Origin of the sequence: Nocardioides potassii, from assembly GCF_021648885.1 — a bacterium.
Lineage (GTDB): Bacteria > Actinomycetota > Actinomycetes > Propionibacteriales > Nocardioidaceae > Nocardioides > Nocardioides potassii.
The window spans coordinates 57,413-113,821 of the sequence record NZ_JAKJHZ010000003.1 but is presented as its reverse complement, the minus strand read 5'-3'; the positions used below and the strand labels follow the sequence as shown (position 1 = coordinate 113,821).

53 protein-coding genes, 2 tRNA genes and 1 pseudogene (2 of these 56 only partly in view) are annotated in these 56,409 nt (G+C 70.4%); 23 read left to right on the top strand and 33 right to left on the bottom strand.

Annotation, left to right across the window (positions count from 1 at the left end; translation table 11 throughout):
• The 6 genes from L2K70_RS02050 to L2K70_RS02020 all read right to left on the bottom strand — a co-directional run.
• Positions 1-631, bottom strand: partial view of a 4-(cytidine 5'-diphospho)-2-C-methyl-D-erythritol kinase gene (locus L2K70_RS02050; protein ID WP_236398269.1) — the 5' portion only. It extends 269 nt beyond the left edge of the window; 631 of the gene's 900 nt are visible here — the first part of the coding sequence; its start codon is at positions 629-631; the stop codon falls past the left edge of the window.
• Positions 628-1,623, bottom strand: a complete 996-nt coding sequence (gene rsmA, locus L2K70_RS02045) for a 16S rRNA (adenine(1518)-N(6)/adenine(1519)-N(6))-dimethyltransferase RsmA (protein WP_236398266.1) — start codon at positions 1,621-1,623, stop codon at positions 628-630. Before rsmA ends, L2K70_RS02050 begins: the two co-directional genes overlap by 4 nt.
• Positions 1,624-1,729: 106 nt before the next feature.
• Positions 1,730-2,860, bottom strand: coding sequence for a resuscitation-promoting factor (locus L2K70_RS02035; protein WP_308195710.1), 1,131 nt, complete (start codon positions 2,858-2,860; stop codon positions 1,730-1,732).
• 278 nt (positions 2,861-3,138) lie between these two features.
• Positions 3,139-4,038: a TatD family hydrolase gene (locus L2K70_RS02030; protein WP_236398263.1), complete on the bottom strand. Its 900-nt coding sequence runs from the start codon at positions 4,036-4,038 to the stop codon at positions 3,139-3,141.
• On the bottom strand, positions 4,025-4,855 hold the full coding sequence (rsmI, locus tag L2K70_RS02025; protein ID WP_236398260.1) for a 16S rRNA (cytidine(1402)-2'-O)-methyltransferase: 831 nt from the start codon (positions 4,853-4,855) through the stop codon (positions 4,025-4,027). Before rsmI ends, L2K70_RS02030 begins: the two co-directional genes overlap by 14 nt.
• A gap of 83 nt (positions 4,856-4,938) precedes the next feature.
• On the bottom strand, positions 4,939-6,735 hold the full coding sequence (locus L2K70_RS02020; RefSeq protein ID WP_236398257.1) for a PKD domain-containing protein: 1,797 nt from the start codon (positions 6,733-6,735) through the stop codon (positions 4,939-4,941).
• A 112-nt stretch (positions 6,736-6,847) separates the two neighbouring features.
• On the opposite strand from L2K70_RS02020, the gene L2K70_RS02015 reads away from it, so the two are divergent.
• Together L2K70_RS02015 and L2K70_RS02010 are read left to right on the top strand one after the other, a co-directional pair.
• Entirely contained in the window at positions 6,848-8,422 is a 1,575-nt protein-coding gene (locus tag L2K70_RS02015; protein ID WP_236398254.1) for a dolichyl-phosphate-mannose--protein mannosyltransferase, read from the top strand.
• Between the two features lie 184 nt (positions 8,423-8,606).
• A complete protein-coding gene (locus tag L2K70_RS02010) occupies positions 8,607-8,828 on the top strand; it encodes a hypothetical protein (RefSeq protein WP_236398251.1) in 222 nt (73 codons plus the stop codon).
• A gap of 78 nt (positions 8,829-8,906) precedes the next feature.
• Here L2K70_RS02010 and L2K70_RS02005 read toward each other — a convergent pair whose 3' ends face one another.
• Positions 8,907-9,776 (bottom strand): LysR family transcriptional regulator, encoded by an 870-nt coding sequence (locus L2K70_RS02005; RefSeq protein ID WP_236399395.1) that lies wholly within the window; start codon positions 9,774-9,776, stop codon positions 8,907-8,909.
• 85 nt (positions 9,777-9,861) lie between these two features.
• On the opposite strand from L2K70_RS02005, the gene L2K70_RS02000 reads away from it, so the two are divergent.
• Positions 9,862-11,133: an MFS transporter gene (locus L2K70_RS02000; protein ID WP_236398248.1), complete on the top strand. Its 1,272-nt coding sequence runs from the start codon at positions 9,862-9,864 to the stop codon at positions 11,131-11,133.
• A 110-nt stretch (positions 11,134-11,243) separates the two neighbouring features.
• The gene (locus L2K70_RS01995; RefSeq protein WP_236398245.1) at positions 11,244-11,990 is read left to right on the top strand and encodes a septum formation family protein; all 747 of its coding nucleotides are present in this window, start codon (positions 11,244-11,246) and stop codon (positions 11,988-11,990) included.
• 13 nt (positions 11,991-12,003) lie between these two features.
• Here the strand turns inward: L2K70_RS01995 and L2K70_RS01990 are convergent, their stop codons facing one another.
• Entirely contained in the window at positions 12,004-12,615 is a 612-nt protein-coding gene (locus tag L2K70_RS01990; protein WP_236398242.1) for a hypothetical protein, read from the bottom strand.
• A 34-nt stretch (positions 12,616-12,649) separates the two neighbouring features.
• Between L2K70_RS01990 and L2K70_RS01985 the strand changes: the two genes are divergently transcribed.
• Positions 12,650-13,462 carry an SDR family oxidoreductase gene (locus L2K70_RS01985; protein WP_236398240.1) on the top strand — a complete coding sequence of 271 codons (813 nt, stop codon included), beginning with the start codon at positions 12,650-12,652 and terminating at the stop codon, positions 13,460-13,462.
• 7 nt (positions 13,463-13,469) lie between these two features.
• On the opposite strand, the gene L2K70_RS01980 is transcribed toward L2K70_RS01985, so the two are convergent.
• Positions 13,470-13,655: a hypothetical protein gene (locus L2K70_RS01980; protein WP_236398237.1), complete on the bottom strand. Its 186-nt coding sequence runs from the start codon at positions 13,653-13,655 to the stop codon at positions 13,470-13,472.
• Between the two features lie 513 nt (positions 13,656-14,168).
• Between L2K70_RS01980 and L2K70_RS01975 the strand changes: the two genes are divergently transcribed.
• Positions 14,169-14,552 (top strand): response regulator, encoded by a 384-nt coding sequence (locus L2K70_RS01975; RefSeq protein ID WP_236398234.1) that lies wholly within the window; start codon positions 14,169-14,171, stop codon positions 14,550-14,552.
• Between the two features lie 586 nt (positions 14,553-15,138).
• On the opposite strand, the gene L2K70_RS01970 is transcribed toward L2K70_RS01975, so the two are convergent.
• The 8 genes from L2K70_RS01970 to L2K70_RS01935 form a co-directional block, all read right to left on the bottom strand.
• Positions 15,139-17,319, bottom strand: a complete 2,181-nt coding sequence (locus tag L2K70_RS01970) for an InlB B-repeat-containing protein (protein ID WP_236398231.1) — start codon at positions 17,317-17,319, stop codon at positions 15,139-15,141.
• 583 nt (positions 17,320-17,902) lie between these two features.
• Positions 17,903-17,978, bottom strand: a tRNA-Ala gene (locus L2K70_RS01965).
• Positions 17,979-18,158: 180 nt separating this feature from the next.
• On the bottom strand, positions 18,159-19,085 hold the full coding sequence (gene sepX / locus L2K70_RS01960) for a divisome protein SepX/GlpR (RefSeq protein WP_236398229.1): 927 nt from the start codon (positions 19,083-19,085) through the stop codon (positions 18,159-18,161).
• A 60-nt stretch (positions 19,086-19,145) separates the two neighbouring features.
• Positions 19,146-19,706 (bottom strand): GNAT family N-acetyltransferase, encoded by a 561-nt coding sequence (locus L2K70_RS01955; protein WP_236398226.1) that lies wholly within the window; start codon positions 19,704-19,706, stop codon positions 19,146-19,148.
• A gap of 56 nt (positions 19,707-19,762) precedes the next feature.
• Positions 19,763-20,239, bottom strand: a complete 477-nt coding sequence (locus tag L2K70_RS01950) for a MogA/MoaB family molybdenum cofactor biosynthesis protein (protein WP_236398223.1) — start codon at positions 20,237-20,239, stop codon at positions 19,763-19,765.
• The gene (gene moaC, locus L2K70_RS01945; protein ID WP_236398220.1) at positions 20,236-20,718 is read right to left on the bottom strand and encodes a cyclic pyranopterin monophosphate synthase MoaC; all 483 of its coding nucleotides are present in this window, start codon (positions 20,716-20,718) and stop codon (positions 20,236-20,238) included. The genes L2K70_RS01950 and moaC overlap by 4 nt, the downstream gene beginning before the upstream one ends.
• Positions 20,718-21,959 carry a molybdotransferase-like divisome protein Glp gene (glp, locus tag L2K70_RS01940; RefSeq protein WP_236398217.1) on the bottom strand — a complete coding sequence of 414 codons (1,242 nt, stop codon included), beginning with the start codon at positions 21,957-21,959 and terminating at the stop codon, positions 20,718-20,720. Before glp ends, moaC begins: the two co-directional genes overlap by 1 nt.
• Complete coding sequence (locus L2K70_RS01935; protein ID WP_236398214.1) at positions 21,952-23,355, bottom strand: UTP--glucose-1-phosphate uridylyltransferase; 1,404 nt, start codon at positions 23,353-23,355, stop codon at positions 21,952-21,954. The genes glp and L2K70_RS01935 overlap by 8 nt, the downstream gene beginning before the upstream one ends.
• A 22-nt stretch (positions 23,356-23,377) precedes the next feature.
• Between L2K70_RS01935 and L2K70_RS01930 the strand changes: the two genes are divergently transcribed.
• Positions 23,378-23,989 (top strand): 5-formyltetrahydrofolate cyclo-ligase, encoded by a 612-nt coding sequence (locus L2K70_RS01930; protein WP_236398211.1) that lies wholly within the window; start codon positions 23,378-23,380, stop codon positions 23,987-23,989.
• Between the two features lie 85 nt (positions 23,990-24,074).
• Here the strand turns inward: L2K70_RS01930 and L2K70_RS01925 are convergent, their stop codons facing one another.
• Entirely contained in the window at positions 24,075-26,720 is a 2,646-nt protein-coding gene (locus L2K70_RS01925; RefSeq protein ID WP_236398209.1) for a penicillin acylase family protein, read from the bottom strand.
• Between the two features lie 117 nt (positions 26,721-26,837).
• On the opposite strand from L2K70_RS01925, the gene L2K70_RS01920 reads away from it, so the two are divergent.
• The 3 genes from L2K70_RS01920 to L2K70_RS01910 all read left to right on the top strand — a co-directional run bounded on the left by L2K70_RS01920 (position 26,838) and on the right by L2K70_RS01910 (position 28,385).
• Complete coding sequence (locus L2K70_RS01920) at positions 26,838-27,176, top strand: FmdB family zinc ribbon protein (RefSeq protein WP_236398206.1); 339 nt, start codon at positions 26,838-26,840, stop codon at positions 27,174-27,176.
• A gap of 148 nt (positions 27,177-27,324) precedes the next feature.
• Positions 27,325-27,957 (top strand): SAF domain-containing protein, encoded by a 633-nt coding sequence (locus tag L2K70_RS01915; RefSeq protein ID WP_236398203.1) that lies wholly within the window; start codon positions 27,325-27,327, stop codon positions 27,955-27,957.
• 56 nt (positions 27,958-28,013) lie between these two features.
• On the top strand, positions 28,014-28,385 hold the full coding sequence (locus L2K70_RS01910) for an MscL family protein (RefSeq protein ID WP_236398200.1): 372 nt from the start codon (positions 28,014-28,016) through the stop codon (positions 28,383-28,385).
• Positions 28,386-28,515: 130 nt separating this feature from the next.
• Here the strand turns inward: L2K70_RS01910 and L2K70_RS01905 are convergent, their stop codons facing one another.
• Together L2K70_RS01905 and L2K70_RS01900 are read right to left on the bottom strand one after the other, a co-directional pair.
• Positions 28,516-28,710 (bottom strand): hypothetical protein, encoded by a 195-nt coding sequence (locus L2K70_RS01905; RefSeq protein WP_236398197.1) that lies wholly within the window; start codon positions 28,708-28,710, stop codon positions 28,516-28,518.
• A complete protein-coding gene (locus tag L2K70_RS01900; RefSeq protein ID WP_236398194.1) occupies positions 28,707-30,056 on the bottom strand; it encodes an LCP family protein in 1,350 nt (449 codons plus the stop codon). Before L2K70_RS01900 ends, L2K70_RS01905 begins: the two co-directional genes overlap by 4 nt.
• A gap of 167 nt (positions 30,057-30,223) precedes the next feature.
• On the opposite strand from L2K70_RS01900, the gene L2K70_RS01895 reads away from it, so the two are divergent.
• The 4 genes and pseudogenes from L2K70_RS01895 (at position 30,224) to L2K70_RS01880 (ending at position 32,082) form a co-directional block, all read left to right on the top strand.
• Positions 30,224-30,296: transfer RNA gene (locus L2K70_RS01895), tRNA-Arg, on the top strand.
• 320 nt (positions 30,297-30,616) lie between these two features.
• Positions 30,617-30,865: a Rossmann-fold NAD(P)-binding domain-containing protein gene (locus tag L2K70_RS21490; protein WP_236398191.1), complete on the top strand. Its 249-nt coding sequence runs from the start codon at positions 30,617-30,619 to the stop codon at positions 30,863-30,865.
• Positions 30,862-31,556 (top strand): annotated as a pseudogene (locus tag L2K70_RS21845) (enoyl-CoA hydratase-related protein); the annotation flags it as partial. The gene L2K70_RS21490 and the pseudogene L2K70_RS21845, both read left to right, overlap by 4 nt.
• A 94-nt stretch (positions 31,557-31,650) precedes the next feature.
• Entirely contained in the window at positions 31,651-32,082 is a 432-nt protein-coding gene (locus tag L2K70_RS01880) for a CoA transferase (RefSeq protein ID WP_303645846.1), read from the top strand.
• 134 nt (positions 32,083-32,216) lie between these two features.
• Here the strand turns inward: L2K70_RS01880 and L2K70_RS01875 are convergent, their stop codons facing one another.
• From L2K70_RS01875 to rhaS, 3 genes are all read right to left on the bottom strand, one after another.
• Positions 32,217-33,482 (bottom strand): MFS transporter, encoded by a 1,266-nt coding sequence (locus L2K70_RS01875; RefSeq protein WP_236398185.1) that lies wholly within the window; start codon positions 33,480-33,482, stop codon positions 32,217-32,219.
• A gap of 2 nt (positions 33,483-33,484) precedes the next feature.
• Entirely contained in the window at positions 33,485-33,685 is a 201-nt protein-coding gene (locus L2K70_RS01870; protein ID WP_236398182.1) for a hypothetical protein, read from the bottom strand.
• A 94-nt stretch (positions 33,686-33,779) separates the two neighbouring features.
• Positions 33,780-34,832: a rhamnose ABC transporter substrate-binding protein gene (gene rhaS / locus L2K70_RS01865; protein ID WP_236398179.1), complete on the bottom strand. Its 1,053-nt coding sequence runs from the start codon at positions 34,830-34,832 to the stop codon at positions 33,780-33,782.
• A 133-nt stretch (positions 34,833-34,965) separates the two neighbouring features.
• Between rhaS and L2K70_RS01860 the strand changes: the two genes are divergently transcribed.
• Both L2K70_RS01860 and L2K70_RS01855 read left to right on the top strand, forming a co-directional pair.
• On the top strand, positions 34,966-35,865 hold the full coding sequence (locus L2K70_RS01860) for a LysR family transcriptional regulator (RefSeq protein ID WP_236398176.1): 900 nt from the start codon (positions 34,966-34,968) through the stop codon (positions 35,863-35,865).
• Between the two features lie 338 nt (positions 35,866-36,203).
• A complete protein-coding gene (locus L2K70_RS01855) occupies positions 36,204-39,629 on the top strand; it encodes a glycosyl hydrolase (RefSeq protein ID WP_236398173.1) in 3,426 nt (1,141 codons plus the stop codon).
• A gap of 453 nt (positions 39,630-40,082) precedes the next feature.
• On the opposite strand, the gene L2K70_RS01850 is transcribed toward L2K70_RS01855, so the two are convergent.
• Positions 40,083-41,366 carry a DUF3500 domain-containing protein gene (locus L2K70_RS01850; RefSeq protein ID WP_236398170.1) on the bottom strand — a complete coding sequence of 428 codons (1,284 nt, stop codon included), beginning with the start codon at positions 41,364-41,366 and terminating at the stop codon, positions 40,083-40,085.
• A 288-nt stretch (positions 41,367-41,654) separates the two neighbouring features.
• Between L2K70_RS01850 and L2K70_RS01845 the strand changes: the two genes are divergently transcribed.
• The 3 genes from L2K70_RS01845 to L2K70_RS01835 all read left to right on the top strand — a co-directional run bounded on the left by L2K70_RS01845 (position 41,655) and on the right by L2K70_RS01835 (position 44,457).
• Positions 41,655-41,828 carry a hypothetical protein gene (locus tag L2K70_RS01845; RefSeq protein WP_236398168.1) on the top strand — a complete coding sequence of 58 codons (174 nt, stop codon included), beginning with the start codon at positions 41,655-41,657 and terminating at the stop codon, positions 41,826-41,828.
• Between the two features lie 103 nt (positions 41,829-41,931).
• Positions 41,932-42,711, top strand: coding sequence for a hypothetical protein (locus L2K70_RS01840; protein ID WP_236398165.1), 780 nt, complete (start codon positions 41,932-41,934; stop codon positions 42,709-42,711).
• Between the two features lie 168 nt (positions 42,712-42,879).
• Positions 42,880-44,457: a toll/interleukin-1 receptor domain-containing protein gene (locus L2K70_RS01835; protein ID WP_236398163.1), complete on the top strand. Its 1,578-nt coding sequence runs from the start codon at positions 42,880-42,882 to the stop codon at positions 44,455-44,457.
• Between the two features lie 563 nt (positions 44,458-45,020).
• Here L2K70_RS01835 and L2K70_RS01830 read toward each other — a convergent pair.
• From L2K70_RS01830 to L2K70_RS01810, 5 genes are all read right to left on the bottom strand, one after another.
• On the bottom strand, positions 45,021-45,485 hold the full coding sequence (locus L2K70_RS01830; protein WP_236398159.1) for a YdeI/OmpD-associated family protein: 465 nt from the start codon (positions 45,483-45,485) through the stop codon (positions 45,021-45,023).
• Positions 45,486-45,559: 74 nt separating this feature from the next.
• Positions 45,560-46,420: a hypothetical protein gene (locus L2K70_RS01825; RefSeq protein WP_236398155.1), complete on the bottom strand. Its 861-nt coding sequence runs from the start codon at positions 46,418-46,420 to the stop codon at positions 45,560-45,562.
• On the bottom strand, positions 46,413-47,363 hold the full coding sequence (locus L2K70_RS01820) for an ABC transporter ATP-binding protein (protein WP_236398152.1): 951 nt from the start codon (positions 47,361-47,363) through the stop codon (positions 46,413-46,415). The genes L2K70_RS01825 and L2K70_RS01820 overlap by 8 nt, the downstream gene beginning before the upstream one ends.
• Positions 47,364-47,464: 101 nt before the next feature.
• Positions 47,465-48,145, bottom strand: coding sequence for a response regulator transcription factor (locus L2K70_RS01815; protein WP_236398150.1), 681 nt, complete (start codon positions 48,143-48,145; stop codon positions 47,465-47,467).
• Positions 48,142-49,338: a sensor histidine kinase gene (locus tag L2K70_RS01810; RefSeq protein ID WP_236398146.1), complete on the bottom strand. Its 1,197-nt coding sequence runs from the start codon at positions 49,336-49,338 to the stop codon at positions 48,142-48,144. The genes L2K70_RS01815 and L2K70_RS01810 overlap by 4 nt, the downstream gene beginning before the upstream one ends.
• Before the next feature lie 140 nt (positions 49,339-49,478).
• Here L2K70_RS01810 and L2K70_RS01805 point away from each other — a divergent pair, with 140 nt between their 5' ends.
• From L2K70_RS01805 to L2K70_RS01795, 3 genes are read left to right on the top strand one after another with little or no spacing between them, the layout of a single operon-like run.
• A complete protein-coding gene (locus L2K70_RS01805) occupies positions 49,479-50,126 on the top strand; it encodes a PAS and ANTAR domain-containing protein (RefSeq protein WP_236398143.1) in 648 nt (215 codons plus the stop codon).
• A gap of 42 nt (positions 50,127-50,168) precedes the next feature.
• Positions 50,169-51,320, top strand: a complete 1,152-nt coding sequence (locus L2K70_RS01800) for an LCP family protein (protein ID WP_236398140.1) — start codon at positions 50,169-50,171, stop codon at positions 51,318-51,320.
• A gap of 45 nt (positions 51,321-51,365) precedes the next feature.
• Positions 51,366-51,992 carry an alpha-ketoglutarate-dependent dioxygenase AlkB gene (locus L2K70_RS01795; RefSeq protein ID WP_236398137.1) on the top strand — a complete coding sequence of 209 codons (627 nt, stop codon included), beginning with the start codon at positions 51,366-51,368 and terminating at the stop codon, positions 51,990-51,992.
• A gap of 44 nt (positions 51,993-52,036) precedes the next feature.
• Here L2K70_RS01795 and L2K70_RS01790 read toward each other — a convergent pair whose 3' ends face one another.
• Positions 52,037-52,396, bottom strand: a complete 360-nt coding sequence (locus tag L2K70_RS01790; protein WP_236398134.1) for a nuclear transport factor 2 family protein — start codon at positions 52,394-52,396, stop codon at positions 52,037-52,039.
• 78 nt (positions 52,397-52,474) lie between these two features.
• Here L2K70_RS01790 and L2K70_RS01785 point away from each other — a divergent pair, with 78 nt between their 5' ends.
• Entirely contained in the window at positions 52,475-53,287 is an 813-nt protein-coding gene (locus L2K70_RS01785; RefSeq protein ID WP_236398132.1) for a MerR family transcriptional regulator, read from the top strand.
• A gap of 7 nt (positions 53,288-53,294) precedes the next feature.
• Here the strand turns inward: L2K70_RS01785 and L2K70_RS01780 are convergent, their stop codons facing one another.
• The 3 genes from L2K70_RS01780 to L2K70_RS01770 all read right to left on the bottom strand — a co-directional run.
• Entirely contained in the window at positions 53,295-53,705 is a 411-nt protein-coding gene (locus L2K70_RS01780; protein ID WP_236398129.1) for a pilus assembly protein CpaE, read from the bottom strand.
• 24 nt (positions 53,706-53,729) lie between these two features.
• Positions 53,730-55,346, bottom strand: coding sequence for a CHAP domain-containing protein (locus L2K70_RS01775; RefSeq protein ID WP_236398126.1), 1,617 nt, complete (start codon positions 55,344-55,346; stop codon positions 53,730-53,732).
• A 183-nt stretch (positions 55,347-55,529) separates the two neighbouring features.
• Positions 55,530-56,409, bottom strand: the 3' portion of a protein-coding gene (locus tag L2K70_RS01770) for a saccharopine dehydrogenase family protein (protein WP_236398123.1). 293 nt of this gene lie beyond the right edge of the window; 880 of the gene's 1,173 nt are visible here — the last part of the coding sequence; the start codon falls outside the window, past its right edge — the gene reads right to left on this strand; it ends in the stop codon at positions 55,530-55,532.

Sequence of the window (56,409 nt, the reverse complement as noted above, 5' to 3'; positions counted from 1 at the left end):
ACGCCAGTGCCGCCAGCAGCGCGTCCGCCGGGGCGGGCACCTCCGGGGCGTCCGGTCGCATCGTGTCGAAGTGGCGGTAGACCACCGGCGTCGACAGGCCGACGGGCGCCGGTACGGCGACCCACCACCACGCGCCGCGGTCGTCGACGGGGGTCACGAGCTCGCCGCGGCCCACGCCGCGCGCCGTACCGCCCACGAGGGAGAACGGGATGTCGCTGCCCAGCTCCGCGGCCATCGCCAGCAGGTCGTCGTCCGGGGTGCCGAGACCCCAGAGGCGGTCGCAGGCGACGAGGGCCGCCGCCGCGTCGGCCGAGCCGCCCGCCATCCCGCCCGCGACCGGGATGTCCTTGCGGACCTCGAAGGCGCCGGTGGGCTTCCTGCCCGACCGCTCCGCGAGGAGCCGGGCCGCGCGGAGGACGATGTTGTCGGACCCGTCGGGTACGACGGCGGGGTCGATGTGGTCGGCGACGAGGGTCGTCAGGGTGAGGTCGCCGGCGTCAGCCAGCGACAGGTCGTCGTGGATCCCGATCGCCTGGTAGACGGTGTCGAGCGGGTGGAAGCCGTCGTCGCGGGCCCGGCCGACACCGAGGTGCAGGTTGATCTTGGCGGCCGCGCGGACGGTGATGCTCACACTGGCCCTTGGTCTCGTGACGGGCGCTGCGCGCCCTCCTCGACCAGCGGGAGCGACGGGCGCTGCGCGCCCTCCTCGACCAGCGGTAGTGACGGGCGCTGCGCGCCCTCCTCGACCAGCGCCGAGCCGTGCGCCGCCAGGCCCTCGGCGATGCGCGCGAAGTCCTCGACCGTGAGCACCTCACCGCGGGCGGTGGGGTCGACGCCGGCGGACTCGAGGGCGGCGGTGGCGACCTCTGCCGAGCCGGCGAGCCCGCGCAGCGCGGCGCGGACCTGCTTGCGGCGCTGGGCGAACGCGGCGTCGACGACGGCGAAGACCTGCTGCCGGGTCGCGGTGGTGACCGGCGGCTCGCGTCGGGTCCAGGCGACCAGCCCGGAGTCGACGTTGGGGGCCGGCCAGAACACGTTGCGCCCGATCGCCCCCGCGCGTCGTACGTCCGCGAACCATGCCGCCTTCACGCTCGGCACGCCGTAGGTCTTCGACCCCGGGCCGGCGGCGAGCCGGTCGGCCACCTCGGCCTGCACCATGACCAGCCCGCGCTCGAGCGAGGGCAGGAGCGTGAGCAGGTGGATGAGCACGGGCACCGAGACGTTGTAGGGGAGGTTGGCCACGAGGGCCGTGGGCGCGGGGCCGGGCAGCTCCTCGACGCGCATCGCGTCGGCGAGCACGACCTCGAACGCGTCCACCTGCGCGGGGGCGTACTCCGCGATCGTGGCCGGCAGCCGCTCCGCGAGGAGCGGGTCGACCTCGATCGCGATGACGCGCCGCGCCACCTCGAGCAGCGCGAGGGTCAGCGAGCCGAGTCCGGGACCGACCTCGACGACGACGTCGGCGCCGGTGACGCCGGACTCGCGCACAATCCGGCGCACGGTGTTGGCGTCGATCACGAAGTTCTGCCCGCGCTGCTTGGTCGGGCGGAGGTCCAGCCCGGCCGCCAGCGAACGCACCTCGGCCGGCCCGAGGAGCCTCGGGCCGGCCGGGGTGGTGGTCATGGGCGTCAGCCTAGTCATCGCTGTAACGCCGGGTCAGGTGCTGTACCCACCCCGGAGCAACGTAGGGGGTAGAGCCGCTAACCCGGCGTTACAGGGGGTACGGCGATCAGCGGGGCAGGCCGAGCTTGGCCGCGCAGCCGGGCCAGGCGCCGTAGCCGCCGGAGGCGTCGCGCAGCTTGGTGGCGATGGCGATCTGGGTCTCCCGCGAGGCCTGGCTCGGCAGGCCGGTGCCGCCGTAGGCCTGCCACGTGCCCAGGTTGAACTGGAGGCCGCCGTAGTAGCCGTTGCCGGTGTTGATCGCCCAGTTGCCGCCGGACTCGCAGCGGGCCAGGGCGTCCCAGACGGTGCTGCCACCGGCGAAGTTGGAGGTGACCTCCTCCTTCGTGCCGACGCGGACGATCGTCGGGACGGCCTTCTGCGTGACGGAGGCGGTGACGACCTTGCGCGCGACCAGCTTCCCGTTGACGAAGCGGAGGCGGTAGGTGACCGCACGGACCCCGTCGGAACCGGCGCGCACGACCTCCTCCTCGCCCTCGAGCATGGTCGGGTCCTCACGCTGGATGACCGGCGCGTCGACGATCTCGCGCTTCACCTTCCTGGTCGCGATGCGGATGTCCTTGACGACGACCTCGTCGCCGTCGGAGATCTCGGTGGTCAGCGACGGGGTGACCTTGTCGTGCCGGTCGACCTCGAAGCCCATCTGGTCGAGCACGTCGGCGACGGTGAGCGCGGCGATCTTCCGCTTCTCCAGGTCCTTCGCGCCGAGCTTGATGCGCACGACCTTGGGGGTGACGACGTCGAGGCTCATTCCCCTGCGACTGATCGAGGAGCTGCGGCTCGTCGACAGGTCGGCGCCGTCGAAGCGGCGGCCGATCTCGCTGAGCGCGCTGGCGACGCTGGTCGAGGTGACCCAGTACGTCCGGGTGGTGCCGTCGACAGACAGCTCGAGCGGTCGGCCGAACTGCACGGCGATGGCCGTGCCGTCGGTGACCGGCTCGTCGACCGCGGGGGCCACCAGGTCCTTGTCCGTGACGTCGATGCCCTGGGCGGCGAGCACGTCGCCGACGGTGTCCCCGATGGCGCTGACCTGCCGGGTCCGGCCGTCGAGGGTGAGGGTCACGTCCTTGCTGAGGGCGGCGTAGCCGACCGTCGTACCTCCGACGGCGGCGACGACGACGGCGACGAGGGTCGCCAGCACCATCTTGGACCTGCTGAGCTGCGCGAGACGAGAGCGCACGATTCTCCGAACGTCGTACTCCCCGGGCCTCGGGCGGCAGCACCCCCCGACCGGCGGTGCGCAGCACCCAGCGGGGGCGTACGACGTGCGAGCGGGGGTCTCGCAGGACCGGCCCGAACCGGTCCTTCTGTGCTGCCGGAAACACTCCGATCCCGGCTGACAATCACAAGACGATAACGACGGAGGGCGGTGTCGCAAACTCGAACGCCCGAAATCGGTGGAGACTCCGGTCACCCCGGTGAATGCCACCGACGTGGTTCGCGACGGTCGGCGGAGGGCTACCAGCCGCCCCCGAAGGCCGTCTCGGTGGTGGAGTCGATGGCCCGGCAGAGCTCCTCGAGGTCGGCGTCGAGCACCTCGGCCATCGCCCGCACGGTGAGCGGGACGAGGTAGGAGGCGTTGGGCCGGCCGCGGTACGGCGTCGGGGTGAGGTAGGGCGCGTCGGTCTCGACGAGCACCCGGTCGAGCGGCGTGATCGCGAGCGCGTCCCGCAGCGCCTGGGCGTTCTTGAAGGTGACCGTGCCGGCGAAGCTGAGGTGGGCGCCGCGGTCCAGGCAGCGGCGGGCGAACGCCTCGTCACCGGAGAAGCAGTGCATCACCCAGCGCTCCGGCGCGCCCTCCTCGTCGAGGATCCGCAGCACGTCGTCGTGGGCGTCGCGGTCGTGGATGACCAGCGTCCGGCCGAGCCGCTTGGCGATGTCGATGTGCCGGCGGAAGCTCTCCTCCTGCACGGCCCGGCCGTCCTCGCCGGTGCGGAAGGTGTCGAGCCCGGTCTCGCCCACCGCGCGCACCTTGTCGTGCGCGGCGGCGAGGCGCTCGATCTCCTCGAGCGCCGCGTCGAGCTGGCCCGCGGCGGCGAGCCGGGGCGCCTCGTTGGGGTGCAGCGCGACCCCGGCGATCAAGGCGTCGTGCTCGGCCGCGGCCTGCACGGCCCACCGTGCGCCGGGCAGGTCGCAGCCGATCTGCACGATGCGAGGGACCCCCACGGCCGCGGCGGCCGCGATGGCGTCGGCGGTCGCGGTCCAGTCACCGTCGGCGATGTCGAGGTGGCAGTGGTTGTCCACGACGGGGTGGGGCAACGGCTCCGGCGCGGGCGGGCGCTCGCGGTCGCGGCGAGCGCCGGACTTCTCCTCGGTCGCAGCACGACTGCGGGTCGGCCCCTGCTCAGCGGTGGACAACGTCGTACACCTCCCGCTTGGGCAGCCCGGCCCGCTTCGCCACCTCCGCGATCGCCTCCTTGCGGGTCGACCCCGAGGCCTCCAGGTCGGCAACGGCAGCGCGCAGCGAGCCGGGGTCGGTGTCGACCGCGGGGCCGCCGCTCGACCCCTCGACGACGATCGTCACCTCACCGCGTACGCCGTCCGCGGCCCACGCGACGAGCTCGGCCAGCGGGCCGCGGCGTACCTCCTCGTGGGTCTTGGTCAGCTCCCGGCAGACGGCGGCGGGGCGGTCGTCGCCCAGCGCCTCGGCCATCGCGGCGAGGGCGGCCTCGGTGCGGTGGGGCGCCTCGAAGAAGACCATCGTCCGCTCCTCCGTCGAGAGCGCGGCGAGGCGTCGGCCGCGCTCACCGGCCTTGCGGGGCAGGAAGCCCTCGAAGCAGAACCGGTCGACCGGGAGCCCGCTGACGGCGAGCGCCGTGAGGACCGCGCTCGGTCCGGGGACGGCGGTGACGCGCACGTCGTGCTCGACGGCCGCGGCCACCAGCCGGTAGCCGGGGTCCGAGACGCTGGGCATCCCGGCGTCGGTCACGAGCACCACCCGCTCGCCGGCCAGCAGCGCCTCCAGCAGCACCGGCGTCCGCGCCTGCTCGTTGCCCTCGAAGTAGGAGACGACCCGACCCGACAGCGTGATGCCGACGTCGGCGCAGAGCCGCTTGAGCCGGCGGGTGTCCTCGGCGGCGACCACGTCGGCGCCCGACAGCTCCGCCGCGAGCCTCGGCGGCGCGTCGCCCGCCTGCCCGATCGGGGTGCCCGCGAGGACCAGGACGCCAGCCATGACCCGATCATGTCAGCATCGCTGGTCGAGCAGCCGAGCGAGGACCCCACCCGGTTGCGGGCTGCTCGACCAACGGGGGCCGGCTACCTGACGACCGTGAAGGTCCACCTCTTCGAGGACCGGTTGCCGGAGGTGTCGGTTGCCACCAGCCGTACGACGTGCGTGCCGCGCGCCAGGGCCGTGGCGGGTCGCCAGCGCAGCAGCCCACGCTCGCGGTCGTAGGACGTGCCCGTCACCTTGCGGCCGTCCACGCGCAGCACGATGGCCTTCCTGCGCACGTCGGACCCGGCGTCGCGCACCCGGGCCTTGATCACCGGGCGGGCGGAGCGGACCGTGCGGACCGGCCCGACCTTCGTGATCCGCGGGGGCGTCGCGTCGGCGGTCGGGGTCGGCGGGGTCGGGGTCGGCGTGGTGGTCGGCGGCGGAATGGTGGGCGTGGGCGCGATCGTCGGCGTCGTGGTGCCCGCCACCACCACCTGCACGCTGTCGCTGACCGACAGGTGCCCGGCGTGCTCGCCCGTCGTCCGGGTCACGGTGACGGTCGCGGTGTAGGTGCCGGGAGCGGCATAGGTGTGGTCGGGGTCGGCACCGGTGCCCGTGGTGCCGTCCCCGAAGCTCCACGCGTAGGCCAGGTCCGCCGTGCTCGGCGACAGGTCGGCGCACCCGATCCGGCGGGCCGAGTTGTCGGGGTCGTGCACGACCACCGAGACGGCCTTCGGGCCGGCGCGCATCGGCTTCACCACCTCGACGGGGCCGCTGGCGCCGGCCGCGTCCGAGGTGAAGAGGGGCCAGATCTCGTTGGGCTCGGCGAAGGGCTGCGTGGTGTCGAAGCGGAAGTGCGCGCCGCCGAGCGAGTCGTCGCACGCCTGCTCGTGCACGTGGACGGCGTTGTGCGCGGTCGACGGCTTCGTCCCGGTGACGCTCAGGGTCGTGGTGGTGCGACCGCGGCTGCGCACCATCTCCACCTCGCCGGCGAGGTCGGGGTAGGCGTCGACACCCACGGAGTAGGCGTCGAGCACACCGCGGGTGGTCACCTCGGTCGAGAACGCGACCGCCGCCGGAGCGGTGCCCTGGGCCGGCGCCGCGAGCGCGTCGATCGTCGGGAGGGCGTCGTCCGTCGCGGGATCGGTGCCGGGGTCACCACCGTCGGTGACCACGACCTGGAAGTCCTGCGCGTACAGCCCGCCCTTCCCGTCGCTCACCCGCAGCCGGACGACGTACGTCCCGGGGGTCGTGTACTCGAACATCGCGTGGTCGGTGTACGACGGGGCCTTGCCCGTCCCGAAGTCCCACGAGACGTCGGTGTCGTCACCGTCGGGGTCCGTGGCGTTGGCCGTGGCGTGCACGACGTGGGGGGCGGGCCCGGTGAGCGGGTCGACGACGGGGGCGGCGGTGGGCGACTGGTTGGTCCCGTCGGCCGGCAGGACCACGATCGTGCCGGTCATCGACGGTGCGTGGAGGGAGCACTGGTAGCGGTAGGTGCCGGGCTGGGTGAACGTGTAGGTCACCGGCGCACCGTTGGGGTCGCGGTACTCCTGCAGCGCGGTGGGCCAGGCCGTCTCGCCGGCACCCGCGGGCGCCATCGAGGTGAGGTCGTGGCCCATCGTGGCGCGGTCGAACTGCCACTCGACGGTGTCGCCGACCCGGATCGTCAGCACGGGGCCGCCGGTGTCGACGGAGTCCCAGCGGTTGCCCGAGCTGTCGTCGACCGCGTCCACCACCCACGTGCGTGGCGGCTCGGCCGCGCTCGAGGTGGCGGTGGACGTGGCGGCCACAGCGGCGACGGTCAACGTCGCAGCGAGCAGGGCCAGGGCAAGGGCGGCACGGAGCGGGTGCAGCAGCACGGGCAGGAGACGGGTGGGCCTCGACGGGCGGGGCATGGCGAACCTCTCGGATGGACAACGTGGTTCGCGCTCCTGCTCGGCGCAGCGAGTCTTTGCCGTGACGCGCGCCACGTCAAGGGCGTGTCCGGCCTCTGGTTAGAGTTCCGGCGTGATCCCCACCGCCGCGGAGCGCAACACCCCGCGCTGGCGGTCGGAGGACCGGCTCGCGGGCTGGGTCGGCGCGATCTGCCTGGCGAGCCTGGCGTTCTTCCTGCGGCGGTGGAACCTCGGCACCCCGCACCAGTTCTCGTTCGACGAGACCTACTACGCCAAGGACGCCTGGTCGCTGCTCAACTTCGGCTACGTCCGCGGCTACGTCGAGGACGCCGACAAGACGATCCTCAACGGCAACGTCACGGGGCTCTGGACCGACGGCCCGTCGATGATCGTCCACCCCGAGGTCGGCAAGTGGCTGATCGCCGCCGGGATCAAGGTCTTCGGCATGGACCCGACCGGCTGGCGGATGGCCTCGGCCGTCGTCGGGTCGCTGATGGTGCTGCTCATGTGCCGGTTCGTCCGCCGCGTCACCGGGTCGACCGTGCTCGGCCTCGTCGCCGGGCTGCTGCTGTCGATCGACGGCCTCGAGCTCGTGCTGTCGCGGCTGGCCCTGCTCGACATCTTCGTGGCGTTCTTCACCCTCCTCGGCGTGCACTGCGTGGTGGCCGACCGCCAGTGGCTGCGCGACCGGCTGGTGGCAGGACGTCGTACCCGCCTGTCCTGGCGACCCTGGCTGCTCGCCGGCGGCGTCGCCTTCGGCCTCGCCTGCGGCACCAAGTGGTCGGCGGTCTACACGCTGGCCGTCTTCGGCCTCCTCGCCTGGCTGTGGAGCGCCGGGGCGCGGCGGGCCTTCGGCGAACGACGTCCGCTGCTGCGCTCGGTGGTGCTCGACGGCCTGCCCGCGTTCGTGGCCCTCGTCGGCGTCGGCCTGGTGACCTACCTCGCCACCTGGACCGGGTGGCTGATGCACGCCGACGCCTACGAGCAGGCCTTCAGCAACACGCAGTACACGACCTACGGCGGCGGCACGCAGTGGCCGACCGCGACGGAGCCCGACGCCCACGGTCTCGGCGAGGTCACCCAGTCGCTGCGCTCGCTGTGGTCGTACCACCAGGACGTGTACACGTTCCACAGCCACTTCCTCAACGACTCCACCCACATCTACGCCAGCAAGCCCTCGACGTGGCTGGTCATGGGCCGCCCGGTGGGCGTCGACGCCCAGACCGACATCCAGCCCGGGGCGCAGGGGTGCGACGCCCCCACCGGCTCGACGTGCATCCGGCAGGTCCTGCTGCTCGGCAACCCGGTGATCTGGTGGGGCGGCTGCCTGGCGATGGTCGCCTCGCTGCTCCTGTGGATCGGCGCGCGCGACTGGCGCCACGGCGTCGCCGTGCTCGGGCTTGCCACCACGTGGCTCCCGTGGTTCGCCTTCGACGACCGGCCCATCTTCTTCTTCTACGCCATCACCAGCCTGCCGTTCCTGGTGCTGTCGGTGGTGCTCGCGATGGGCCACCTGATCGGCACGTCGGACGTCCCGACCCCACGACGGACGTTCGGCGTCGTCGTGGCCGGCAGCTACACCGTGCTGGCCCTGGTCGCCTTCGCGTGGTTCTGGCCGATCTGGACCGACGTGCTCCTCACCAAGTCCGAGTGGGACGCCCGCGTCTGGTTCCAACGCTGGATCTGACGGCCGCGGTCCGTCACGAACGGAGCCCGCCGGGCCAGACCGGGGCTACCGAAAACGGGTGAACGATCGCAGAATCGGTCAAGAAGCCTCGGAGTTCGCGCATCTCCATGGTGGCGTCCTCCACGGCGACGGACGATAGACACGCCCCGGTGAGCCCGGAGCATGTCGCCAGGGAGGGTGCGCCATGGAGTCCACGTTCATCCACGTCTGTCTGAAGACCGACGAGGCTCCCACCGCGACCGGCCACGAGGTCGGTGATCGCTGGGTCTGCTCGTGCGGGGACAACTTCGTCTACCGCGAGGGCTTCAACCGCAGCGGCTACCCGGAGGTGGCCTGGTGGCCTGCTCCGGCGATCCCGCAGCCCCGGCGCGCCGGCATCCGGCTCTTCGGCCCGCGCAAGGGCTGAGACCGCGCGGGCACCGGCCCGCCCACGTCACCGACGACCCCGCCCGACCAGCCCGGGCGGGGTCGTCGGCGTCCGGGATCAGTCCGCCCACACCCCGCTGCGCACGAGGTCGAGCAGCCGGCGGGCCGGTGGGGCGAGCGGCCGGTCGGTGCGCCACGTCAGGCCGATCGTGCGCGTCGCGCCGGGCGAGGACAGCGAGAGCCCGACCGTCCCGGAGAGCCCGGCGAACGCCTCCGGCACGACGGCGAAGCCGAGGCCCGCCGCCACCAGCCCCTCGATGGTCGCGAGGTCCGCGCTCTCGAACGACGTCCGCGGGGCGACCCCGGCCTCGGCGAGCAGGCCCTGGACGAGCGCGCTGTGACCGAAGCCGGGTGGGGTGGTCACCAGCTCGTCGTCGGCCAGCTCTGCGAGGTCGACCCGTCTGCGGCCACCGAGGCGGTGCGTCGGCGGCACGATGACGACCAGCCGCTCGCGCTGGACGGCGAACCAGCCGTGCTCCGGCGCGTGCTCCATCGTGAGCCCGAGCTCGACCGCCCCCCGGTCGAGGTCGCGCCGGATCTCGTGGGCCGGCTCCTGGCTGAGCACCACCTTCACCCCCGGTGCGTGCTCGTGGAAGGCCCGCAGCAGTCGCGGGACGAGGGTCGTGGCCATGGAGTCCAGGAACGCCAGCCGCACCAGCCCGGTCTCGGGATCGAGCCGGTTGGCCAGCGTCGCGCGCAGCAGGTCGTGACGACCGACCAGCTCCCTCGCCGCCTCGAGCACCACGTCGCCGTCCGGCGTGAGCACCAGCCCGGTCGGCACTCGCTCGAAGAGCCGCACGCCGAGGTCTCCCTCGAGCCGGGCCAGTGCCCGCGACAGGGTGGGCTGGCTCGTGCCGATCACGGCAGCCGCCTCCGTCACGTGGCCCAGCTCGGCGAGCGCCACGAGCCACTCGAGGTCGCGCAGCATCACTCCGCGATCATACGTGCGACGCATGGCTGAGGGCACAAAGCGACATTGGACGCATGGACGCGGCAGGCGGATCATCGATCCGGTGACCACCGTGCAGCTGTCGTCCCTCCGGCCCACCGCCATCGAGGACCCCGCGCCCTACCGCGCGGGCACCGCCGGCTACCGCCGCGTCATGGTCGCCATGTTCGCCGCCGGGGTGTCCACCTTCGTGCTGCTCTACGACATCCAGGCACTGCTGCCGGAGCTCGGTGCGGCCTACGGCATCTCCGCGACGCACGCGACCCTCGCGCTGTCCCTGACGACGGCTGCGCTCGCCGTCGCGCTGCTCGTCGCCGGCCCGCTGTCGGAGGCCGTGGGTCGCACGCGGCTGATCCACCTCGCCCTCTGGTCCGCCGCCGCCGTCGCGCTCGCCTCCGCCGCCGCACCGACCTGGGACGTGCTGCTCGGCCTGCGGGTGCTGCAGGGCGTGACCCTCGCCGGGTTGCCGGCCGTCGCGACGGCGTACCTCCGAGAAGAGCTGCACCCGTCGGTGCACGGGCGCGCCTTCGGCCTCTACATCGGTGGCACCGCGCTGGGCGGGATGGCGGGACGCCTGGTGACGGCGCCGATCGCGGACGCGTCGAGCTGGCGCTGGGGACTGGCCGCGGCGGCCGGGGTCGCGCTCGTCGCGGCCGCGCTCGTCGCCTGGTTGCTGCCCGCCTCGCGTGGCTTCGTCCCGCGCGACCGCGGAACGGGGAGCGTCCTGGCCGGTGCCCGGGCCGCCCTCGCCGACCGCGGCCTGGTCGCCCTCTACGTGCTCGGCTCCTGCGCCATCGGGGCGTTGGTCGCGGTGTTCAACGCCCTCGGCTTCCGCCTCAGCACGGCGCCGTACGGCCTGTCCGTCGGCACGATCAGCCTCGTCTACCTCGTGTACGCCCTGGGGTCGGTGAGCTCGACGGTGTCGGGCCGCGTCGCCGACCGCATCGGACGTCGGGCGACCATCCCCGTGGGGTGCGCGCTCGCGCTCGCTGGCGTGCTGCTCACCCTTGCCGGCTCGCTGGCCGTGGTCGTCGCCGGCATGGCGGCGCTGACCGTGGGGTTCTTCTGCATCCACGGCCTCGCCAGCGGGTGGGTGACCGCACGCGCACACCTCGCCAGGGTGAGCACAGGGCAGGCGGCCGCGTTCTACCTGTTCGCCTACTACGTCGGCTCGTCGGTGTTCGGCAACCTCGGCAGCGCCGCGTGGAGCCACCGCGGCGGGGGCGGCGTGGTGCTGCTCGCCTCGGCGTTGCTCCTGACGGTCTGCGCGATGGTGGCGGTGCTGCGTCGTACGCCCGCGCTGGACGCGGGAACGACGTCGACTCCTCACCCCTAGGACCGGTTCCTCCGGCTCGCCCGCCGGGTCTAGCGTGCGAGGACCTGGGCACACCAGGTGCCCGGGGGCGTCGGGCCACCGGCTCACGGGGGACGAGAGGTGCCACTCACATGACCAGATCGACCTGGTCCGTCGTCGCGACGGCCATCGCCATGCTCATCACCACCGCAGCCGCCCTGCCGGCGGGAGCCTCGCAGAGTGCGGACCCACTGGCGGGCGCACCGGGCGTGGGTGAGTGCCGGGCCTACACCATCGAGGACCGCGAGGGCATGCACGAGAGCTCCCCGGCCGTCGACTGCGCCGGACCGCACACCGCCCTGGTGGTGGCCGTCGAGATCGTCCCGAAGAGGATCAAGCTCACCGGCAAGCCCAGCGCCCGGCTCCAGCGCTTCGTCTCCAGGACGTGCAAGGACCCGTGGAACGCCGCGATCGGTGCCAGCCACAGGCAGACCCACCTCGTGGTCTACACGGCCTCGTGGTTCGCGCCGTCGAAGGCGCAGGTGAAGGCGGGAGCGCGCTGGATCAGGTGCGACGTCAACGCGTACGACGACAGGGAGCTCGGCAACCTGCCCGTCACGACGCCGTTCGTCAGCGGCGGCATCGACCCGGGCGATCGTCGCTGCCTGACCCGCAAGCGCAACGTCGTGCCGTGCACGTCGAGCCACACGTGGATCTCCCGCGGCGTGGTCACCGCGCCGGACGGCCGCTACTCCGTCGCCCGGCAGGACGCCTTCGCCAAGCGGCGCTGCCCGAAGGTCATCAAGCGGGCCGACCGTCGCTTCCTCTGGTGGCGGGTGAGCGAGGCCTCCTGGAAGTCCGGCGAGCGACACATCACCTGCTACGGCAACGGCGGCTGAGCCCCGTACGGCGTCACCAGGAGCCGGGGAACCGCGACGATCCCGCGATCGAGAGCAGCGACACCGCGACGGCGACCGCCACCGAGATCAGGAGCGCCTCGCCGAGGTGCCGGCGACCGGGCACGAGGAGCAGCACCAGTCCCGCGAGCAGGACGAGGAGCGGAAGTACCCAGATCGGTACGACGCCGGAGCCGATCACCGCGACGAGGGCCAGCACGCCGCCGCCGATGGCCGCCTGGAGGAGGGGCACCGGTCGTGAGCCGCGCGGGAGCAGCACCTCCGTCACGGCACCGGCCATCGGCAGCTGGTCGGGGGCCAGCGTCCTGAGCAGCAGCGTCACCGTCGCCGCGTCGGCCACCACGACCACGTCGCGGAACCGGTCCGCGACGGCGTGCTGGCGGACGAGCTCGTCGAGTCGGTGCCCCCGGTCGACGCCGGGGAACCGGACGGGTGCCAGGAGCACGTCGGCGACTGGCTCGACCTGCAGCCCGGTCACGACGCGCTTGGCCTCAGCCGTCGGTGCGGTGAGGACGACGACGCTTCGACCCAGCGACGACCTCAGGTGCGCGACCTCGTCGGCCGCCGCCCGGTCGCCCACCACGAAGATGCGCTGGTACTCCGTCACGGTCCTGACGCTAGCGGTGCCCTAGCCTCGCAGGATGAGCACCCTGGGTGGAGCCGTCGTCACCGGAGCCGGCCGTGGGCTCGGCCGACTCGTGGCGGGCCTCCTCGTCGACCGTGGACACGACGTGCTCGTGACCGACCTGGACGGCGAGGCGGCGGCGGCCGTGGCCGCCGAGCTCGGACCACGCGCCACCGCGCGTGCGCTCGACGTACGCGACGACGTGGCGGTGGACGCGGCCCGTGACGAGCTGGTCGGGCGGGCCGGACGGCTCGCGGTCTGGGTCAACAACGCCGGCGTCCTCGTGACCGGACCGGCGTGGGAGCAGGACCCGCAGGCACGTCGGCTGATGCTCGAGGTCAACGCCCTCGGCACGATCAACGGCACCGTGAGCGCCATCGCAGCGATGCGTGAGCACGGCGGTCACGTGGTCAACGTCGTCTCGCTCGCCGGCCTGACGCCGGTGCCGGGCGAGGCGGTGTACGCCGCCTCGAAGCACGCCGCGATCGGCTTCTCCCTCAGCACGGCCGCCGACCTCAGGCTGGCCGGCATCGGGGGCATCGACATCTCCTGCATCTGCCCGGACGGCATCTGGACGCCGATGCTCCACGACAAGCTCGACGACCCCGGCGCGGCCCTGTCCTTCTCCGGGAGGCTGCTGCAGCCGGAGGAGGTCGTCGCGGCGGTCGCCCGGGTGCTCGACCGGCCCCGGCCGGTCACTACGCTCCCCCGCTCGCGCGGTGTCCAGGCACGTCTGGCGGCACTCGCCCCCCGCCTGGCCGTCGCGGTCTCGCCTCTCGTCGCGGCGCGCGGTCGCCGTACGCAGGCGCGCATGCTGCGCGAGCGCTGAGCCCGGGCTACTCGTCGCGCGTCTGGAGGTAGCGCGAGATGCCGAGCCAGGCGCCGACGACGGCGACGATCACCCCGCCGTAGAGCAGCACCTCGCTGACGGCCTGCAGCGAGGGCGTGGCCGAGCCACGGAGAACGAAACCGGCCGCCGCGATGAGCACCCCCACCAGCACGGCCCCGAGTGCCTGTCCCATGCTCCACAGGATACGGGGACGGGTGAACCACTGTGCACCCGATCGCCGTTCACACCGGCTTCACACCGAGCCCGCGGCGCGGCTCGTGCCGACCGCGCTCCTCACGCACCATGGAGTCACGCCTCCCGGTGCAGCCCACCTCGGAGGCCAGGTCCGAGGGCTCAAGGAGCGGGTGCTCGGGCCGTCCCCAGCCGGCTGGGCCCAGCCCGGCACCCGTGTCCGACCCATGGCCCCCGTGTGGGTCGGACACGGGCCACCCGGCGGACACGTGTGTGCGACGTGGACGCCCGAGGTGGGCCCGGCCGGCGGCGGGGCCACGCACCGGCCGGGACCCTGCGCGGCCGTAGCCGTCTCTCGACCGGACCGGCTCGCGCACTCGAGGTGTAGCGGGGTGTCCCCATCCTGCCCGGGAGGTGGTGACAGCCGGCCACCCGGGGCTGTCTTCACAACTCACCCACCTGTTGACCACCGAATGGTGACGCCCCGGGCCGCGAATGGTGACACCATCACCCCATGCCCACGGCCTCAGAACAGATGCGGTTCCTCGTCGTCGACGACAACGAGGACATCCGCGAGGTCTTCGCGCGGATCGTCGAGCGCGCCGGGCACCACGCCTCGACCGCGGCTGACGGCGTCGAGGCCGTCGAGGCCGTGCAGCGCGAGCCCTACGACGTCATGCTGCTGGACCTCTCGATGCCGCGGATGACCGGACTCGAGGTCGTGCAGTGGTTGAGGACGAACGACGAGGTGGCCCCGACGATGCGAGTCATCGTCGTCAGCGCGTGGACCGGCGACCACCGCCGTGAGCTCGACGACCTCGGCGTCGACCGCGTCCTCGAGAAGCCGGTCCACGTCGCGCAGCTCAAGCAGCTCATCGCCGAGCTCGCGGCCGCGTAGGGGCCACCGGCACGCGGACAGGCCGCAGCAAGACGCGCGGCTCCGGAGGGCTGCGCGTTGTACGCTCGCGGCGCGAGGCCCCGGCCAGGTCAGCCCCCATGCCTGGCCGGGGTCTCGTACACCCCTACTTTCGGACGCTGGCGCACTCGCCCAGGGTCGGACAGGCTGGCAGTCCCGCTCCACCTCGAACGCGCGGACCGGCGAGCCCCTGTTGCGCCGCGGTCCGCGCAGGACCCGGCCGCCGGCCCCCCAACCCGGCCGGGTCCACCTCGCGGACTCTCGGAAGGGTGATGGCCCAGCGGCGCCGGCCACCGGGGGGACAGCCGCGCCGCTGGGCCCATCACACCTACAGCGCCGCGCACATCCGTTCCGTTACGGGCGGAGGAGATCCGTCGGCCTGACCGAGCGCGCTCATCACGGCAGGTCCCCGTCTGGCTCGTGCGCACCCGCTGCCACCTCACAGAGAAGAGAGCGTGAGGTCGACGGCTCGCACGAGACCTGACCTCGACCAAGCGAGAGGGAACACGACCCGTGGCGCGAGCCTGCTAGGCCGAGCGAGGCTGGAGCTCGGCCCGGCAGTCGCCGGTCAGGGGCGGTGGTCGGTGCCCGGATGCGGGTGGGTCGGACCGGACGCGATGTTCGTGGGATCGCTCCCGGCAACGATCTCGTTGCCGTCGCTGACGCCGCCTCGGTCCGTGTCCCAGTTCGTGGGGTCGGTCGCGCGATGGTGGAACCGTCGATTGGCTCGGCCGGTCACCTCGTCACGGTCGCTCAGTCCGTCACGGTCCGTGTCTGCCTTGACGGGGCTCGACTTCAGCACTCCCAGTCCCCGCACACGCGTTCCGTGCACCTCGCGTCCGTCGGAGAGTCCGTCGTCGTCGGTGTCCGCGTCGCACGGGCTGGGCCGCAGAATGCCCAGTCGCTTCGTCCTGTCGCGTGGAACCAGGACGCGGCGGTGCAGCTGCACACCGGTGACCTCACTGCCGTCGGACAGGCCGTCACCGTCGGAGTCTGCCTGGCGTGGATCGAGGCAGCCGCCGTACTTCAGATGACGTACCTCGACGCCGTCCTCGAGGCCGTCGTCGTCCGAGTCGGCGTACGACGGATCCGTGCCCGCAAGCCTCTCCATCGCATCGGTCAGACCATCACCATCGCTGTCGGTGGTGTCGGTCGTGGGGCCGCTGCTGTTCGGCGTGGGTCCGCCGCCGTTCGCCTGCGGGACCGGCGGGGTGTCCGTGGTCCACCTCGCGGTCAGGACGACGGCACTGGTCACGGGCGTGCTGAAGGCCCAGGGCGTGGCCCCGTCGAACCAGCCGAGGAACGTGTGCCCCGTCCACGTGGGGTCGGCAGGCTCGAGGGCCGCGTCGCCGTAGGGCACCGTCTGGGGCTCGACGGCGGGTCCGCCGTCGGTGTCGAACGTGACGAGGTAGTTGTTCCTCGTCCATGAGGCGGTGAGGGTGGTCGCGCCCGTCACCGCGGAGGTGAAGTCCCATGGCGTGGCCCCGTCGAACCAGCCGACGAACGTGTGCCCCGCCCGCGTCGGGTCCGTCGGCGCGACCACCACATCGCCGTAGGGCACCGTCTGGGGCTCGACGGCGGGTCCGCCGTCGGTGTCGAAGGTGACGAGGTAGTTGTTCCTCGTCCATGAGGCGGTGAGGGTGGTCGCGCCCGTCACCGCGGAGGTGAAGTCCCATGGCGTCGCCCCGTTGCGCCAGCCGTCGAAGGTGTAACCCGGTCGGATGGGCGGCGTCGGCTCGCTCACCTGGCTTCCGTGCTCGATGCTCTGCGGCGCCACCGCAGATCCTCCGGCGCTGTCGAACGTCACCTGGTAGGTGCTCACCACCCAGTGCGCAGTCAGCTGCTTCGCTGCGGTCACGGGCGTGGAGAAGCTGTAGGCCGAGTCCCCGTCGTACCAGCCTGTGAAGGTGTAGCCGGCGCGCGTGGGTGCGGGCGGGGTGGTGGCGTTCTCGCCGCTGACGACGTCCTGCCCCTGCACCGCACTACCGCCGGCACTGTCGAAGGTCACCGAGTAGACCGGCGGCACGAGCTGGACAGTGCTCAGCGAGGCGAAGTTCACCGAGCTGGCCCCCGGGATCATGAAGTCCTTGTTGATGACGGCGAGGTTCGCGGCCTGCGACGACCCGTAGTAGAGCTTGATCGGGGTGGACCCGGTGATGGCACCGCCCGAGATGGTCGTGATGGCACTGATCGGTACCTGGAAGTCGAGGTAGTACTGCCCGGTCCCGTCGTTCGCGGGGATCCATCGCATGCCGTCGGAAGCATCGCTGTGCAGGAACGGGTACTCGTAGATCATGGTGGTCGTCGCACCGGCGGCTGTCGTCACGTAGACGTAGTCGGCGGACACCGACTTGCCGTCGACGCCCACGACGGCGCGCACCGTCCCGGACGCGTCGGCGAGCTGGACGAGGAACGCGGTACCGGTCAGGCCACCCTTCGACGGGTCGTTGTTGTCGGCCGACATGCGCATGCGGAAGAACGCGTTCGTGCCGTCACTGGTGAGGAGCACCGATGCGTCGGGCCCCACGCACGAGCTGCACGTACCGCTCGCGAGATCGCTGGTCGGCGGGTTCTCGTCGCTGTTGGTGTCACCCACGGGCACACCGCTCGTGTACTTGTACGTCCTCCACGCCGCGGGCCAGTCAGCGGCTGAGGCGCCACCGTACGCGGTCGCACCCGCCGGCGGAGCCGCCATGAGCAGACCGGCCAGAAGAGCGACGACCAGGGCGACAGCATGTGCGGTGGACATCCGTCCCGAACGGACGGGCCCACGGCCGACGACAGAGGGGTGGTGCGGGTTCACGGCGATCCTCACGGTTGAAGGTTGAATCGCCGTTACCCTCCCGTTCCCTTTCCGTTGCCGAGCGAGAACGCGTGAAGATGGCCCGATCGGACCACGAGGGCTGACCGCACGGACCACCCGGCGCGTCCGATGCGCGGGGAGGAGAGCAACCGCCTCGTACCGAGGACCCGAGCTCACCGATGATGACGGCCTCGGCCGGCCGGTGCCCGTTGCTCGAGCCACGGGACGTCTGCTGGAGCGGATGCGCAACCGCGCCGGGGCTCGATCCTCGGCCCCTTCGTGAGGGTGAAGCCTGCTACGTTCCCCGAATACACGCTCCGGTCACGGGTACGTTCCCAGTGCGGTCATTCGCCTTGGGGAGCGAATTGATCGCTGCCCCGCCGACTCGTCCCCCGTAGTCGGCGGGGCACTCCTGGCTCGACGCCGATCTGTCCTTCAGTCGCTCCGCCCGAGGGCAGGGGGACGCGACTGGCGCAGTCGAGAACGCAGGACCGCCCGCCACCTCTGCAGGTGACGGGCGGTCCTTGTGTGGTGGAGCTGAGGGGATTCGAACCCCTGACCTTCTCATTGCGAACGAGACGCGCTACCAACTGCGCCACAGCCCCATGCGCCTCACGGCGCGTCGCCAAGATACACGAGCGGATCTGGCCGCACCCAATCGCCTCATGAACTTCCACGCGTACGAGTGGACCTTCATCCGGACCCGAGCGTGGACAGCCGGCCGTGAGGCTGAACTTCCACTCGTACGAGTGGAAATCCATAGAGCGGGCGGTCGGCGAGGCGCCTCAGGCGCCGCTGGCGCGGCGGTCGTCGGCGTCGCGCGCGGTCCTGGCGGACTGCTCGGCCGAGCGGGCGAGGGCGGAGTCCTCGTCGTTGTGGCCGCTGGACCAGACGCCGGTGGAGTCGAGGTCGATCGTGGAGACCGTACGACGCTGGGCGGCGGGCTTGCCGACGTAGGTCGGGAGGGTCGTGGGCACCATCTCCCAGCCACCGACGACCGGAGCCGCCACGGGAGCGGCAGCCGGGGTCACGTCGCCGGCAGGCGCCTCGACCGGCTCGTCCTCCGCCGGCGCGGCGGGCGTGGCCGGGCTGCGCGGCTGCGGCGGCGACACGGGCAGCTCACCGGTGAGGTCGAGGTCGTCGTCGCGGTCGTCCTCGACCACCGGCGGGTAGCCGATCTCGATGGCGGCGCGGGCGTCGCGCTGGCGCCGTTCGGCACGGACCGAGACGCGGCACGCGACCAGCCAGGCGACCAGCACGGCCGCGGGCACGGCGACCCACGGCCAGGTGATCACCGAGGTCGCGGCGAGACCGATGACGACGGCGTTGGCGAGCAGGACGAGGCCGAGGACGTTGCGACGCCGCTTGGCGGCACGGCGCGCGGAGGCACGCTCGGCCGCGGGCGTCGTCCGGGCGCGGACGGAGGTCGTCACTTCGCGACGGACCTGCGTGGTCACGGTGGCGACGGGCTCGACCGGCGCGTGCGCCTTGGTCTCGACCGGCGGGCGGAGCACGGCGCGGATGGGCGCGACGACCAGGCGGGCGTTGCGGCGGTCGACGGGCTCGCGGCGCGCGAGGATCCGCATGGTGTGGGAGAACTTCTCGACCGACCGGCTCCGGACCACCTCGTCGTGGTGCTTGAGGGCCTTGGGGATCAGGTAGACGGCCCACGCCACGGCAAGGGCGACGAAGATGAGAGCGCTCAGGTCCACGCTCGCAGCGTAGGAGGGCTAGGCGGGGGTGGGGCGGATGTCAAGAGGTGTGTCGCAGAACTACTGGTGTGACTGGTGGGTCTCGAGCCGAGCGGCGATCCCTTCGGGACACTCCTCCGCCGTCACGGCGAACACCCGGTGGTCGCGCCAGGCACCGTCGATGTGGAGGAAGCGCGGCGCGTAGCCGACCTGCTCGAGGCCGAGCTTCTCCACCACCCGGAGCGAGTTGGTGTTCTCCGGGCGCACGCAGATCTCGACCCGGTGCAGCCCGACCGGGCCGAAGCAGTGGTCGATGACCATGGCGACGGCACGCGGGGCGACGCCGCGCCCGGCGACGTCCATGGACACCCAGTAGCCGATCGAGGCCCACTGCGCCGAGCCGCGTGCGACGTTGCTGACGGTGACCTGCCCGACGAACCGGCCGTCGACCTTGATCACGAACGGCAGGCTCTGCCCGCGCCGGGCCTGCTGCAGCAGCGAGCGGGTGACCGCGCGGTACGACGACGGGCGCGGGCTGGCGCCGGGCGGGACCGTCGCGTCCCACGGACGCAGCCAGTCGTTATTGCGGGCCCGCACGGCCTGCCACTCGTCGGCGTCGGAGCGGCGCAGCGACCGGACCACGACACCGTGCGACTCCAGGCGCGCGGGCCAGCCGGGCGACGCGCCGCCCAGCGTGCTCAGTGGTCGCTCCCGACTACCTGCTCGACCGCATGGCGCAGCACCGGCTCGAGCACTCCCAGGCCGTCCTTCACGCCCCCGCGCGACCCCGGCAGGTTGATGACGAGGCAGTCCCCGGCGATGCCGGCGAGGCCGCGCGACAGCATCGCGGTCGGGACGCCCTTGGCGACCCCGGCGGCCCGGATGGCCTCGGCGATGCCCGGCACCTCGCGGTCGAGCAGCGGCGCGGTGGCCTCGGGCGTGCGGTCGGTCGGCGTCAGCCCGGTCCCGCCGGTGGTGAGCACGACGCGGGCGCGGTCGGCCACCGCGGCCGCGATCGCCTCGCGCACCGGGTCGCCGTCGGGGACCACGGCCGGCTCGTCGCAGTCGAAGCCCTGGCCGCGCAGCCAGTCGACGATGAGCGGGCCGGTCTCGTCGGCGTACACCCCCGAGGCGGCGCGGTTGGAGGCCACCACCACGGCGGCGCGCAGGCTCATCGCTGCCAGTCCCCGGACCGGCCGCCGCTCTTGGTCTCGACCTGGATGTCGGTGATCACGGCCGCCTTGTCGACGGCCTTGACCATGTCGACGACCGTGAGCGCGGCGACCGACACGGCGGTCAGCGCCTCCATCTCGACGCCGGTGCGGTCGGTGGTGCGGACGGTGGCAACGATGTCGACGGACTCGTCGGTGACGGAGAGGTCGACGGTGACACCCGAGATCGAGAGCGGGTGGCACAGGGGGACGAGTGCGGGTGTCTGCTTCGCACCCATGATCCCGGCGATCCGGGCCACCGCGAGCGCGTCACCCTTCGGCACGCCCTCGCCGCGCAGCAGCTCGACGACGGTCGGGCTGACGAGCACGCGGCCGGACGCGGACGCCGTACGTGCCGTGACGGGCTTGTCGCCGACGTCGACCATCCGGGCGGCGCCACTCTCGTCGACGTGCGTGAGCCGGGTCGGGGCGGGGTCGCTCATCAGAAGTCCTCGTCGAGCCTGCGGACCGCGACCATCTCGCCCGCCGCGAGCGAGGTGACGTCGGCCGGCACCTCGATCAGGCAGTTGGACGTGGCGAGGTCGCCGATCAGGTGGGAGCCGTGGCCGCCGACCGGTGAGACGAAGCTGCCGCCGCGGTCGGAGTCGACGAGCCCGCGCACCAGCTGGACCTTGCCCTCGGGCGACGAGAGGCCGTGGGTGAGCCGGGCCCGCGCGAGCGGCCGGGAGTAGGGCAGCTTGCCCATCATCCGGCGGATCGCGGGCAGCACGAACATCTCGAAGGAGACGTAGGACGAGACGGGGTTGCCGGGCAGGGTGAAGACCGGGGTGTCGTCCTCGCCGATCGTCCCGAAGCCCTGCGGCTTGCCGGGCTGCATGCCGACGCCGCCGAACCACATCGTGCCGTGCTGCGACAGCGACTCCTTCACGACGTCGAAGTCGCCCTCGCTGACGCCGCCGCTCGTCACGACGATGTCGGCGCGCACCAGCTGGTCGCTCAGCGCCTCGGTGAAGGCATGGGACTCGTCGGGGACGATGCCGACGCGGTAGGCGATCGCGCCGGCGGCACGGGCGGCCGCGGCGAGGAGGTAGGAGTTGCCGTCGTAGATGGAGTCGTGGCCCAGCGGCGTACCGGGGTCGCGCAGCTCGGAGCCGGTGGAGATGACGACGACGCGCGGTCGCGGACGGGTGCGCACGGTCGCGCGTCCCACGGCCGCGAGCATGCCGAGGTGGCGCGGGCCGAGGACGGTGCCCTCCTCCAGCAGCATGTCGCCCTCGGAGATGTCGTCGCCGGTCGGGCGGATGTGCTGGCCGACCGTCGCCGGCCGGTCGATGCGCACCTGCGCGACGCCGCGATCCGTCCACTCGTAGGGGACGACCGTGGTCGCGCCGGTCGGCACCGGGGCGCCGGTCATGATCTTGACCGCGGTGCCGGGCGACATCGCCAGGATCGAGGACTGGCCGGCCCCGATCTCGCCGACCACGGGCAGCACGACCGGCGAGTCCTCCGACGCGCCCGCCACGTCGTCGGCGACCACGGCGTAGCCGTCCATGGCGGAGTTGTCGAAGCTCGGCAACGAGATCGGCGCGACGACGTCCTCGGCGAGCGCGAGCCCCAGCGCCTCCATCAGCGGCTGCGGGAACGCCGGCAGCGGGGAGATCGTGGCCAGGATGCGCTCGACGTAGTCCCCCACCGGGAGGAGGCCGGGGTGCCCGTCAGGCATGTTGCTCCTGCTCGTCGAGGACGGTCCCGCCCTCGACCCGCTGCGCCGCCCTCGACTCCAGCGACACCTCGCCCACGACCTTCACCCCGCGGCCGAACGTCCAGTCGCCCTCGACGGTGAACGAGCCGGCCTCGCGCAGCGACGGCGCCCCCTCGGGGAAGCGCTTGTCGAAGTCGCCGACCAGCTTGTAGAAGTCGCCGTCGAGCGAGACGTAGGGCACCTCGTCGCCGGCCTGGTCGAGCACGAAGTCCTTGCCGAGGTCGTAGACGTCGGAGCGGAGCACGAGCAGGTCGTCGGTGGTCTTCACCGGCACGAAGCGGTCGCGACCGACCTCGATGGTCGTGGCGCCCTCGAAGACCTCGATCGCCGCACCCATGGCGGTCTCGACCTGGATCACCTCGGGGGTGGACGGGTCGGCCGGGTCGAGGTGCTTGACGTTCTTGATGAGGGGGAGGCCGAGGATGCCGCCGCGTGCGTCGAGGGTGCTGGTCATCGCCTCGATGTCGAACCAGAGGTTGTTGGTCGAGCAGTACCGGTGGCGGTCGAGGTCGGCCAGCGCCTCCTTGTCCTGGTCCGGGGTCTGCGCGGTCTCGCGCAGCACGATGCGGCCGTCGCTCTTGCGGCGGGCGAAGTGGCCGCCCTTGCGGTCCGAGGGCGTACGCCGCACGGCCTCGATGGCGAACGGCGCACCGCTCTGGGCGAACCAGCCCGCCACCCGCGCGTCGGGCACGGCACCGAGGTTGTCGGAGTTGGAGACGAAGACGTAGCGGTAGCCGGCGTCCTGGAGTCGCGCGAGCAGGCCGGTGCCGCGCAAGGCCGTGTAGATGTCGCCGTGGCCGGGCGGGCACCACTCGAGGTCGGGGGCCTTGGGGTAGGCCGCCGGCATGAGGTCGGCGGCGAGGAGCTTGGGCTCCTTGTTCTGGAGGAACTCCAGCGGGAGACCGTCGACGGCGAGGTCGTCGTAGCGCTCGAGCGCGGCCATCGTGTCGGCCGAGGTTCGGAAGGAGTTCATGAACATCAGCGGCAGGGTGACGCCGTACTGCTGACGGAGGTGCAGGACCTGCCGGGCGATGATGTCGAGGAAGCTGAGGCCGCGGCGCACACACAGCAGCGACTTCGCGCGGTCCATGCCCATCGAGGTGCCGAGGCCGCCGTTGAGCTTGATGACGGCCGTCTTGCCGATCGCCTCGGCGGCGACGTCGTCGGGGACCACGACGTCGGCCAGCGCCTCCATGTCGAGCGGCTCGATGGTGTCCTCGGCGATCATGCCGGTCTCACCGTGCTCGAGGAGCCGGTAGTAGTGCGCGAACGTGTCGATCGCGACCTCGTCGACCCCCGCGTCGCGCATCTTCTGACGCGCGAGGTCGAGGCCCCGACCGTTGCCCTTGCTTGCCATGGTTCGATCGTAGGCTGCTCTCGTGTCCTCGCCACAGTCGGCCGACAGCACGTTCGCCAAGAGCGCACTGCGTGACCAGGTGAAGGCCGCGCGCAAGCGCCGCCCGCTGGAGGCCGCCGCCGCGTTCTCCTCCTCGGTGGCCGAGGTAGCCCTCGCGTGGCGCCCGGTGCGCGACGCGGCGACGGTGGCGGCCTACGTCTCCGTCGGTAGCGAGCCCGGCACCGGCCTGCTCCTCGACGCGCTCGTCGCCGCCGGCAAGCGCGTGCTGCTGCCCGTCGTGGTCGCGGGGCTCGACCTCGACTGGGCGGTGTACGCCGGCCGGTCCTCGTTGGCCCCGGCCGTGCGCGGGCTGCTCGAGCCCACCGGGCCGCGGCTCGGCAAGGACGCCATCGCCCGCGCGGACGTCGTACTGGTGCCGGGGACGGGTGTCTCGCTCGACGGCGCGCGGCTCGGCCAGGGTGGCGGGTGCTACGACCGCGCCCTCCCCCGCATCACTGCTGGGACCCCGGTCGCCGTGGTGCTGTACGACGACGAGGTCGGCCTTCCCGTGCCGGCGGATCCCCACGACGTACGGGTCGGCTTCGCCCTCACCGGGAGCGGCGTGCGGTCGCTGGAGTCACCGGATATCCGGTGACCACCACGCTTCGTGGCCGAGATCTCGGCTACTAACCGTAGGAGTCACCGGACATCCGGTGACTCCAGCCCGGAGCCGAGGGCCTCTAGTCGCCCGCCGGCTTCAGCACCAGGCGGTCCTCGGTCGCCGCGTCCACGGCCTCGCGGGACCAAGCCCACGGGAGGGTCTCGCCCTCCACGTAGAGCTCGGTCTGGTCGGCGTAGTGCAAGGACGCGGGGTGGCCGGAGACCCCGGTGAGGTTGATCCAGCGCGAGTCGTCGAAGTCGGCGAGCGAGACGACCATCCGCATCGACGGCGCGGCGGTGACGTCGTAGCCGTCGGCGGCGTTCCACGACGTCGCGTCGACGATCGACGAGCCGCCGCCAACCTGCCAGCCGTCGCGGTTGAAGAGCCGCTCGACGAGCCCGACCCCGGACTCGCCGAGGGTCGGGTTGTGGAGGTTCATCCGGTGCAGGTGGCCCCAGGTCCAGCGGCGCGGGTCGCGCGCCTGCGCGCGGGTGAGCTCGTCGCGGGCGTCGATCATCGCCTGCCGCAGGATGTCGTCGCGGGTCTCGACGGCGTCCTCGGTCGTGACGTCGTCCCACCACGGTCCGGCCGGGTCGGTCAGCATCCCGCTCACCACCAGGAACCACCGGTCGCCGCCGTCGGGCCACGACCGCTCGCGCAGGTCGTCGTGGAAGGTCAGCTCGAGCAGGTTGCGCCACACCGCGTTGAAGTACGCCGCCGGCGCACTGTCGGCGGGCGAGGAGAAGTCCCAGCCGCGCAGCAGGTTCTGGGCGTTGCGGTAGTAGCCGTTGGGCAGGTCCTCGATGTCGAGCAGGTAGGGCACCAGCGTCTCGGCCATCGGGTTGGTCGTGTCGAGCTGGAGGCGCGCCATCTCCTGCACCGACAGCTCGCCCTCGGCGAGCAGCGCGTCGCGGATCCGCGTCGAGCGGTAGCCGTAGTCCCAGTCCATCGTCAACAGGTAGGGGTAGTCCTCGCCGATGACCGCCTGGTTGGCGGTGGCGATGAAGCCCTCCTCCGGGTCGAGCACGCTGGGCAGGCCGTCGAAGGGGACGTAGTCGCCCGACCAGTCGTTCGCGCTGATCCAGCCCTCGACCGGCATCGTGCCGTCGTTGCCCGCCCGCCGGATCGGGATCCGGCCGGGTGACTGGTAGCCGATGTGCCCCTCGCGGTCGGCGTAGACGAGGTTCTGCGCGGGCACCGCGAACTCCGACGCCGCCTCCCGGAACTCGTCCCAGTTCGAGGCCCGGTTGAGCCCCAGGATCGCGTCTGCCGTGGGCGCCGGGTCGAGGGCCGTCCACGCCAGCGCGACGGCGTACCCGCTCCCGCGCTCGCCGGGCTCGTCGGTCGGCGCGTTGGCCCCCACCGTTGCGAACTGCGACGACACGTCACTGATCAGCGGTCCGTGCACGGTCTTGCGCACGCGCAGCTCGACGTCGTCCTCGCCGCGCACCTTGATCGTCTCGGTGCGCACGTCGATCGGCTCGGGCTGGCCGTCGCGGACGTAGCGGTCGTCGCCCTCGGTCTGCTCGAGGAAGAGGTCGGTGACGTCGGGCCCGAGGTTGGTGAATCCCCAGGCGATGTCGGCGTTGTGCCCGATGATCACGCCCGGCACCCCGGAGAAGGTGAACCCGCTCGTGTCGAGGGTGCAGTCAGGGGTGATCTCGCGGCAGTGCAGGCCCATCTGCATCCAGATGCCCGGCTGGCTGATGCCGAGGTGCGGGTCGTTGGCCAGCAGGGGCATGCCGGTCGAGCTGTGCTCGCCGTCGACGACCCACGAGTTGCTGCCCAGGCCACGTCCGGACCCGAGCAGGTCGGGCATCGCGTCGACGGTGTCCTGCACGCGCTCGAGCGCCTTGACCACGGCGGGCGGGTACGCCGGCCGGCGGGGGTTGCGGGTGCCGTTGGCCGTGGCGTTCTGCTCGAAGACCCCGTCGACCACGCCGCCGCCGGAGACGATCGGCGGGTGCGCGTCGTAGGGGTACTCGGGCCACAGCGACGCGATCTCCTCGGGCGTGTGGTCCACGGACAGCTGCACGCGGTCGACCTCGGCGTCCATGTTGCCGCGCAGGTCCCACGCCATCGCCTTGAGCCAGGCCAGTGAGTCGACCGGGTCCCAGTCCTCGGGCGTGTAGTCGAGCCCGGACAGCCCGAGCACGGCGTACTCGGTCGCCAGCTGAGACCCCGAGCGCTCGTCGAGGTAGGCGTTGACCCCCTCGGCGTACGCCGTCAGCGCATCGCGGGTGGCCGGCTGCAGCAGCGCCCACTCCTGCTCGGCGACGCCGCGCCAGTCCATCGTCCGGATGAACTTGTCGGTCTCCAGGGTGTCGGGCCCGAACAGCTCGGAGAGCCGGCCCGCCGTGACGTGGCGCCTAAAGTCCATCTCGAAGAACCGCTCGGAGGCGTGCACGTAGCCCTGGGCCCGCATCAGGTCCGCGTCGTCGTCGGCGTAGATCTGAGGAATGCCGTGGTCGTCGCGCAGCACGTCGACCGACGCGGTCAGGCCGGCGAGGGTCGCCTTGCCGTCGGTCTGCGGCAGCGGACGCCGTACGACGACCACCGCGGCGGCCACGACGACGATCAGCACCAGCACGAGACCGACGGCCGTCCACGCGGTCCACCGCACGGCTCGCGGCAGCCGCCGGAACGTCTGCCACCAGCTGGCGCGCGGCCCGTCGTCCGGCGCGGCGGCGGGGCTGGGTGAGGGGGTGGCTGCCTGGTCGCTCATCGCGCCACCCATTGTGCCGTACCATTGGCAGTCGAGAGGCCCGAGTGCCAGCGCGTCGCGCGGGCCCGCCCACCGGTCGTCACCAGCACCACCTTCACGACTCCCGAGGATCCTGCGATGCCCACCTACCAGTACGCCTGCACCGAGTGCGGCCACTCCTTCGAGCAGTTCCAGAGCTTCAGCGAGGACGCCCTCACCGTCTGCCCCGTGTGCGACGGCAAGCTCCGCAAGCTCTTCAACGCGGTCGGCGTGGTCTTCAAGGGCTCCGGCTTCTACCGCACCGACAGCCGCTCGAGCACCTCCTCCTCCGAGCCGGCGTCCTCGACGAAGTCCTCCTCGGACTCCTCCTCCAGCACCAGCACGACCTCCTCCTCGACGGCGTCGTCCTCGTCGTCCTCGTCGTCCTCGTCGTCCTCGTCGTCCTCGTCGTCCTCGTCGTCCTCCTCGTCCGACTGAGTCGCAGGTCTCGAGGCTCGTCGCTGGGGCTCCTCGCACCTCGACCGGCGAATCACTCGGTGGTTGTGGTGCGAGCGCAGCGAGCCTCGAAACCACGACCCTGTGGAGAGGCCGAGCGAGCGACGCCGGACCGGCCTAGCGTCGGGGGATGTTCCCGGGCCTCCCGCCGGCGCGCCGCCGGATCCGCGCCGTACGCCACCAGCTGCGGCGCCGTCGTCGTCTGATCGCTGCGGTGCTGACGGCGGGGGCCGTCCTCGCCGGGGTGCGGGCGGTCGCGCCACCCCCGCCCCACACCGTCGCTGTGCTGGTCGCGGCCCGTGACCTCCCGTCGGGGACGGTCCTCGACGAGCGCGACGTGGCCTCGCGCGACTTCCCGGCCGAGCTCGCGCCGCCCGCGGCAGAGGGCGCCGTCGCGGGACGCGTGCTGGCGGCTCCGGTGCGCAGCGGCGAGGTGCTGACCGACGTACGCCTCGTCGGTCCGGGCCTCGCCGACGCGGTGCCGGGCGAGACGGTGCTGCCCGTGCGGCTGCCCGACGCCGGGATGGCCACGCTGTTGCGCGCCGGCGACGAGGTGGACCTCCTCGCGACCGATCCCGGCACCGGCGACACCGAGGTGGTCGCGCGCGACGTCACGGTCCTCGCCACCCCGACCGGGCTCCCGGACGGTCCCGCCGGTGGCGCGGGTGGCGCGCTCGTCGTCATCGGAGCCTCGGCGAGCGAGGCGGTGGCCATCGCCGGTGCCGCACTGGGACAGTTCCTGACGGTGTCGTGGAGCCGCTAGCGTGGCGGGCGTTCACTGATCCGTGGCCTCTTGGGGCCTGACACCGGGGAGACAGCATGACTGGATTCAAGAACTTCATCCTTCGCGGCAACCTCGTCGAGCTGGCCGTCGCGGTGATCATCGGCACCTCGTTCGCCGCGGTCGTCACGGCGTTCACCGCGATGTTGCTGTCGTTCGTCGCGAAGATCACCGGTGGCTCGCAGCCCAACTTCGACTCATGGGCACCCGGCGACATCGCCGTCGGCCAGTTCCTGACGGCGGCCGTCGCCTTCCTCATCCTCGCGGCTGTCGTCTACTTCTTCGTCGTCACGCCCTACACGAAGGCCAAGGAGCGCTTCTTCCCGACCGAGGACAAGGGGACCCCGGCCGACGTGGCCCTACTCGAGGAGATCCGCGACCTGCTCAAGACCCGCGGCGGCGCCGTCTGAACGTCGTACGACGCCACGCACTGGTACGAACGGCTCGCCCTCCGGGGCGGGCCGTTCGTCCGTCTGCGAGGTAGTCCCCATCACGTGGGTCGTGCGGGCCGGTCGCGAACGACCCAACTGACGGGGACCATCAGCCGTGGTGCGGGGGGACCTGCTCGCGGTACCAGTCGTCGCCCTTGCCGGAGCGGTCCTCGCGGGGGTCGACGTCGTCGCTGGTCTGGTCGGGTACGGCGTCGCCGAAGGCCGCGGCCAGGCGACGGCGTCGCTCGCGCTCGGCGTCCCGCTGGTCGGACGACTGGTGGTCGGCGTCGTCGGAGGTGGTCACGAGCAGACTCCGGGGACCGGGTCCTCCTCGGGCGCGGTCGTCTCCGACGGCGTCGCGGGCGACGGCGACTCGGACGCGGTCTCGGTCGGCGTCGAGGGCGTCTCGCTCGTCGTCTCCGACGGCGTGCTGGACGGCGTGCCGGACGGCGTACCGGTCCCGCTCTCGCCGGCCGTCGGCGTCTCCGTCGATCCGGGCGGCCCCTCGGCGCTGACCGAGGTGTCGCCGATCAGGCTCTTGGGCAGCACCTTGTCCTCGGTGAGGAGCTTCCAGATCTCGGTGGCCTGGTCGGTCCAGCGGACGCGGCCGAAGAACTCGCTGTCACGCGGGTAGTACTCGGTCGGCAGGGTGATGAACTGGACCTTGTCGAGGCCGATGTTCTGCAGCTGGAGCGCGACCCGCGCGATCTTGGTGACGTCGGCGAACTCGTCGTCGGTGGTCAGCGCGTTGGTGGCGGCGTTGAGGAACTTCACGACCTTGTCGGGTCGGGTCAGGGTGCCGGCCGACTTCACCTCACGCACCAGCGCGCCGATGAACTCCTGCTGGCGGCGGATGCGCGAGATGTCGTTCTGCTGGATCAGCTCCCCGACGTAGCGCGCCCGGACGTAGTCGAGCGCCTCGTCGCCGGTGAGGAGGGACGGGTTGCCCTTCGGCACGAAGATCTGGTGCTTGCGGTCGACGATGTCCTCGGGCACGCAGACGGGCACGCCGCCGACGGCGTCGACCATCTTGCCGAAGCTGCCGAAGTCGACGACGACGAAGTGCTCGACGCGGATGCCGGTCATCTGCTCGAGCTGCGACATCGTGCAGAGCGGGCCGCCGTTGTCGTAGGCGGCGTTCCACATGACGTCGGTGCCGCCGGTCGTGCAGGCGTCGTTGTCCGGGCGGTCGACGATCGAGTCGCGCGGGATGGAGACGGCGTACGCCCGGCTGCGGTCGGCGGAGATGTGCACGAGGATGGAGGTGTCGGAGCCACCGCCGCCCTCCTGGTCGATGTCGCACCCCTCGCAGTCGCGCGAGTCCGAGCCCATGACGAGGATGTCGAGCGGCTCGCCGTTGCCCTTGTAGACCTCCTGCGGGCGGTCCTCCTCGCTCAGGACGTCGCCGATCGAGACCCCCTCGATGTTGCCGTTGAGGTGGCGCACGAAGTAGACGACGCTCAGCGCGGTGACGAGTGCGAGGGTGAGCGCACTGATGAGGACGACGCGTCCGACGGTGTGCTTGCGGGCGACCTTGCCCCGGCGCTTCGGCCCGTCCGATGGAGCGGTTGAGGGAGCGGTTGGGTGAGCCGTCGAGGACGGCCCGGGAGGTGCGTCCGACGGCGCCTCCGGGCGCGACTCATCCGACACGGGGCTCACCTTCGACAGGGCGGACAGGGGCTGACGGGCCTGAACCTACTTCACGCGTGCAAGATTTCGCCTTCCTGCGGCGCCCCGGATCACCGGGTGTCACCCGGCCGTCCAGCGGGCGCGCATGCGGCCGATGTACGGCGTCGTGGCAGGATGCTGCCCGCCACGCCCCAGTAGCTCAGTGGATAGAGCAGCCGCCTCCTAAGCGAAAGGTCGCAAGTTCGACTCTTGCCTGGGGCACCGAGACGGGACCGACCAGTCTCAACGTGAACCCTCGGCCTGACCTGCACTTATTCGATCGGCCAACCAATCAACGTGCGGCGCAACCCATGTGTAGGTACAGGTCGGCAAGACGATCTGACGTTCCCTTCGCACAACTTCCCCCCGTATTCCCCCGGGATCTGGCGGCCCGGCGTTGCCTCAGCTGGTGTGGGCTCAGTTCACGAAGAGTCGCCGGCACCAGCACTTGGCGCGACGAGCGACCCATGTCCGTTGATGGGTCACGCTGCTGAGGCGACAAGGGTTGCGTCCAACTTCAAGGTCTGACGTTCACGCCCGTCGTGTTCGACACGCCATACCTGCTCGGCGGCGAGGAGGCCTTGCGCGAGGCACGGACGCCGGAGATCGTGTCCGACGCTGCGCACGCCGTGCTGGTCCGCGACCCGCGGAACTGCACCGGCAACTTCTTCATCGACGAGGACGTGCTGGTCGAGGAAGGCGTCACCGACCTCGGCGACTATCGGGCGGTGCCCGGCTCCGGCGCGCTGCGGCCCGACCTGTTCCTCGATCCTTTGGGGACACCCTCGTGATCCGGGTGCTGTACGAGCTACGCGGCGGCGCCGCCCACATCACCCTGTCGGACCCCGACCGCGGCAACGCGCTGGACGCGGTCGTCGTGGATGAGCTCCACACCGCCGTACGACGAGCGCGCATGGACGATGTCGGGGTCCTCGTCCTTCGAGGCGCGGGCCACGCCTTCTGCGTCGGTGGGGACGTCCGCGCCTTCCACGACGCGGAGGATGTCGACCACACGGTGGAGAACCTCGCCGAGGCACTGCACCGGACCATCAGCGAGCTGCACCGGATGAACGCAGTCGTGGTGACGGTCGTGCAGGGAACCGCCGCGGGCGCCGGGGTCGCGCTCGCAGCCGCCGGTGACCTCGTGCTCGCCGGCGCGTCGGCCAGGTTCACCCTGGCGTACACCAGGCTGGGACTTTCCCCGGACGGCGCAGCAGCCTGCTGACTGCATCGATCGGCCTGCATCGTGCCCTGCACCTTGCCCTCACGAATCCGATGGTGAGTGCGCACGACGCCCACGCCGTCGGACTGGTCGCGGAGGTCCACCCCGATGCCGAGCTCGACGCGGCGACCGACCGCGTGGTCCAGGTGCTGGTGTCCGGTTCCCGCACCGCACAGGTGGCCACGAAGCGCCTCTTCCGCAACGTGGCACTTCCCTCGCTCGAGACCGCGCTCCGCGACGAGTCGCTCGCCATCCGCTCCTGCGCAGCCGGTCCGGACGGCATCGAGGGAGTCAGTGCGTTCGCTGCACGGGGCCCCCCGCCTTCCCCTCCTTCTCCGCCTCCTCCCCTCCCGCATGAGTCGCTCACGGCTCCCCGGCGACGGCACGTGGGACACACCGCCCGCCGGCCCGCTGGCGGGCCTGAGGGTCGTCGAGCTCGCGGGGATTGGCCCCGTGCCGCACACGTGCATGGTGCTCGGCGACCTGGGCGCAGACGTCGTACGCATCGAACGGCCCGTGCCCGGGCTCGACGTGGTGGGCGGCGGGGTCGACCACCTGTTGCGGAACCGCCGCTCGTTCGCGGCCGACCTCAAGCAGGATCACGATCTCGAGACCGTGCGGCGACTGGTCGACGTCGCGGACGTGCTGGTCGAAGGGTTCTGGGTGTTTCGATCAGTTGCAGTAATCGGTCGAAGATTGCCTCTGAACCGCACAAACTCCGCCGCATACGTTATTCGTAATCACTGTCAATTGCCGTCGTTATCGGTTCTGGTGAGGGCAGATTGAGGGCAGCGAGGGTCCTCGATGGCCTGCTCAGCGAGGGTTCTCGATGAGCTTGCTCACCATCCTGCTCACCAGTGCCCGTGAAGCCAGGTCCCCTCTCGCCAGAACGACTGGCTCGGGCGCGGCGAGACCGTCGTTCAGTTCGGAGCGGCGCGATCGTCGTCTATCGCTCCGATCGGGGCGGGGCCACGGAAACGCCGAACACCGAAAAGCGCCACTGCAAGCGCCGCGATGTTGGCGATCGCGAGGCTGCTGAAGAGGAACTGCACATTCCAGGTCGCGATCAAAGGGGTCACTACGGCGGCCCCAGCTGCGAGCAACCTAGCGACTGCAACGGTCGCGCCCTGTACACGAGCCCTTGCTAGCACAGGTACGTGCCGCTGGACCCACACCTTAAAGACAACCTCCCCAGACGTCGAGGCTCCCACGGAGAACATCACGCAGAGCGAAACGAACGACGACTGCTCCAGCCTAAGGCTGACCAAGAGCCAGCCGGCAATCGAGATGAGTGAGCCACAGATGAACCACCGGCGCTGCGCGGGACCGTCGACCACGAGAGTGAAGAGCATGGTTCCAGCAAGGCCTATAGGAAGCACGGCCAAGATCAGCCAAGAGATCCCCCGCGGGTCACCGCCGAAGACGTTGATCCATAAGTAGGGACGGAACTGCCCCAATGTGTTGGCGCCAAGATTCCACAACGCGTAGTAGATACCGAGCACGGCGGCAGTCATCCAAACAGACGTCGAGATATGCCCAAGCGGACCATCGGAGCGCCCGCCTTCGATGCGAGACGCCCGCTTGGCGTCAGCTGCGATCCAATCCCGCGACTCCCGAAGGCGCAGGCGCATGGCAAGCACCACAGAACCAACGACGAACAGGAAGGCGTAGAGAGTCCGTCCTGCTGTCACGCCATGGCCCGACGCTATGACACCAAGCGCACCCATCGTCCCGATACCCGCGATCCACAGCACCTGAGAGAAAGCAATCAACCTTCCCTTGGCACCTTCCGGAGCCTCCTCCCCGATGATCGCGAGAGATACCGGTAGGTCACCGCCGATGGCCAGACCGGAGATCGTGAGTCCGACTGCCAGCGAGACCACTCCAGTAGCGGCGGCCAGGATGCCGATGCCCAAGACGTATAGAGCCAGAGAGGCGATCAGTACGCGACGTCGACCCGCACGGTCGCCAATATGGCCGCCCAACACTGCACCTGTTGCGAATGCCACCGTCTGCAGCCCGAGGAGTAAGCCTACGGCCAAAGGACTGAGTTCGAAAGCAGGCGCGTAGAAGCCTCCAACAGCCAGACCAGACGCGACCAAGGCAGCTGCATCTAGGTAGGACGCCATGCCTGCGACAACTGCCAGCCGACGTGTAGCGGCATCGATCTCGCGCAGTGCAACCACGATCAGATGATGCCGCGCCGGACGGCTATGACGACAGCATGGACGTTGTTACGAGCTGAGAGTTGCTCTCGAATTGCGCGTAGTTGCAGCAGCACCTTGCTGCGCGGTTCACCGACACTGTCTGCGACCTGTCGCGTGGTACGCCCAGCGGCCACGAGTCTCAACAGCGCGACATCCGACTCGCTCATGCCGTCCTCACTCATGAACTCTGCTCCTGCAACTCCGCAACTGAGTGCTCGGCGCGACGCCCGGATCCGATCGCTATCCCATGGATCGGATCCGGGCCACGCACTCATCTCAGAAGTCGAAGTCGTCGATGTTGTCCTTGTTGAAGGTGAACGGCTCGCCCAGCAGGACGGTGCCGTCGGCGCCGACCTCGAACTCACCGAGCTCGCCGGCCTCGAACGAGTCGCCCTCCTCGCCGGAGATGGTGCCGTCCACCAGCGCGGCAGCGGCGTACGTCGCGAGGTAGCCCAGGTCGCCCGGGTTCCAGAGCGCGAACGAGGCGACCGTGCCGTCCTCGACGAACTCACGCATCTGGTTCGGGGTGCCGAGGCCGGTCAGCGCGACCTTGCCCTTGTACTCCGAGTCCGACAGGTAGCGCGCCGCAGCGGCGATGCCGACCGTGGTCGGGCTGATGATGCCCTTGAGGTCGGGGTGGTTCTGCAGCAGCGCCTCGGTCTGGTCGAAGGACTTCTGGTCCTCGTCGTCGCCGTAGACCGTGTCGACGAGCTTGATGTTGGCGTAGTCGGGGTTGTCCGCGAGCTCCTTCTCCATCATGTCGATCCACGCGTTCTGGTTGGTCGCGTTGGCCGAGGCGGACAGGATCGCGATCTCGCCCTCGCCACCGATCTCGTCGGCGATCAGCTCGAGCTGCTTGGACGCGATGCCCTCGGCGGTGGCCTGGTTGATGAACAGGTCGCGGCAGTCCGGGTTGGTGTCGGCGTCGAAGGTGACCACCTTGACGTCCGCGCTGCGGGCCTCGTCGATCGCGTCGCACAGGGCGTCGGGGTCGTTGGCCGAGATGATCAGCGCGTCCTTGCCCTGCTGCGCGACGGTGTTGATGTAGGACACCTGCGCGTCGGGGCTGCCGGTCTCCGGGCCGACCTCCTCGAAGTCCGCGCCGAGCTCGTCCGCCGCCTTCTCCGCACCGTCGGTGCTGGTGTCGAAGTAGGCGTTGCCGAGGTTCTTCGGGAGCATCGTGATGGACAGGTCACCGCCGCCGCTGCTGCTCGAGCCGCCGTCGCCGCCCGTTGAGCTGTTGTCGGTGTCTCCGCCGCAGGCGCTCAGCATGAGCGCTAGCGCGGCTGCCGCCGCGACCAACGACGTGCGTGTCGAGTACAGATTCATCGCAATTCCGTTCTTGTAACGTTTCATGCTTCGGCATAGGCGATCATGAGGTCCGGATGTGACCACCGCAACACCAACTCGGGACTCGCGTCACGTACTACGACATACCTCACTATCTGTTAGGTGATGACTTGTGACCGATCTGAAGCGGCTTGACTGGAACCTGGTCCCCGCCCTTGACGCCCTGCTGCAGGAGAGAAACGTGAGCAGGGCTGCACGGCGGCTCGGAGTCAGTCAATCTGCGGCAAGCGGCTCCTTGGCCCGCTTGCGACGCCACTTCAATGACGAGCTGCTCGTGCGTCGTGGCACCTCGTACGAACTGACCTCCACAGCGCAGCGCTTGGCCCCGCAGGTGCGAGTGGTGGTTGATACCGCCTCGAGCCTGTTAGCGAGTACACGCGCATTCGTGCCGGAGGACAGCCGCCGCGAGTTCACTATCATCTCGAGCGAATACGGACAGACATTGGTGGGCGCGGCTCTACTTAGCCGCGTCGGCGAGCTCGCTCCCGGCGTACGAATTAGCTTTCGGGGGTCAGAGATCCGCAGTACAACTCCCGACTGGCTACGAGCGGTCGACGGGTGGTTCGGACCTCGGGATTCACTTGCTAACACACCATCGACAGGTCTTCGGACAGATCGGTGGGTGGGGGTCGGAGCCAGGACCAATGACGCTCTGCCGGACAGCTTGGATATTGGCGATGTAGCTAACCACCGATGGGTGTTGCCTACAGTCGCTCGAGATCGGGACGTCCCGTGGCGGAAGCGGCTACTCGCCCACGGGATCGATCTGAAGGTGGCCGCCACAACTGAAAGCTTCGGCGCCGTCCCGTTCCTGGTAGCAGGTACTGACCTAGTCGGCATCGTGCAACACGATCTCGGCACCAAGCTGGCCGACGCCGCAGGTGTTCGCCTCTTGGAGCTGCCCTGGGAGATGCTTCCGCTCAACCTCACATTCTGGTGGGACAGCAATCTCGAGCACGATCCGGCGCACACCTGGCTTCGCGCGCAGATCCTCGAGTGCATGAAGGTCTAAGGCCCGCCGACTCCGCACCGGCACGATTAGCAGGCGGAGAGGGCGACCAGCAGGGCGCTCATCACCGAAGTCGGCGCCAGACGATCGGTGCACTGGTCGTCTGGGCTATCACTCCGAGCGATAGATCGGTATATCGAACAACCGTTGCGATCTTGCGGGCAGGTGTTGCGCTCGTCACATCGCACAACAGACTCTTCCCCTGTTCTGCATGAATCGATTCAGACAGGGAGGCCCTCGTGCCCACACTGCGACAAACCACCGGCGACTCCGCCGTTGGGCGGACAGCAACATGGAATGGACGCCGTTTCGGTGGCGCTGTGCTCAGCGGCGCTCTCGCGGTGAGCATTCTCGCTATCACTGGTGGTACGACAGTCGCTCTTCCTGCGACTGCCACGCCTGATGGAGACCCGCCCAGCACTGCAGCCTTTGCCAGCCTCAACCCCGTCACCCCGCTGACGACCTCGTCCTTCGCCGACCCGGCGGACACGGAGAAGCCCTGGGTCCGATGGAACTTCAAGCCGGCCGACGCCGCCACCACGGACGCGTCACTGATCGCCGACCTTGAGGACATGGCTGCTCACAACATCGGTGGCGTTGAGATCGGTCAAGGGGGCGTGCCTACGAAGGCGCAGCTCACGCTGATCTACAACAAGGCCGAAGAGCTCGGAATCACCGTGAGCCTCAAGGTCGCGAGCGCGCTTCCCGGCGGAGCTGCCTTCGCAAACACCAACGATCTCGCTCGCCGAACCCTCAACTTCAGTCGCTTCGACCCAGTTGCTGCCGGTGGATCCATCGACGCCGACCTCCCTGGCACCGCTACCGGCACCGTGGTCGCCGTCGTCGCCTACCGATGCAACGTCGCAGGTTGTCCCAACCTGAACTCTGGACAGTCGCTTCAGGTATCACTAGTACGCGACTCCGCGATCGACCTCACCAGCACGCTCACCGGAACCAACACGAGCGGGTACAACGGCGGCAGCACCTCAGGCCACCTGAACTGGACCGCACCTGCTTCCCCAGCAGGCGCCAGCTGGCTCGTCACCGTGTACCGCGCCGTGCCCTTCGGCACCACGCCGGAGACGCTGAGCACACAGGGCACCAAACTGGTCACCGACGCCTACGACGCCTACTTCGCGGGCGGTCTCGGTGATCTGGTCAAGGCCAACGGCGGTGACTTCTTCGTCGACTCTCACGCCAGCGACCCCTGGGGCGCGCCTGAGGAGCTGTGGTCAACCAACATGCGCACGGAGTTCCAGACCCGTGCCGGCTACGACATCGTCCCAGTGTTGGCCGCCCTGACGGACACCACAATGCAGACGAACCTCACGACGACCTACACGTTCAGCGATGGTTCGTCTCCGCGCATCCGCTCGGACTTCAACAAGATCCGTAGCGACCTGTTCACCCAGAACCGCATCGTGCCGTTCCAGAACTGGGCGCACACGTACAACATGAAGCTGCGACTCCAGCAGGAGGACGGCCCGGCCACCTCGATTGGTGACGAGCTCCAGACCTCCGCGGTCCTTGACCGCTCTGAGTACGAGTCGCTTACCGGTAGCGACCAGACTGACCTCTACCGTCCGATGGCCTCGGCCAACCACATGACGGGCAATACGTGGTACAGCACCGAGTGCTGCGCCGTCCTGAGCCAAAGCTGGGCGGAGACCACCGAGGACATGATCGTCCGGATGAACCACGAGTTCTCCGCCGGCGTGACTCGTTTCGTCTACCACACCCGTCCGTCGACCGCGACGTCCACGAGCAGCTGGCCTGGCCCGTCGTTCAACGGTGGTGACGGCAAGGTCAGCTTCTCTAACGCGTACAACAGCCAGAACCCCTACTACACCGACGCCGCTGCAGTGAACGACCACTTCGCTCGTACGACGACCGTACTGACCCAAGGCACGGCGAAGATGGACCTCGCGGTCTACATGCGAAACTACTCGTCGCCGGCGGCGTTCCAGACGACCGACCCGTCCAACAAGCACTGGCAGGACACCAGCCTGCAGCGCGCCGGATGGACGTGGGACTACACGGATGAGGCCCTGATGGACCTCCCGAACGCGACCGTCACCAACGGTCGCCTGGCGGCCAACGGCCCGGCGTACCAGGCAATCATCTTCGACCAGTTCCTGCTGCCGACGACCAACAGCGCGCGCAGCACGCTGAGCGTCAAGGCGGCGCAGAAGATGCTGTCCTACGCCCAGGCCGGGCTTCCGGTCATCTTCGTCGGCAACCCGACCAACACGGGCAGTTTCCCGGCCAGCACCGACGCTGACCTGACGGCCGTGCTGACGCAGCTTCGGGCCAATCCGAATTTCTACCACGTGCCTTCGGAAGCGGCCGTGCCCGGCAAGCTCGCCAACCTTGGGCTCAAGCCGGCGGCGGAGAACACCACGCCCAGCAGCATCATGAGCGTGCGTCGCCGCGACGTCTCCACCGGGACGAACTACTACTGGCTCTACAACCAGGGGCTCGACGCCTATGTCGGTAACAACTCCGTCTACGGCCAGAACCCGAGCAACCTGTACGAAGACCCTGAGGTCTGCCACACGACCGGTTCGATCCTGAACCCCTGCATGGCTACGGGTCGCGATGTTGACACCACCGTGACCCTCGAGGGCGCGGGTGTGCCGATCAAGCTCGACACCTGGTCGGGTGAGATCACGCCGATCGCCGACTACACCCGCAACGGCGACCGGGTAGCCGTTCCCGTGGAGCTCGCTCGCGACGACACCACGGTCATCGCGCTGACCACGAACCCGGCCCACTTCGGCGTGTCTGCACCGGCGGCTCACGTTACGAGCACCAACGCGCGCGGAGTTACGACTGCTGGCGGCAAGGTGTTCATCAAGGCTGGAGCTGACGGCACCTACACCACCGCGGTGGACGGCGGCCCGAACAAGCTGGTCACGACGGAGGTCACCAACGTTCCGGCCGCGATCAACCTGACGAACTCGGCGTGGAGTCTGGACGTTGAGGACTGGCAGCCGCAGGCGGCGTACGGCACCACCGGACCGGCTGGCTCGGAGACCAAGAAGCCGGTTGTGTCTGTGACGCTCGATGGCTTGAAGCCGTGGGGCGAGGTGCCGGCGATTGCTGACGCCTCAGGTGTGGGCACGTACAAGACGACCGTCACGCTGCCGGCGAACTGGAACGTTGCGACGCATGGTGCCAGCCTCGATCTGGGTCAGGTCACCGACTCGTTCCGCTTGGCTGTCAACGGCACCAACGTGCCGGCGAACCAGGTATCCGGGCTGTTCGACATCAGCCCGTACCTCCACGCAGGTGACAACACGCTGGCGGTTCGGGTCGCGACGACGCTAAACAACAGGCTCTACTCGCTGGATGGGGCCGTTCGCAACCGCGGCCTGCTCCAGGAGAACGGTCTGGTTGGCCCTGTCGTTGTGTCCCCTTACCGGCTCGTCCAGGTCGACCTGCCTCCTGTGGTCACCAACCCGCCGACCGGTACCCCGGCACCCTTGGTGGCCCTCACGGCAAGCAAGGCGCCCACCCTCAAGGGCATCGCAAAGGTAGGTCGCAAGCTGACCGTCCGCAATGGCACCTGGGCACCCTCCACCCCCGTTCGGACATACACCTACAAGTGGCTCCGCAACGGCAAGGTGATCCGGTCCGCTCACGGCATGAGGTACAAGCTGCGGAAGGTGGACGCCGGCAAGCGAATCCGGGCAGTGGTAACTGCCTCCAGCCCCGGCTACGCCTCTGGCACAGCTCGAACTGCGTCCAAGAAGGTGAGGAAGTAGTCACGAGCGTTTGACGTGGCGGGGCCGGTGGAGAACTCTCCACCGGCCCCGTTTCGTCATTCATGGACGTCACCTGCGTCTTCGGCGGCACCATCGCGTCACCTGAGCACAATTCGAACGTGGTCAGGTGCGGGGCTGGCGAGTACGTCAGCCCGCATATAGCAGCTCGAGTGGAAGAGACCCGGCCTTGAACCGCCGGAGGCAAGCACCAATGGCGCCTGACCCGCGGGCGACGACACTCATATAGGGCGCACGCCGGGTGCATTCTGTTTGAGGTCACGCGCAATTCAACGGCTCGCCGACCGGGTGGGTCCCACAGGTCGGGAGTGGACCCGAAAGTCGCTCGTGCAAGTGGGGATGCGGTGGACCTCGTCGGCGCTCCGACGAGGTTGGGTCACTCCCCAACGCGCATGGCCGATGCGCCAAGAAACAGACGTTCGCTCTCCCGTGACCTCATTCGTTGCTCGACGGTGCCTCACCCGGCGGCGTACCACCGTCACCCGGACCACCGGCCATCCCACCGGCCATGCCGGTGGCGGCCTGCTGAGTCGCGCTGCCCGCGTAGTCGTTGGTGGGGTCGCGGTAGATGGTGTGGACGTGGCCCCACCCGGAGGTGGTGACGCCCTCGACGTCGGCACCCGCCGAGCCCTGCTGCGCCTGGAAGGCGACGTAGACGTTCGGACCCGAGATCGAGAAGTTGATGCCGTCGCCGGTGCTCATGTCGTACGACGTCTCGCCCGACCAGGCGATCACCGTGTCGTCGAGGGTGGCCTCGATCTCAGCGAGCTCTGTCTCGGTGGTCTGCTCGTCGGCCATCCCGGCCCAGTTGGCGACCAGGTCGAGCAGGAGATCCTTCTGCTTATCGGTCAGGTCCGCGCCGGTCAGGCCATCGCCGGTGGTGAAGTCACATGTGTCGCCGGGCGCGCACATCGTGACGTCGCCCGAGGTGAGGGTGGCCTGCTGCTCCGCGGTGAGGCTGTCGAAGAAGGCGAACGCGTCCGTGTAGATCCCGTCGAACGGCTGCACCTCGTTGCCGTCGGCGTCCGTGTAGACGGCCGGCTGCACGCCGAGGTGGGTCGGCGCGAACGTGATGGCGTCCTCCGTGCCGTCCATCGTGGCGTTGATGCCGAGGTGGTGCCCGCCGAACTGCACCTCCCACGCGTCCGTGTCGGACGGGTCACCGAAGAACGCAATGTAGTACTGGCCCAGTGACTCCTCGGTCGAGCTGCTGTTCTCGTGGAGGTAGACGTCGCCGTTCATGATGCCGGTGACGGTCTCGTAGGCCTCGTCGCTCAGCAGCGCCTCGAGCACCTCGAGCGCGGCTGCCTGCTGCTCCTCGGTCAGGTCGGCCAGGTTCAGGCCGGCACGCTCGACGAAGGTGACGGGGAAGTTCGACCACGACGTGGTCTTCGTCTCGTCGTCGTACGGGTAGAGCACGGTCTCGCGCTGCTCGTCGGTCAGCGTGGCAAGGAACGCCTCGGCAGCAGCGGCCGTGTCATCGATCGTGTCGGCGGTGGTCGTCGCGTCGGCGCTGTCGCTGGAGGTCGTCACCGACGAGACGGACCCGCTCGACGCCGAGGCGGACGTCGAGCTGGCTGCGCTGCTGGTCGAGGTGCTGGTGTCGGTCGAGGTGGTTGCGCCACACGCAGCCAGCGACAGCACGCTGACCAACGCGAAACCGGCGATCGCGGACGTGCGCTTGCGGAAGGAGGACTGGGGGCGGCTCGTGGTCGTCATGGGAACAGCCTGCGGACCTACGTTGTGCGTTTCCTGTGAGGTGACTGTACGCCGATGATGCATCACGAAACGCCATGGATAACCCCGTCGGCTGCCAGTTCGTCGGCTGTACGAGCGATCAAGCGGTGATGCTCTGCGCGAGCGTCGCCATCGAGCACACGCCGCCTGCACTCAGGGCAGTGCGCTGATCGTGACCGTCTCATTCACCGCTCACCAAGTACCTCTGCGAACTTCACGGAGAGCTCTCGGTCGAGTCTCGAGATGGGCCTATGGACTGAGGATCCGGCCATGCTGGTCGCTGCACGGAAGTGGCTCTTGGCGCTGGTGGAGCTTTCCGAACCTCTGGGCGAGGGGCCTGACGTCCTGGATCCGGAACTGCTGCCGGTTGAGTACGACGACGCGGCAATCGCGGAGTACATGGGTGAAGTTAGCTGGCACAACGGCGGGGAGGACGAGTCGTAGGGCCCCCACGTGCAGCTGCCCCCACGCGCGTCGTCGGCGGGCGGGCGGGCGGGTACCGCGCGATCCGCGCCCACGGCCCAGCAGCGGCGTAGGGTGCGTGCCCGTGACGGACGAGCCAACGGAGCCGGAGACCTCCTATGACCAAGAACTGGGTCAAACCGTCCAGCTACTGATGGACCGGGGTCACACCGAAGCGGCGGCACTTCTACTGGACTGCCGCATCGTCCGCATCGACCACGTCGACCTGCTCTTCGCTCTGCCGTTCGACGATTCCGCACCGGTCAGTCTCTGCGACGTCTGGGTCGAAGGGCCGACGCATGTCACTGACAGCATCCACCATCGTATGGCTGGCGAGATCGTGGCGCACCTGAATGAGGCTTTCGAAGCTCAACACGTCCACGTCCGCGAGATGAACTTCACCGCACCACCCGTGCCGGCGGACTGGCGAGAACGGGCCAGTCGGCGCCTAGGCGAGGGACCTCGCAACCAGGCAACACTGGCTCCGAAACCCCCCGACTTCCGCGCCGACCGGATGTCGTTCCGAAGCGCCGAGGAAGTCAAGGTCTATGAAGCCCTACGCCGCGCTCAGGATCGGCGACCGGAAGCCGAGACCCTGACGATTTTGGCGCTCCCGTCCGCACGCATCACCGGGAACACGCTGGAACCCGACTTCGTAGTCTGCTTCAAGAACCGCGTCGGGGTCATCGAGGTCGACGGTCCGCACCACGTCGGTAAGCGTGCCAGCGACACGTCGCGCGACCGCCTGTTCCGGTACTGCGGGATAGCCGAAGTCGACCACTTTGATGTCACCGACGTGCGCGACGCTGAAGCGCTCGACCGCCTGGTCGAAGGCTTCCTGTGGCGACTCGGCAAGCAGCCGTGACCGCGCCAGCGCGTCATTGCGACTGAGTGGTCGATTCGCGGCACCACGGCGCAAGGACTGGCCTCACCTTTGCTGACCACGGGCTTGGGCGGGATCTTGGCCGTCTCTGGCGGCCTCGTCACGGGCTGGATCAACGGGCAAAAGCCGAGGCAAGGGAACGCCGCGCGCGTGAGCACGAGCGCGATGCGCCGCGTCGCTGCGGCAGCTGTCGGTCCGTCGATCTACGCTCCGATCGTGGCCCCAGGAACTGAGAAGCACGTCTTCATCTCATACGTGCACGAGAACGACACGCAGGTGGACCGCCTCTGCGCGATCTTGGACGCGGCGCAGATTCCGTTTTGGCGCGACCGCGTGAATCTGGCGCCGGGTGACAACTGGCGCGCGGAGATCAAGAAAGCGATCCGGGACGGTTCGCTGGTCTTCCTCGCCTGCTTCTCCGAGGACTCGCGATCGCGCACCAAGACTCACATGAACGAAGAGCTCACCCTCGCCGTCGAGGAGTTCCGCCAGATGCCCCCGGGGCACAAGTGGCTAATCCCTGTGCGCTTCGACAACGGGCCCCTTCCCGAATGGGATCTCGGGGGCGGTCGTGGCCTGGCTGATCTGAACTACGTTGACCTGTACGGCCCGACCGAGCCGGCGGCTGCCGCCTCGCTCGTGACGACTATTAACCGGATTATGGGCGATAGACCTCTGAGTCCTGCAGCCACCATGGCTGCAGTTGCGGAAGCAACCGATTCGACCCGACCGGAAATGATGCGCGTCCTCACAAAGGATCTGCTTCTTGACGGGAGTCGCCGCATCGAGCTCGACGAGCTAATCACGCAGGAAGCGAACCGGGTGGTTGGCGTGCTCAAAGATGAGGCGTTTGGCGCCGGTCCCATTGCCGGGACGAGCAACCAGCAAGCGGGGATCATCGCCAAGCAGGCGCACCAGGCCTGGTTGCTTGCGGCGCCGTTCTGCGCGTCGCTGCGGATCGCTGCCCGCTGGGGCGACCCCAGCCTGCTGACTCCTTGGATTACCGGCCTGCGGCGCATGGTCGAAGCCTCGACCACTGCCGTGGCGGGCTATGAGGCGCTCACTGACCTACGCCGGCTTCCCGCAACCTTCGCAGTAGTGACCGCTGCCATCGCCGCTGTCTCCGACAGGCGTTGGGACAACTTCAAGGCGGTCGCGGTCGACCCGGCAGTCCGGCACGCGCGGTTTGCTGGCCCTCCCGTTGCCTTGCTCGAGCTGACAGATCCGTTCCATGCCTTCCAGCACGGAAATGGAGTTGCCGCGCTGCTGGCCTACGCAGCATCGCAGGGCCGAACGATCGACAACGTGCTCGCCGAACTCGGCGAGGACAAGCACATGCGATCCGGGGCAACCCCCGAGTTCAACTGGGTGTTCAAGACCTTGCAGCCTCTGTTCGCCGACCAGATGCCAGATGACCACACCTGGACGACGGAGTTCGAGCGAGCCGAGGTCTTCATCGGGATCGTCGCAGAAGACCGTTTCCTGACGCGTCCGGTTGCCGAGTCGGGACAACGCTGGCGTATGGGCTACTGGTTTGGCCGCGCGGCGAGCGACATGTACCGCATCGACTCCAGCCCCATCACTGGCTGGGCCTACGAGTTGGAGCGAGACGGTGCTACGTGGGGACCGATCCAGGCCGGTCTGTTCGGTGGGGACATGCAGCGAGCAGACGCTGCCATCAAGTCGTACACAGAGCAGTTCAACAAGCGTGCCTCGGAGCGTTGGTGACTGTCGCGGGTCGGTTAGCTCATGCCTTCACGCTCTGTCGGCGAGCCGGCGTATGCGCGCGTTGCTCGGGCACTCGCCGCTGGTACATTTCGCCGCAGATCGAACCTGGGCCGGCTTCTCCGGTGGATTGTCCGCCGACCGAACTCACGAACCGATTAGGCGATCCGCAGATCCACCGCAGGCGCAATGTGAGGTTTGACCACCACGGTTCGTCGCATTGCTCCGTCAACGCCACAGCCCCGGACTCTGAAGCGACAAGCCTGACGAGGCACCACCTGGACGACGCGCGATCGCTCCAAACTTCCCCCCGTATTCCCCCGGAACCACCGAAAGAACCCGGATACAGCAGCCGCCAGCCGGACAGGCGAAGCCCAGCGAGGATCAGTGCTAACGAGCAAAACCGCAGTTCAGGAGCCTACAGATATTAGTTCGGGCGACTTTGCATCTCGTTCTTGACGAGGGCCCAAGTGGGTAGAGCAGCCGCCTCCTAAGCGAAAGGTCGCAAGTTCGACTCTTGCCTGGGGCACCACTGTCACCCACCACGGGCACGTGTCCCGTCGGTCTCAGCCGGGGTCGAGGGCCCTGATCAGGTCATCGAGCCGACGGGCGCGGGTGTCGGCCCGTGCGGCCGCCTCCACCGGCACCAGCAGCTGCCTCCGGCGTGACGCCGGCAGCCGCTCGAATGCGTCCGTCCTGCCGCCGCGCTCGAGCGCCTCGACGACGTCGTCGGGCACCGGGACGCGGTCGGGGTCGGCAGGCGCGAGGGCGCAGTCCACGACGTCGCCCAGCGCCGCCTCGATCCGGCGCAGCATCGGCTTGCCGACGTAGAGGAACGTCTCCTCGATGACGTCCGCGCGGTTGAGGCCGGCGTTGACCTCGACGCCATTGATCGTGCCCTCCACCCGGCGGGTGCGCGCGAGCGTCGCGCTGCGCGCGAGGCGGTCGGGGACCTTCAGGACGGTGTAGGTGTTGCGGCCCCAGACGAGGGGTTCCACCACGGCCTCGAACCGCACCGTCTCCCCAGCCATGCCTCCAGTGTCGATGCCGGGGCAAGACCGACCCGGGTCCCCCGGCCGACCGGTTCGCACGCGCCCGGACCGCCTCACACGTCGCGGCGCAGGACGCTGACGAGCGCCGCGGCGCCGGTGCCGACGACCCAGACGAGGAAGACGGCCGCACCGAGTCCCACGGACAGGTAGTCGCTGCCTGCGTCGAGCGCCGTGAAGGACATCCCGGCCTGGGACGGCAGGTAGTCGAGCACGCCCTGGTAGTCCTCGGGCAGCAGCAGCGTGCCGAAGGCCGGCAGCACGAGGCCGAGGCCGATCACGATCCCCAGGCCCGATCCGATGCTCCGGGTCAGGGTGCCGACCGCCACGCCGATGACGGCGCTGCCCACGAGGTAGCCGATGTTGCCGATCAGCGCCCGGACCACGCCGTCGTCGCCCCAGCCGGCCGTGGGTGCGTCGCTCGCGGAGAGCACAGCGTTGCCGCCGACGAAGGCGATGAGCGCACCCAGCCCGACCACCACCGTCGCGGCCGCGGCCAGGACCAGCATCCTGCCGAGGACCACGGGCCACCGGCGTGGCACCGCGGCGTACGTCGTGCGGGCGAGCCCGGTGCCGTACTCCCGGGCGCCGACGATGACGCCGAGCACGACCATGAGCAGGAAGCCGGGCGTGGCGCCGGCCATGAGGGTGGCCATCGGGTCCGAGGTCTCGAAGGCCGGGGTGGGCCCGCCGGGCTGGGCCGACGTGCCGGAGCCGGAGACGCTCGCGGCGACGAGCCCGATGGCGACCATCACGAGTCCGGTCGCGAGGAGGGTCCACCGGGTGGACCGGGTGGTGACGAGCCGGATCCACTCCGAGCGAAGCACCCGGGCGAAGGTGAGGCGGTACGCCGTGGTGCCGGCCGTCGTCGGTGTCGTCGTGGCGGGCGGGGTGCGGGTGGCGGTGAGGTCAGGCATCGGAGTCTCCAGTCGGCTCTGCGGGTGCGGCGTCGGTGTCGGTGTGGGAGCGGTAGGTCACCGCGTCGGCGGTGAGCTCCATGAAGATCTGCTCGAGCGACTTGCGCCGCGGCGTGAGCTCGTGGACGGCGACGCCCAGGTCCCGGGCGAGGTCGCCGACGTGGGCGGCCGTCGTGCCGTGCAGCAGCAGGTGGTCGCTCCGGTCCTGCTCGACCTCGATCCCCTGGGCGCCGAGCGCCTCGGCGAGCACGGACGCGCCCGGGCTGACGACGTGGACGGCGCCGCCCGAGGTCCGGGCGATGAGGTCGTCCATCGGCTCGTCGGTGATGACCCGGCCACCCCCGACGATGACGAGGTGGTCGGCGGTCTGCTCCATCTCGCTCATCAGGTGCGAGGAGATGAGGACGGTCCGGCCTTCGTCGGCGAGCTGGCGGGTGAGGGTGCGGATCCAGGTGATGCCGTCGGGGTCGAGGCCGTTGACCGGCTCGTCGAGCATGACGACGGGCGGGTCCGCGAGGAGCGACGTGGCGATGCCGAGGCGTTGTCCCATGCCGAGGGAGAACTGGCCTGCGGGCCGGTCGGCGACGCTGGTGAGGCCGGCGAGGTCCAGCACCTCCTCGACGCGACGCTTGCCGACGCCCACGGCAGCACCGACCGAGCGAAGGTGTGCGCGGGCGGTGCGGGAGCGGTCGAACGCTCGACCGTCGAGGAGCGCGCCCACCTCGGCGAGCGGAGCGGCCGAGGACCGGTAGTCCTTGCCGTTGACGCGAGTGGTGCCGCTGGTGGGGGTGTCGAGCCCGAGGACTGCTCGCATGGTGGTGGACTTGCCGGCGCCGTTGGGCCCGAGGAAGCCGGTCACGACGCCGGGGCGGGCGGTGAAGGTCATGCCGTCCACAGCACGGGTGGTGCCGTAGTGCTTGACGAGGTCGTCTACTTCGATCATGCATCGAGGTTCGCGCGCACGCCCCGTCGTCCACATCGCGCAGCGGGAGCGTCCTCCGCGTACCGCAGGCGCAGTACGCCGATGGCAGGAGCCGGACCGGGTCAGTCGGTGGTGCGGCCGGGCTGCACGAGCCCGGTCTGGTAGGCGAGCACGACCAGCTGGGCGCGATCGCGGGCGCCGACCTTGGCCATGGCCCGGTTGACGTGGGTCTTGGCGGTGTGCGGCGAGACGACGAGCCGTTCGGCGATCTGTGCGTTGTCGAGGCCGAGCCCGACCAGGGTCACGACCTCCCGTTCACGCTCGGTGAGGTCGGCCAGTCGTTCGTCGACGCGGTCGGTGGTGGCCGCGATGGGGACGGCGAGGTGGCGGTCGATGAGGCTGCGGGTGGCGCGCGGCGAGAGGAGCGCCTCGCCCGCGGCGACCACGCGGATCGCCTCCGCGAGGCCCTGGGGTCCGACGTCCTTGCCGAGGAACCCTGCCGCACCGGCGCGCAGGGCGGCGACGACGTAGTCGTCGGACTCGAAGGTCGTCAGCACCACCACGCGGACGCCCGCCAGGTCGGGGTCCGCGCTGATCGCCTCGGTCGCGGCAAGTCCGTCCAGGCCCGGCATCCGGATGTCCATCAGGACCACGTCGGGACGGGTGCCGCGAACGGCGTCCAGCGCCTCGTGGCCGTCGGCCGCCTCGGCCACCACCTCGATGTCGTCGTGCGTGCCGAGGATGGCGGCGAACCCGGCGCGGATCAGCGCCTGGTCGTCGGCGATGGCCACCCGGATCGTCATGCCGGCTCCTCGACGGTCGCAGGGGCGTCCCCTCGCGGATCGAGGGGGAGCTCGACCAGCACGCGGAACGCCTCACCCTCGGCGCCTGCCTCCAGGGTGCCCCCGCACAGGATGACCCGCTCGCGCATCCCGACGAGCCCGTGCCCACCGTCGGTCTCGGGGCGCGCGGGAGGCAGGCCCGGCCGCAGCCGGTTCGTGACCTCGATGCGGAGCCGTCCGTCACGAGCGTCGGTCAGCAGCTGGACCGGCCCCGCACCGTGACGCACGGCGTTGGTCAGCGCCTCCTGCACGATGCGCACACCGTTGCGGTCCACGACCGCGTCGGCCACGGGAAGGTCCCCGCGCCTGGTCCACCGCACCTCGGCGCCCGCGGCCCGGGTGGACTCGACGATGCCGGGGAGGTCGCGGAGCGTGGGCGCCGGGCCGGTGTCGTCGTCGCCGATCCGCAGGTGCCCGACCAGGGCGCTCGTCTGCGAGAGGGCCTCGGAGGTGGCCGCGCGCACCTGCTCGAGCGCCGCGATCGCCCCGTCGGGGTCGCGGGTCGTGAGCACCTCGGCCAGGCCCGCCTGGACGTTGATGACCGCGAGGTGGTGGCCGATGACGTCGTGGAGCTCGCGCGAGAGCCGCAACCGCTCCTCCGCCACCCGCCGCCGCGCTTCCTCCTCCCGCGTCTCCTCGGCCACCCGTGCCCGCTCGCGTGCGTCCGCCAGCCGCAACCGGTGGCTGCGCACGGTGTCGCCCAGGGCCGCCGCCAGCCCGCACCACGGCAGTACGGCGACCAGCGCGGGGTCGCTCAGCACCGAGTCCGCCGTGGTCAGGAAGATCGTCATCGCCATCACGACGCTCACCACCCCGGCCCACAACGCCCAGCGCCGCCCGGCGTACGCCGCCACGGTGTAGAGCGCGACCGCCACCGCGGGAAGTCCCCGGCCGCTCTCACCGATCGTCACGGCGGGCACCAGGGCGAGGACCACGGTGCCGGCCCACACCGCCTGCGGGTACCGCCGCCGCAGCAGGAGCAGCAGGCTCGCAAGCACGATCGGGCCCAGCACGGCCGGGTTCGCGTCGGGCCACGACGGCGCAGTGGACGGGCTGTTGGGCGGCGCACCCAGGGCCGACGCCACCAGGACCACCAGGGCGAGCACCACGTCGAGCACGACGTCGCGGCGCGACTGGTGCGTGGTGGACGTCATGCCTGCATGGTGCCAGTGCGCTGATGGCGAGGTGAGCGTTCGCGCCCGCGACCATCCGTTCCCCGGAGCCGACGCGACCGCGCGCGCCATGGCCCACGTCCGACTTGCCCGGCTGTCTGCGGCGGTTGCATCATCGCGTCATGAGCGACCGGTCGGGCGGTGGCGCGTTCTCCGCGTCCCACAACGCGCAGGTGGGCAGGTACACCTACGAGCCCGACCGGGACCACTGGTGGTGGAGCGACGAGATGTATCGCATCCACGGGTTCGAGCCGGGCGACGTGGTGCCGACGACCGAGCTGGTGATGAGCCACATCCGGGCGGAGGACCGCGGCCCGGCGTGGGACTCCCGCGAGGGAGCGGTGGAGCGGGGCGAGCCGTTCTCGTTCCTCCACCGGATCGTCACGGCGAAGCAGCGCGAGCGGGTCGTGATCGCGGCCGGCCACGCGGAGCAGCGCGACCGAGCGCTGGTCATCGCGGGGCACCTGGTGGACATCACCGACGTGCGACGGGACGCGGTCGACGCGGAGCTGGACGAGGCGGTCTCCGACTTCGCCGAGCACCGTGCGGTCATCGAGCAGGCCAAGGGCGTCCTGGTGCAGCTCTACAGCGTCGACCCGGAGACAGCGTGGGCGTTGCTGCGGGCCTTCTCCTCGGACTCGAACCGGAAGATCCGCGACATCGCGTCGGCCCTGGTGGCGGCGGCCGAGGTCAGGGAGACGCCCACGCGAGGGAAGTCGCCGTCACCCGAGGCCATGCTGCGGCGCCTCTACGGGGAAGCGGTGAAGTAACTTCTGTCAGGTCAGCGCCGACCGCGACGGAAGTGAGCGCCCGTGCCAGACGAGTCGCCCGAGGAGGCTGAGCCACCGCGCGCCACGGCGAGACGCAGGTGGTCCGTCGGTCGCATCGTCCTGGTCACGGCGCTGGTGCTCGCGCTCGTCACCGGCGTCAGCACCGTCGTGTTCGTCCGCCACCTCAACGGCAACATCGAGAGCGTCCCGACCGATGGGCTGGACGAGAAGGCGCGACCGGTCGAGCGGTACACCGGCAACGGACGGCCGCTCGACGTCCTGGTGATGGGCTCCGACTCGCGTGCCGGTGCGAACCGCATCGACGACGAGCAGGGCGGTGGTTCCGACACCACGATCCTGGTGCACCTCTCGGCCGACCGCTCCAGGGCGTACGCCGTCTCGATCCCGCGCGACTCCATCGTCGACCGGCCGGAGGACGGCTGCGACTCCCCGGCGGTCACGGACGTGATCTGGAACGCCGCCTTCAACGTCGGCGGGCCGCTGTGCACGATGCGCCAGCTGGAGGAGAACGCCCACATCCGGGTCGAGCACTTCATCGTGGTCGACTTCGCCAGCTTCGGCTCGATGGTCGACGCAGTGGGTGCCGTGGAGGTGTGCGTGCCCTACGACATCGTCGACAAGCCCCGCGGCATCTTCGTACCGGCGGGGAACCCGTCGAGGCTGAGCGGCGACGAGGCGCTCGACTACGTCCGCGCGCGGTACGTCGGACCCCTGCTCCAGCGCAACGACATCTCGCGCATCCGGCGCCAGCAGGAGTTCATCGGCGCCCTCGTGCGCCAGGTGCTCTCGGCCGGCACGCTGACCCGGCTGGACCGGGTCGTGAAGTTCCTCGACGCGGCCACGAAGTCGCTGCGCACCGACGAGGAGTTCGCCAACGTCGTCCGGCTCGGCAGGGTCGCGATGCAGCTCCAGGGCATCGGCCTGGACGAGATCCAGTTCGTCACCCTGCCGACCGAGTACTACCCGCGCGACAGCGAGTTCTTCGGCCGGGTCCGCTGGACCGACCGTGCCGACGAGATCTGGAGGCTGCTCGCCCGCGACCAGGAGCTCCCGGCGAGGCTGATCGGCGACACGTCCGTCGACGCCGAGGGTCCGAGGGCGGACCGCGACGGTTCCCCGTCCAAGTCCGGGAAGAAGGAGGACGAGGACGAGATCTACGGCATCTGCTCCTGAGCAGCCCACCGCGGCACTGTCGGTGCTGGTTGGTAGGACGGACGCATGACGGACTCCGCCCTCCCGCTCTTCGGTGACGACGCCGGCGATCGCGAGCCCTGGGTCGACGACACGTTCTCGACCGCCCACCGCGTGCGGCTCGACGCCCACTCCTGGGTCGAGCACGTCCCGGGCTGGCTGGCCGGCGCCGAGCAGGTGTTCGAGGACCTGCTGGCGAGTGCCCGCTGGGAGCAGCGGTGGCGCCGGATGTACGACCAGACGGTCAGGGAGCCACGCCTCACCGCCGAGTACGCCGAGCTGCTGGACGCCCCCGAGGTGCTGAGGTCCATGGCCTCGGCCCTGACCGCGCACTACGGCGTCAGCTACGACCGCCTCTGGATCAACCTCTACCGCACCCACCGCGACAGCACCGGGTGGCACGGCGACGGCCCCTCGACGCGGCGGCGCGAGTGCATCGTGCCGGTGCTGAGCCTCGGCGCGGCGCGGCGGTTCCTCATCAGGCCGACGGCGGGCGGCGCGAGCAGGACGTTCCGTCCGCTCGCCGGCGACCTGGTGGTGATGGGTGGCCGGTGCCAGGTCGACTGGCGCCACTGCGTGCCCAAGGAGGTCGGTCCGTCCGGCCCGCGCATCAGTGTCAACTTCGCAGCGACGAGCCAGTCCCGGCCGGACTGATCGTCGGCGTTCCGGCAGCAGCAGCGGCGGCCCCGCCCGACACGTCAGCCGATGCGCAGCTCGCTGATGAGGTCGCCGGTGAGGGTGAACCGGTAGTGGAGGTCCGCGACGCCTCCGGGGAAGTCGCCCTCGATGTGGTTGACGACGACGTAGTGGGTCGCGTCCTCGCGCCGCGCCGAGACGAGCTCGGTCGTGTAGGTGAACTCGGCCCCGGCGTTGCGCAGGAAGTCGGACACCTCCTCGGTGCCGCTGAAGGTCTCGTCCTGGTCGACGACCACCGGGTCGTGGGTGAACGTGCGGAGGGCGGCGTCCGCCTCGCGGACGGTGTGGGCCGCGAGGAACGCACGGATCGTCGCCGGCAGCTCGTCGAGGCTGATGTCCTGGATGTTCGTGTGAGTGGTCATGCAACGACCGTCCCGCCTGACCGCACAGGAGGGTCAAGCACTGGACTCTCCCCCCGGGAGAGAGTGCACACTGCGCGGGTGTCCACCCATCTCAGCATCGGGGAGTTCGCCCGCCTGACGCACCTGAGCGTGCGGACGCTGCGGCGCTACCACGAGGCCGGCCTGCTGGCCCCGGCCCGCGTCGACGGGCTGAGCGGGTACCGCTACTACACCGCCGACCAGATCCCCACCGCCCAGGTCATCCACCGGTTGCGCGAGCTCGACGTCCCGCTGGCGACCGTGCACCGCATCCTTGGAGCAGCGGACCGCACGACGCGCGCCGAGCTGGTGGCCGCGCACCTGCGCAGGCTGGAAGCAGAGCTCGACAGGACCCGTGCCGCCGTACGCTCGCTTCGCCGCCTGCTGGCACCCGAGCCCGCGCCCGTGGCCGTCGAGGTGCGGCCGGTGCCCTCGTCGATCGTGGCAGCCGTCGAGGCGGACGTCGAGCTCGACGACGTCCTGGCGTGGTACGCCGGCGCCATGGCGGAGCTCGACGCCGCCCTCGCCGATCCGGTCACGACACCGGGAGGCGTGTACGACAACGCGCTCTTCGAGGTCGGCCGCGGACACGCGCTGGTCTACCGGCCCTCCGACGACCCGCCACGTCGGGGGCGTGTGCACCCGGTCGAGCTGCCGGCCGTGGAGCTGGCCGTCGCGACGCACGTCGGGGACCACGACGACATCGACGTCACCTATGGCGAGGTCGGCGCCTGGGTCGTCGCCAACGCTCTCGCCGTCGCCGGACCGGTGCGCGAGACCTACCTCGTCGGGCCTCGTGACACCGACGACCCGGCCCGCTGGCGCACCGAGATCGGGTGGCCGGTGTTCTCGGTGACCGACCCGGCGGGATGAGTCCGGGTCAGGCCGGGCCGCTCTGGTCGAGGAGCGCCAGCAGGGCGCGGGCCACCGCGTCCTGCGCGCCGACGTCCACGTGCTCCTGCTCGGCGTCCGCCGCCCGGACGCGGACGACGTACCCGCCCGAGCGCGCGGTGAGGCTGACGAACGCGGGGCCGAGCAGCTCGAGGAGCTGGTCGAGGCGGGGCAGCCACACGGCCTCGCGCTCGTCGACGTCGTCGAGCGCCCACTCGGTGGTGCCGTTGAAGGCGAGCACCCGCCCGTGCGGCTGGTCGCGCACCTCGACGACCATGTCGCTGACGGTGAAGACCGTGTCGTCGAGCTCGCGGTCAGGCACCCAGAAGGTGTCCCCGTTGCGCGGCGACCACGTCAGCCCGGCGTCGTGCAGCCGGCGGGCGAGGTCGTGGGAGATCACCCCGTCAGTGTGCCTGGTCCGGCCTCAGCGCCCGGCCACCGTCACCGTCGAGCGCGCGACGTCCGGCAGCACCAGGTCGGTGCCGGAGTAGCGGACGACGAGGGGCTTGGTGCCCGACTTGAGGTGCTTGAGGACGACCCGCGCCTTCCCGTCGACGACCTGGGCCTCGACCGAACGGCCGCCGAGGGTGACGGCGATCGTCCCCGCCGGCTTCGCCGACCCGGGAGCCTTGACCTTGACCTCGAGCGTCACCTTCGATCGCTTCACGTCCGCGCGGACCCGCACGTCGGAGACGGCCATGACCGGGCCGGTCACCGCGACGCTCTCCACCGTGTCGCGGAAGTACCGCTTGGTCCAGGTGACCTCGACCGACAGGCTGTGGCCGACGTCGCCGCGGCGGACCGTGTAGGTGTTGCGCGTGGTGCCGGAGATCCGCTTGCCGTCGCGCAGCCAGCGGTACGACGCCGTGGCGTTGGTGGGGCGGGCCGCGCCGACGTTCGCCACGAGCTTGCTGCCGACCTTCGCCGCGCCCTGCACGACGGTGGGCCGGGTGATCGAGACGGCCTTGGCGAGGACGGGCGTGGTCTCCGCCGCCACGGAGCGCGACTTCTTGAAGCCTCCGGCGCTGGCTGTCGTGCGGGCGGTGATGCGCTTGTCGATGTGGCTCCGGTCGAGGACGAGCGTCGAGCCGGTGGCGCCGTCGAGGGCGACCCCGTCGGCGTACCACTGCGTCGTGACCTTCCTGGGCTCCGGCGCCCACGCGGACGGCGTGAGGGTCAGGGTCTGGCCGACCTCCGGCGTGCCCTGGATCGTCGGCGTCGCGGTGCGCTGGAAGGTCCCGGGTGCGACGGGTGCCGTGGCCAGGGAGGCCTGCCCGGGGTTGTAGCCGTCGAGCACGGCCGTGACCTCGGCGGTGAGGCTCTTGCCCTTCACGTCCGGCGTCGGGACGTAGCTGGGCGAGGTGGCGCCCGGGATCGCGGCCCCGTCGGCGAGCCAGCGCACGGCCACGCTGCTCGGAGTCGGCGTCCACGCGCCGAGGTCGACCGCGAGCGGCGACCCGACGGCCGGCGAGCCGGTGATGACCGGCGGGGTGGTCGGCTCGACCACGCGGTCGTTGAAGTGGATGAAGCCGCTGGGCCAGCCGCCCCCGGTCTTCGTCACGCGGCGCCAGTGGAAGTCGCCGCCCCAGTAGTCCTCCGACACGATGATCTCGGAGTCGGAGATGACCTGCTCCACGAAGGCCACGTGGCCGTTGGACCCGGCCGGCGAGACGTTCGAGCGGTACCACGCGACCGCGCCGACCCGCGGCGACTGGTCGGTGATGCTTGCCATCGCCACGCCCCAGTTGGACGCGTTGCCGTTGCCCTCCCAGGGCCGCGTGGCCGGCATGCCGGACTGGATCAACCGGTACGCCACGTAGTTGGTGCAGTTGTGTCCCGCGTACATCTTCCAGTACATCGTCGACGACGCCGTGCGGTACCCGAAGTTGCCGTAGCCGGCGGCCTGGCACCCGGCGTACCCCGTGCAGAGGTACGTCGAGGTGGCGAGCTGGACCCGGCCGGTGGTCGTGGGGGTGACCAGCAGGACGAGCGCGAGCGCCCCGACCGCCAGACGCGTGGTCCGACCGACCCAGGACGTCACCGACCGCAGCACTCCCGCAGGGCGCTGGGACTGCTGTGACTGGTGTGACGAGAGGGGCAGACGAGACACAAAGAGAGATCGTAGGAGCGATCTGTCAAGGCCGCCACGCCGATGGATGAAGAACAATTGTGTAATTCATCCGCCCACGCTCACCGGGCTGTCAGCAGGGGTGGGGCGAGGTGGTCAGACCGTCTCGAACCGGATGCCCGCGGCCTGCAACCGGGCCAGCAGCGCGTCGCCCATCGCGACCGCAGGCGTCACCTGGCCGGAGGTCTCCGGGTTGTCGTCGAAGGCTAGGCACAGGGCGGCCTCGGACAGCATCTTGGCCGTCTCGGTGTAGCCGGGGTCGCCGCCCGACACCTTCGTGCGCACCGTCCGGCCGCCGCCCTCACCGACGAAGTCGACGGTGAACCACGAGCGGTCGCGCTTGGCCGCGTCGGGGCCGGACCCCTGCGGCACCCTGCTCTTGAGGAAGTCGCGCAGCGGCGGCACCTGGGCCGCGACCGTCAGGGCGCCGACCCCCGCGGCACCCCCGACCGCGTAGCGCAGCGTCTTGGTGCCGGCCCAGTGCGAGTAGCGGAACTCCGGGCCGTACGCCGGAAGCGCGGCGCCGCTGCGGGCGACGATGATCGGGTCGATCGTCGGCAGCGGGAGCAGCCAGTAGCCGAGCACCGGGTCGCGGTGCGGCGTGCCGCCGACCGATCGCGACGACCGGCCCTCGGGGCGACCCTCCGCGCGCCGTCGGGCGGCGTAGGTCTTCTTCATCTCCCTGGCGCGGGCGAACTGGTTGAGCGCGGAGTGGAACGTGCCGCCGGAGAAGGTGCCGGCCGAGCGGACCACGCCGCGCAGCGTGATCGGCTGGTCCGACGGCAGCTGCTGGACGGTGAAGTAGGCGCCGAGGTCGTGCGGGACCGAGTCGAACCCGCACGCGTGGACGAGCCGCGCGCCGGTGCGCACCGCGGTCTGGTGGTGGGCCAGGTAGGTCTGGTCCACGAACTCGGGCTCGCCGGTCAGGTCGACGTAGTCGGTGCCGGCCTCGGCGCACGCGGCGACCAGCGGGCCG

What these genes read in the sequence shown, in the direction of transcription:
- L2K70_RS01815 (WP_236398150.1), bottom strand. Translation starts at nt 48,145, where the DNA reads ATGACGATCCGGGTGGCCATCGCCGACGACCAGGCGCTGATCCGCGCC.
- L2K70_RS01795 (WP_236398137.1), top strand. Translation starts at nt 51,366, where the DNA reads ATGACGGACTCCGCCCTCCCGCTCTTCGGTGACGACGCCGGCGATCGC.
- L2K70_RS01820 (WP_236398152.1), bottom strand. Translation starts at nt 47,363, where the DNA reads ATGATCGAAGTAGACGACCTCGTCAAGCACTACGGCACCACCCGTGCT.
- L2K70_RS02005 (WP_236399395.1), bottom strand. Translation starts at nt 9,776, where the DNA reads ATGCTGCGCGACCTCGAGTGGCTCGTGGCGCTCGCCGAGCTGGGCCAC.
- L2K70_RS01825 (WP_236398155.1), bottom strand. Translation starts at nt 46,420, where the DNA reads ATGCCTGACCTCACCGCCACCCGCACCCCGCCCGCCACGACGACACCG.
- moaC (WP_236398220.1), bottom strand. Translation starts at nt 20,718, where the DNA reads ATGAGCGACCCCGCCCCGACCCGGCTCACGCACGTCGACGAGAGTGGC.
- rsmI (WP_236398260.1), bottom strand. Translation starts at nt 4,855, where the DNA reads ATGGCTGGCGTCCTGGTCCTCGCGGGCACCCCGATCGGGCAGGCGGGC.
- L2K70_RS01910 (WP_236398200.1), top strand. Translation starts at nt 28,014, where the DNA reads ATGACTGGATTCAAGAACTTCATCCTTCGCGGCAACCTCGTCGAGCTG.
- L2K70_RS01950 (WP_236398223.1), bottom strand. Translation starts at nt 20,239, where the DNA reads ATGAGCCTGCGCGCCGCCGTGGTGGTGGCCTCCAACCGCGCCGCCTCG.
- L2K70_RS01845 (WP_236398168.1), top strand. Translation starts at nt 41,655, where the DNA reads ATGCTGGTCGCTGCACGGAAGTGGCTCTTGGCGCTGGTGGAGCTTTCC.
- L2K70_RS01970 (WP_236398231.1), bottom strand. Translation starts at nt 17,319, where the DNA reads ATGTCCACCGCACATGCTGTCGCCCTGGTCGTCGCTCTTCTGGCCGGT.
- glp (WP_236398217.1), bottom strand. Translation starts at nt 21,959, where the DNA reads ATGCCTGACGGGCACCCCGGCCTCCTCCCGGTGGGGGACTACGTCGAG.
- L2K70_RS01935 (WP_236398214.1), bottom strand. Translation starts at nt 23,355, where the DNA reads ATGGCAAGCAAGGGCAACGGTCGGGGCCTCGACCTCGCGCGTCAGAAG.
- L2K70_RS01920 (WP_236398206.1), top strand. Translation starts at nt 26,838, where the DNA reads ATGCCCACCTACCAGTACGCCTGCACCGAGTGCGGCCACTCCTTCGAG.
- L2K70_RS01925 (WP_236398209.1), bottom strand. Translation starts at nt 26,720, where the DNA reads ATGAGCGACCAGGCAGCCACCCCCTCACCCAGCCCCGCCGCCGCGCCG.
- L2K70_RS01830 (WP_236398159.1), bottom strand. Translation starts at nt 45,485, where the DNA reads ATGGCTGGGGAGACGGTGCGGTTCGAGGCCGTGGTGGAACCCCTCGTC.
- L2K70_RS01870 (WP_236398182.1), bottom strand. Translation starts at nt 33,685, where the DNA reads ATGAGTGAGGACGGCATGAGCGAGTCGGATGTCGCGCTGTTGAGACTC.
- rhaS (WP_236398179.1), bottom strand. Translation starts at nt 34,832, where the DNA reads ATGAATCTGTACTCGACACGCACGTCGTTGGTCGCGGCGGCAGCCGCG.
- L2K70_RS01880 (WP_303645846.1), top strand. Translation starts at nt 31,651, where the DNA reads ATGAGTCGCTCACGGCTCCCCGGCGACGGCACGTGGGACACACCGCCC.
- L2K70_RS01975 (WP_236398234.1), top strand. Translation starts at nt 14,169, where the DNA reads ATGCCCACGGCCTCAGAACAGATGCGGTTCCTCGTCGTCGACGACAAC.
- rsmA (WP_236398266.1), bottom strand. Translation starts at nt 1,623, where the DNA reads ATGACCACCACCCCGGCCGGCCCGAGGCTCCTCGGGCCGGCCGAGGTG.
- L2K70_RS01915 (WP_236398203.1), top strand. Translation starts at nt 27,325, where the DNA reads ATGTTCCCGGGCCTCCCGCCGGCGCGCCGCCGGATCCGCGCCGTACGC.
- L2K70_RS01850 (WP_236398170.1), bottom strand. Translation starts at nt 41,366, where the DNA reads ATGACGACCACGAGCCGCCCCCAGTCCTCCTTCCGCAAGCGCACGTCC.
- L2K70_RS02020 (WP_236398257.1), bottom strand. Translation starts at nt 6,735, where the DNA reads ATGCCCCGCCCGTCGAGGCCCACCCGTCTCCTGCCCGTGCTGCTGCAC.
- L2K70_RS01810 (WP_236398146.1), bottom strand. Translation starts at nt 49,338, where the DNA reads ATGACGTCCACCACGCACCAGTCGCGCCGCGACGTCGTGCTCGACGTG.
- L2K70_RS01995 (WP_236398245.1), top strand. Translation starts at nt 11,244, where the DNA reads ATGACCAGATCGACCTGGTCCGTCGTCGCGACGGCCATCGCCATGCTC.
- L2K70_RS01985 (WP_236398240.1), top strand. Translation starts at nt 12,650, where the DNA reads ATGAGCACCCTGGGTGGAGCCGTCGTCACCGGAGCCGGCCGTGGGCTC.
- L2K70_RS01790 (WP_236398134.1), bottom strand. Translation starts at nt 52,396, where the DNA reads ATGACCACTCACACGAACATCCAGGACATCAGCCTCGACGAGCTGCCG.
- L2K70_RS01805 (WP_236398143.1), top strand. Translation starts at nt 49,479, where the DNA reads ATGAGCGACCGGTCGGGCGGTGGCGCGTTCTCCGCGTCCCACAACGCG.
- L2K70_RS02010 (WP_236398251.1), top strand. Translation starts at nt 8,607, where the DNA reads ATGGAGTCCACGTTCATCCACGTCTGTCTGAAGACCGACGAGGCTCCC.
- L2K70_RS01980 (WP_236398237.1), bottom strand. Translation starts at nt 13,655, where the DNA reads ATGGGACAGGCACTCGGGGCCGTGCTGGTGGGGGTGCTCATCGCGGCG.